A 43,961-nucleotide genomic window follows, 5' to 3' on the forward strand; every position below is an offset into this window, starting at 1 on the left:
ATGTCCGATCCAGAGCCCATACGTCGAAGTCTACCCAAACTCGGCTTCTGTGTCCAGCCCTCCGCCATCTGCTCAGTCGCCGACTATCGGCCGCCGCCTCCGACTACGGGTTCACCGAATACTTACCCCTTCTGGATAGTTTGCGTATCGAAGTCTTTGAAACATGGCTGGAAAAGGTCTGAATATGGACGACCACGATCATTCCCATCCGCATCCCGCAGCGCTTGACGAGGCGCTTCCCGGATATTACGAAATCATGGAGACGGCCATTCGAGAGCTGCTCATCGAAAAGAAACTGATCGCTCCCGGCGAGATTCGTCGACAAATCGAGGTACTTGACTCCCGCACGCCTGCGTTGGGAGCGAAAGTCGTCGCGCGAGCGTGGGTTGATCCGGGCTTTCGGGCTCGTCTGCTCACCAACGGCCGTGCGGCCTGCGAAGAGTTGGGTATCAGCTTCTACGACGACACCCAGCTCATCGTTCTGGAGAACACCGACAAGGTTCACAATCTCATCGTTTGCACGCTCTGTTCCTGTTACCCGCGCCCGGTGCTCGGCCTTCCGCCCGACTGGTATAAAGCCAGGCCATACCGCGCCCGCGCCGTCAAGGAACCGCGGCAAGTCTTGTCCGAGTTCGGTACCGAGATTCCTGAAGACGTCGAGATTCGTGTCAGCGACTCGACGGCGATCCAGCGTTATCTGGTATTGCCACAGCGTCCGGCAGGCACCGAGGATTTTACCGAGGAACAACTCGCCGCCATGGTCACCCGCGACGCGATGATTGGCGTGATCAAAGTCAACCTTGAACACCGGATCAATTCATGAGCCAAACCGAACACCTCCTGAAAACACTGCCGAATGACATTGGCGGCTTGCCGGCGGATCGCATCGAACGCATTGACCACGTACTTGAGCCTTGGGAGAAGCGCTGCCACGCACTGGCGGATGTCCTCGATTTTCATAAGATTCTCAGCACGGAGGAAAAGCGCCGAGGCGTCGAGTCGCTCGGTGCGGAGATGATCGGCCAGCTTACCTATTACGAACGCTGGATCGTCGCTTTCGCAAATATTCTCTTTCAGAAGGGAATTCTCACGCCCGATGAACTGGCGAAGAAGATGGATGAAGTCGAGAGACGGCAGGCTGAATGACGAATCCGGTCTGTGACCCACTTGCTCATGATTGTGGGTAGAGCGGTATCCTGGATGGCAGAAGAGCGTTCTCCGAGACGGGGAATCGACAAACGCCGGACGAAGCGGATTTCTCACGTATCTTGCAATACCGGGTGGCCTTGCAGGCAGGGGTGAAGGCAAGGCGTCCCTCCCACCCAGCCTGCGGCATCACCCGCTCCCGTCGCTCCCCCGTATCAGTGCCAGCATATCCGCGTAGCTCAGCCTGCCGCCGTCCTCGGTGCCGGCGAGCAGACCGTCGGCCAAGTCGCGCTTGCCGGCGTGCAGTTGCAGGATGCGCTCTTCGATGGTGTCCTGGGCGACCAGGCGATAGATCGTGACCGGGCGCTCCTGGCCGATGCGGTGGGCGCGGTCGGAGGCCTGGTCTTCGACGGCGGGGTTCCACCAGGGGTCCATGTGGATGACGTAGTCGGCAGCGGTCAGGTTGAGCCCGGCGCCGCCGGCGCGCAGACTGATCAGGAACAGTTCGCCCTCACCGGCCTGGAAAGCGGCGACCGCGGTGCGGCGCTGCGCCTCGGGGGTCGATCCGTCGAGATACTGGTAGCCGATGCCGCGCGAATCGAGGTGGCTGCGGAGGAGCTTGAGGTGATCGACGAACTGACTGAAGACCAACGCCTTGTGACGGTTGTCGAGCAGTTCGTCGACGACCTCGGCGAAGGCCTCGAGCTTGGCGCTCGGCAACTCGCTGTCGGGTAGCGCGAGCCGCGGATGACAGCAGGCGCGGCGCAGACGCATGATCTCGGCGAGGAGCTGCATGCGCTGCTGACCGGGGTGAGTCTCCGGGGCTTCTTCGAGGCGTTCGATGGCTTGCCGGCGCAGGGCTTCGTAGAGCGCCCTCTCGCCGCTGCTGAGCTCGATCTGCAGGGTGATCTCGGTGCGCGCGGGCAGCTCGCTCAAGACCTCGCTCTTCAGGCGGCGCAGAATGAAGGGCCGCAGCAATTGGCGCAGTCGCTGCCGGGCATTCGCGTCCCTGGCCTGCTCGATGGGAATCGCGAAGCGCCGGTTGAAGGTCTCCAGCGAGCCGAGCAGGCCGGGATTGATGAAGCGGAAGAGGTTCCACAGCTCGCCGAGGTGGTTCTCGACCGGCGTGCCGGTGGTGATCATGCGAAACGCGCCACGCAGGCGCATCATCGCCTGCGAGCGTTTGGTGAGCGCGTTCTTGAACGCCTGCGCTTCGTCGGCGACGATGGTCTGCCACGATACCTCGGCGAGGCGTTCGCCCTCGCTCTGCAGAAGACCGTAGCTGCAGACGATGAGGTCGAAGGGGCCGGCCTGTTCGAGCAGCGCGGCGCGGTCGGCGCCGCCGAAGCGCAGTGGCTTGAGCGTTGGGGCGAAGCGCTGCGCTTCGTCGATCCAGTTGCCGCAGACCGACATCGGCGCTAGCACCAGTGTCGGGCCTTCGGCGGCCCGCGACACGATCAGTGCCAGCGCCTCGACCGTCTTGCCAAGCCCCATGTCGTCGGCGAGACAGGCGCCGGCGCCCCAGTGGGCGAGGCGGGCGAGCCAGCGGTAGCCTTCGGCCTGGTAGTCGCGCAGCTCGGCCTGCAGCGTCGAGGGGAGTGGCGGTTCGAGGGCCTGCAGCGCGGCCAGCCGGTCGAGCAGCGCCCGCCACGCCGGATCGGCCTCGACCGTCATGCCGTCGATGATCTCGTCGATGGCCGGCGCCGCGAAGGGGTGGAAGCGGCCGTCGTCGGCCACCAGTCCGCGCAGCTTGTCGAGGCGCCGGCGCAGGGCCTGGCTGAGGATCAGATAATCGTTTTCTCCGAGGCGGACGAAGCGGCCCTGGGCGGCAGCCGCGCGCTCGAGCAGCTCGCGCATCGCCAGCACGCGCCCGTCATCGAGGGTCAGCTCGCCCTCGATCGCCAGCCAGTCGGCCTGCTGCCGGAGGGTAACGCGCATCTGGCGGAGCTGGGTTTCCTTGCCAAGGCCGATGCGCTTGCCCTGCGGCCAGTCGAGCACAACCGCATCGCCGAGGCGATGGAGCTCTTCGAGTGCGCTCAGGGCCTGTTCGAGGTCGTCGAGGTGCCAGCTCCAGCCGTCGTTGCCGGCGAGTGCCGGGCATTGGCGGATCACCGCACGGGCCGCAGCCAGCTCGCTCCGGAGATCGCGGGGGCAGCGCAAGGCGCGACCGTCACGCTCGCTGAACAGGGTCGCCCCGCCCTGTCCCGGCCGGAACTGCGGGCCAGCGTCACCACCGGGGTGAACATAGCACTCGAGGCCGAGGCCGCCCTCGAAAGCGTTCAGGTGCAGGTGCGGGCGCGGGTCGGCGACGATCGTCTCGGCAACGCCGGCACCGCCGCCGATGTCGGAGTGAACGGTCAGCAGTGGAGCGACCGCGGTGAGCCCTTCGAGCAAGCGCGGCTCGGCGCCCTTGGGAACACTGAGTCCCGTCGGGCCGAGAATGCGGGCGATTTCCCGGTGCCGGACATCGAACTGGACCAGCCGGATGCGCTGCGGGGTCTCCTCGACCGGCAACAGCGACCGGTTCTCGGCCGGGAAGGGTTCGATGCTGACCAGCAGGTCCTTACTGCGCCGCACCGCTGCCAGCGTCGGCAGCGCCCGCACCAGTTCGACCGGAGTGTCCGCAGTCGCGTTGCGGACGACCAGGGGGTGGCCGACGGCGGCCAGCAGGGCGCGTTCGGTGTCGATCCGATAAACGGTTCGCGCATAGCCGCCGTACCAGCTCGCTTCCTGCTCGCGGACGATGCAGGCGCAGATCTCGCGGTCCTGGGGCGTCAGATAGGGAAAATCTTCGGGGGTCTCGGCGAGCCGCTGCAGCGCCACCGGCCGGCCCTGGCTCCAGCCGCCGCGCTTGCTGCGCTTCTGCTCGCGGGGTTCGAGCAGGGCATCGTTCTGGTGCAGTTCGAATACCCAGGCCATGCGCAGGTCGGCGGTCTCGGGCACAACGCTGCCAGGACCGGCGGCCTGGTTGCCGAGTCCCTTGAGCGCATCGAGGGCAATCTCCCAGGCCGCCCTGGGGGTCAGAAGATCGGTCATCAGGACCACCCCGGCGGGCGAATCGCCAAGCGCCGCAAGGGTCGGGGTCGCGCCCTCAAAGCCGAAGGCCACCAGCAAGGCGACGGCCTCGTGCGCATACCAGTCGATTCCGGCCTGCGCCGCCTGCTCGGCACAGGTCGCCAGGGCTTGCAGCGCGTCCGCCGCCGGGCGCTCGCCAAGCCAGTGCAGCGCCAGCAAGCGGAACAGGATCGGGAAAGCGCGGCGCACGCTCAGGCTGGACCGCAGCCAGACGGCGTCGTCCAATGGGCGTTGGCCGGCCAGCACCGCGGCCAGGTCGCCGAGCACCCGGAACCCTTGCTCGATGGGGTCGGTCACGCTGGCCCGCAGACAGAGGGCCACTTGCCGCAGCACCCGTTCGTAATCAGCCTTGCCGCCGCGGTGCAGCAGGGCGATGAGATAGAGGGCACCGGCAATGCGCGGCGTATAGACGTTGCGCTTGCGGCTCAGCTTGCGCGCCGACAGCTCGGCGGCCTCGATCCTCTCGATGGTCTGTGCGTAATCGCCCTGAAGAAAGCGCAGCCAGCCTTGCAGGGCCAGCGCCTCGGGGTCGCTCCGACCAGCGAGCAGCACCGGCACCGCATCCAGGCGGCCGCGCAGCAGGTACTGCTCGGCCAGTGCGTCGGCAACGTCCGGGCGGGTTGTGGCCAGGGGAGTCAGCAGGCGCTCCATCAGCACGTAGTGATCGGGTTGTGGAACCAGTTCCAAGGCCGCTTGGTGCAACAGCGGGGCGAGGGCCAGGATCTGGAGACGGAGATCCTGGCCGGCGATCCATTCCGGGTCCGGCTGGGACAGGCAGACCTCGGCCAATTGTCGAACCTGGTGATAGGGGATTCGGGCCAGCGATGCAGCCGGGCCGATCCCGAGCTGTTGCAAGACTTCGTCTGCGCGCCCGCCATAGAGCGCGTTGCGCAACACCCGCAAGCGGCGCATCTCGCTCGGCTGCTCCCAGGAATTGCGTAGCGGCGTCGGGAAGCAGTGCTCTGCGGCTTCGACGATCGTCGCAAAGGTGCCGTCGGCGACGGTCTCGCGGGTCAGGGTTTCGCGCAGGTCGGGACGACAGAACAGCGCGCCCTTCGGTAGATCGATCAAGCCGTCGCTGAGTAGCCGCTCGCGCAGGGTCTTGTTCAGCAGGCCACTCAGTGGGGCGCCTGCTCGGTCACGCCAGGCGAGGGCGTCGAGGATCTGTTGCAGCACGGTCTGCCCGACCGATTCGCAGACCACCGACAACACCCGCAGGATGCGTTGCTCGTCGGGGCTCAGGAGCTCGTAGCGCGCGTGCAGCTCAGCCAATGGGGGTTTCGGGCAGGACCAGGCCGAGCCTGGCGAGTCCCTTGCGGAAGGCCGCGAGCTTCGGAGCGGGAACACAGACCAGGCGGTCGCCGGCACGCATGCAGTGCGGCGCGGTGCTCGGGTCGGAGGAGAGTAGCGCGGCAATGGCCGCGTCCTTGCAGCGGATCAGGCGCGCCGATCCGGCGTCGGCGAGAGCGGAGGCGCGTTCGTCGACGCTCTCCAGCAATTGGCGAAACTCCGCCGGCAGCTCGCCCATGGTCGCGGCATCGAGGAAGTCGCGGATGCGCCCGCGCTCGTCGGCATCGGCACTCTCTCGTAGCAGGGTATCCGGGTCGAGTCGCCAGCGATCGGCAGACAAGGGCTGCGCGATGCGCTCGAGGAGCAGCCGCTCCGCAGGCTCCGGATCGCGCAGCAGGGTCAGGCCGAGGTCGGCGCCGGTGGCCAGTAGCGGCGGCTTCTTCTCGATGGTCGGTCGGTAGTCCGGGGTCAATCCGAGGCAAAAAGCGCCGAGGGCATTGAGGCGAACATAGCGCAGGCCATCGTAACGGCTCAGGAACAGGAAGTCGTCGGTTCCCCAGGCCTCGCTGTAGTCGGATCTGGCGTGGTAGGGGCGGGTGTAGGCGACGTCGAGCAGGCCGAGCGTCGCCAGATACTCGAAGAGATAGGCAAGGATATAGCGCGCCTGCAGGATCTCGAAACTCCCAAAGCCCTCGTGGCCCAGGCTGCCGTAGTTCGGATCGGAAAAGTACAGGGCCCAGGCGTTGTCAGTGACTTCGAAATCGTGGTTGCGAAACCGCATCTGGCGGAAGAACTCGTCGAGGGAGATCCAGCGGCCGACGGGACAGCAATCCTTGAGGGCCTCAGCGATCACCGTACGGCGATCGGCAAGGGCACTGAGCTGTGCCGACCGGCTGGTCTGGCCCTTGATCAGGTCCACGCGGCGCAGTTCGTCCGGCGCCCCCTTCGCCTGCCAGCGCTCGAACAGATGCGCGACGACCGTTTCGAGCGGCTGCGACAGCGCTTTGCTGCCGCGGGCGGTCAGCGCCAGCTTGCCGCCGTCCAGCTTGGCCAGCCCCGCGACCTGCAGCAGCAGCGGCCAGGCAAAGGGGCGAATCGGACGGATCGCCCCGCCCGCCCAGCGCTGGCTGCCCAGATCGTCTTCCGGCCGGTACCAATCGCCGCCGAGCAGGATCGACTCCAGTTTTGCGACTGCGGCACTGCTCGGCAGGCCGGTCTTCGGACCGACCGCGATGCCGCCCTGTCCGATCAGCCGCAGCACCGCCGGCAAGTCATGTCGCACCTGCGCCTCGGTGGCGACGAGGCGCAGCGGCTCGGATGCGCCGGCCGCCCCATGCGACGCAACGGTGGCCGGCAGATCCTCGTCGCTCAGGGTGGTGATCGCCAGCTCGGCAGGCCGCGGCGCCAGCCCGGCCAGGCGTGGCAACAGGTCCTCGGGGATCTCGCCATGGTAGAAGAAGAGCTTGAGGACACTGGGCTGTTCGACCTTTGACGTGCCCCAGGAAATATAGCTGCGCCGCCCGAAGGACTCGGGGATCTTGCCGTACCTGAGCCGGAAGCGCTCCGAGTCGAAGCGCCCTCCCCAGTGGTGGGCCGCCTCGGCGATGGCGTCGATGTCCAGTGCGGACAGGTGCTGCCAGACGCTGCTCAGATCGCCGGCCAGAAGATACCGGGCGAGCGCCTCGATGATGTCCGCCTTGCGCGTCGAGCGGTCGCCCGTCGGCGTCAGGTCGCGTCTCTGCTTCAGCTCGTCCACCGTCAGGAGATTCAATTGCTCGTGTAGTTTCATGGTCGTTTTTGCTGGGTGAAGACATGTGCCTGTGTCGCATGCGCCCGGCCAGGCCAGTCGAGTGCGCCGGGGTGCGTATTTTAACGTCAGTTCGGGATAACGAAGCCGGAAATATGGCGCTAACGCATTGATATGAAAATGATGGTGGCCGGTGCTATCTTGGTAGATTGAAGGCACGCCTTGATTAACCACACCTCACAGAGGCCCATCATGGACGATCTTACCGAGACTGACTGCTTGATCGACGATTTTTACAAAGCGTTCGAACCCCAACTCAAGGCCCGACTACTGACTGATGGCAAGCCTCATCGGTCGAGGAAATGCACGGTCTCCATGCCGGAGTTGATGACGCTGGTGGGGCTGTTCCATCAGATTCGCTATCGACAGTCCAAACCCTTCTATCTGAATCATGTGTGCCAACACCTGCGCGCCGAATTTCCCCGATTCCCGTCGTATCAACGGGGTGTCGAGTGGCTACCCCCGCTGCGCGATAGCGCTGGCGACTCTATTCGAAGCGCTGACGGGCAAGTGCTCCGGAGTGTCGATTGCCGATTCGACTCCCCTCATTGTCTGCGAAAACCCACGGATTTCGTCGCACCGGGTGTTCCGGGGGATGGCGGCGCGCGGCAAGAGTTCTACCGGCTGGTTTTTCGGATTCAAACTTCATCTGGTCATCAATCACTTGGGTGAGTTGCTGGGCGTCAAGCTCACGCCAGGCAATGTCGATGACCGCAAACCCTTGGGCGACTTTGCCGATCGGCTCTTTGGCAAACTGTATGCCGACCAGGGCTATATCGCCCAGCGGCTCACCGCCTTCCTCAAGAATCTTGGCATTGACTTCGTGACTCAGGTCAAGAGAAACATGAAGCCCGTCACCTTGACTCCCTTTGATGAGGCGATGCTACGACAGCGATCTCTCGTGGAAACCGTCATCGACGAACTGAAAAATCTCTGTCAGATCGAGCACACCCGCCATCGCTCGCCCATCCATTTCAGTGTCAATTGGCTGGCCGGCTTCATCGCCTATTACCGCATGCCAAACAAACCACGACTCTCGCTACAAGACACCCGCCGGCTCTCCCAAACCCCAAAACTTATCCCGAACTGACGTTATCCTTATCAGGACAAGGGTGTCAAGCAAAACTGGAACGCCTTGGGGTGTCCTGAAACGAAGCTATTTTATTCCCACTCGATTGTTGCAGGCGGTTTGCCCGAGATGTCGTAGACCACCCGGTTGATGCCACGCACCTCGTTGATGATTCGGTTCGAGACTTTTCCCAGCAGGCGGTGTGGCAGCTCTGCCCACTGTGCGGTCATGAAGTCCTGGGTTTCGACGGCGCGCAGGGCGATGACGTATTCGTAGGTTCGTCCATCTCCCATGACCCCCACCGATTTGACTGGCAGGAACACGGCGAATGCCTGGCTGGTCTTCTCGTACCATCCGGCGGCGCGCAACTCATCAATGAAAATGGCGTCGGCGCGGCGCAGCAGGTCGGTGAATTCGGGCTTCACCTCGCCCAGAATACGCACTCCCAGACCGGGACCGGGGAAGGGATGGCGGTAGACCATGTCGTGCGGCAGCCCGAGTGCGACGCCGAGTTCGCGCACTTCATCCTTGAACAGTTCGCGCAACGGTTCGAGCAGCTTGAGGTTCAGTTGCTCGGGCAGGCCGCCGACATTGTGATGACTCTTGATGGTGTGTGCCTTCCTGGTTTTCGCACCGGCGGATTCGATCACGTCGGGGTAGATCGTTCCCTGTGCCAGCCAGCGGGCGTTTTCGAGCTTGCCGGCTTCGGTCTGGAAAACCTCGACAAACTCGCGACCGATGATCTTGCGCTTCTGCTCGGGATCGCAGACGCCCTGCAGGTGGTCCATGAATTGCGCCGTGGCGTCGACATGCACCACCCTGACGCCGAGATTGCGGGCAAAGGTGTGCATCACCTGGGCGGCCTCGTTGAGGCGCAGCAGGCCGTTATCGACGAAAACGCAGGTCAGCCGGTCACCGACCGCGCGGTGAATCAGCGCTGCCGCGACCGACGAATCGACGCCGCCCGAGAGACCCAGAATCACTTCTTCAGTGCCGACCTGTGAACGTACCTTGTCGACTGCCTCGGCAACGTAATCGGGCATGTTCCAGTCGTTTCCACAACCGCAGATGTCGTGCACGAAGCGGCCGATGATTTCCCTGCCCTTGAGCGTGTGCGTGACTTCGGGGTGAAACTGCACGGCGTAGAAATTGCGATCCTCGTCGGCCATCGCTGCAATGGGCGTCGATTCGTTGCTGCCGATGACCCGGAAGCCCGGCGGCAATTCGGTGACCTTGTCGCCATGGCTCATCCAGACGTCGAGCAAGCCGTGACCCTCGGCATTGCGGCGATCCTCGATGCCCTTGAACAGTGCGCTGTGGCCACGCGCGCGCATTTCGGCATAGCCGAATTCACGTCTGTTCGAGCTTTCGACCTTGCCGCCCAACTGCTCGGCCATGCTTTGCATGCCGTAGCAGATGCCGAGCACGGGGACGCCAAGCGTGAACACCAGCGACGGTGCCTTGAAGTCCGCAACCTCGTAGACCGAATTCGGACCCCCGGAGAGAATGATGCCTTGCGGTTTGAAGTCGCGAATGAACTCTGCCGTGACATCGTAAGGATGCAGCTCGCAATACACCTGCTGCTCGCGGACGCGGCGAGCAATCAGTTGGGCGACCTGTGAGCCGAAGTCGAGAATCAGGATTTTTTGATGGGACATCATCAGTCCTCAAGTGACACGGGCGGCTTCCTGCCGCCCGCCGAGGGTCGATTGCCGCTCAATCGACGTGGTAATTCGGAGCTTCCTTGGTGATCTGCACATCATGGACATGCGATTCCCGGACTCCCGCCGAAGTGATTTCGACAAAAGTGGCCCTGGCATGCATTTCATCGATCGTCCGGCAGCCGAGATAGCCCATCGACGAGCGCAGGCCGCCCATCAACTGATGAATGACGGCGAGCACCGGTCCCTTGTAGGGAACCCGACCTTCAATGCCTTCGGGCACCAGTTTGTCGACATTGGCGGCGGCGTCCTGGAAATAACGGTCGGCGGCACCCGCGGCCATGGCACCGATCGATCCCATGCCACGATACGACTTGTACGAACGTCCCTGAAAAAGTTCCACTTCACCGGGAGCCTCTTCGGTTCCGGCAAACAGACCGCCAAGCATGACCGCATCCCCCCCCGCGGCAATCGCCTTCGAGATGTCACCCGAGTAGCGTACGCCACCGTCGGCGATCACCGGCACGCCGCTTCCCTGCAGGGCATCGTAGACCATCTGGATGGCGGTGATTTGTGGAACGCCGACGCCGGCGACGATGCGCGTGGTACAGATCGAGCCCGGACCGATGCCCACCTTGACGCCGTCGGCACCGTGCACAAGCATCGCCAGTGCGGCGTCGGCGGTGGCGATGTTGCCGCCGATCACTTCGACCGTCGGAAAGTTTTTCTTGATCCAGCGGACGCGGTCGAGAACACCTTGCGAATGCCCGTGCGCGGTGTCGACGACCAGCACGTCCACACCCGCTTCGGCCAGCAGTTCGGCGCGTTCCTCGGTACCAGGGCCAACGCCGACGGCTGCGCCGACCCGCAGGCGGCCGGACGCGTCCTTGCTGGCGTCCGGGTGCTCTGTGGTCTTGATGATGTCCTTGACGGTGATCAGGCCGCGCAATTCGAATGCGTCATTGACCACCAGAACGCGCTCCAGCCGGTGTTTGTGGATCAGGGCCTTGCCTTCCTCGACGGTGGCCCCCTCACGTACGGTGACCAGGCGATCGCGCGGGGTCATGATGTTCCGGACGGGCTGGTCGAGCCGGGTTTCGAAGCGCAGGTCGCGGTTGGTGACGATACCGACGACGGTCTGGCCATCGAGCACCGGTACGCCGGAGATCTTGTGCAGATGGGTCAGGGCCAGCACGTCACGAACCGACATGTTCGGTGGAACGGTGATCGGATCCTTGAGAATGCCGGATTCGAAACGCTTGACCCTGGCGACTTCGGCGGCCTGTGCCTTGGGGCTGAGGTTCTTGTGCACGATTCCGATGCCACCCTCCTGTGCCAGGGCGATTGCCAGGCGACTTTCGGTGACGGTGTCCATGGCCGAGGAAACCAGTGGCAGATTGAGGCTGATATTGCGGGTCAGACGTGCCCTGAGGGTGACGTCGCGCGGCATGATCGACGAGTGGGCGGGAACGAGCAGGACGTCGTCGAACGTCAGCGCCTTTTGGATTAAACGCATGGCCTTTGATCCGAGGTCACAAAAACGTATTATACCGCGTGCTCCCTGACCGCTGACGGTCATGGCCATGCCCAGCATCCAGACCATCAAAGCCATGACCGTCTTCTTCACTCCCGACCCCTTTCTCCCGCTTGCAGACGAGGGAGAGATCCGTCAGCTGCTGACGCGATTTTCACATTGAATGAACATGAAGCGATTCCTATTGACTGCTGCCAGCGTGCTCTTTGCCCTTGCGGCGCAGGCCCAGATCTACCAATGGCAGGATGAAAATAACCGTACCGTGATTTCCGACTTGCCGCCCAGCGGCAAGGTCCGGCAGCAACGCAAGATCGAGACGGAAACGCCGACAGCAAATGCCCCCACCGGCAAGACGATGGCTGACCGCGAGATGGAATTCCGCAAGCGTCAGAAAGACTCGCGGGAAGCGGCCGAGAAGGCCGAAAAGGAACAGCGCATGGACGTGCAAAGGAAGGAAGACTGCGAGGCTTCCCGCCGTGCCTTGCAGGTTTTGGAGTCCGGCGAGCGCCTGGCGCTGCGCGACAGCAAGGGCGAACGTTACTTCATCGATGACGCGCAGCGTGCGCAGGAGATTGCCAAAGTCCGCGAGGCGGTACAGGTGCACTGCAAGTGAGCGCCTGGCAAGCTACTCGACCTCGCTGTCACCGGCCCCTTTTTTCATGACCTTGCCTTCAGCGGCTCGTTGCTTGCGCACTTCCTTCGGATCGGCGAGTAACGGTCGGTAGATCTCGACGCGGTCGTGATCACGCAGCGTGGCGTCGAGCTTGCTGAGCTTCGCGAAAATACCGACCTTGTTTTTCGCCAGATCAATTTCCGGATGCTTCTGCAGCAGTCCCGAAGCCTCGATCGCCTGCCGTACGGTGCTGCCCACCGCTAGCCGAACGCTGACCAGCTGCTGCTTCGTCGGCAAGGCATAGACCACTTCGATGGTCAGCATCTCAGGCATTGGGTACACCATGGACATCGTACGCACGCTTCACGAAGGCGTCGACGAAAGTATTGGCAATCTGGCTGAAGACCGGCCCGATGACCTTTTCGAACATCTTGCTGGAGAACTCGTAGGAAAGCTGGAACTCGATCTTGCAAGCATGCGCAGCAAGTGGTTTGAAATGCCACACCCCGTCCAGCCGGCGAAACGGGCCATCGACCAGGTTAATGTTCATCGAGAATGGAGAATCCTTGTTGTTCTCGGTGGTGAAGTGGGATTTGACGCTGCGGTAGTTGATGTGCAGGGTGGCGATCGTTCTCGTGTCGTCGCGGAAGATGCAGCGTGTCAGGCTGCACCAGGGCAGAAACTGCGGGTAGTCCTCGACGCGGTCGACCAGGTCGAACATCTGTTGCGACGAATGTTCGATCAGCACCGATTTCCTGACCATGGCCATCTGCTGCCATACCTCGTGAATCCTGTAGAATCCTGGATTCTAGCACTCCCGAACCCTGACTACCCGAGAAACGGCACCATGAGCATCGTCGCCAACAAGAAGGCTTTCCATGACTACTTCATCGAAGAGAAGCTGGAGGCCGGAATCGCGCTGGAGGGCTGGGAGGTCAAAGCGATTCGGGGAGGGCGGGCGAGCATCAAGGAATCGTATGTTGTCATCCGTAACGGCGAAGTGTTTCTTTTCGGCATGCATATCACGCCACTGCTGGCGGCGTCGTCGCATGTCAAGCCGGACCCGGTTCGCACCCGCAAGTTGCTGCTGCACAGCCGGCAAATCGGCAAGCTGATCGGCCAGGTCGAACGCGCTGGTTACACCCTGCTGCCGCTCGACCTGCATTTCCAGCGTGGCCGCATCAAGGTCGAGATCGGTCTGGCCAAGGGCAAGAAGCAATACGACAAGCGGGAAGCCGAAAAAGAGCGCGATTGGGTGCGCGAGAAGGCCCGGCTGATGCGCGAGAAGGGTTGATCAACGGAGGTAACTACTCAGGAGGTTTGGCATGGTTACTGCTGGCAGCCTGTCGGACTTTCCAGTCATCGGCGGGCATTGTATGCTATGATCATGGTTACTGGATCGACCGAGCCCCTGCCATGCCAAATTTCATCGTCACCGACCGCAAGACCGACTACCTGCCGCCGCCGTCGCTGGACGACTGACTTAACGAGGATCACCTGGCGCGATTCATGGTTGAGGTGATCGATGATCTCGCTCTTTCCAATCTGATTCGGCAGTACGCCGGTCGGGGATCGAAAGCGTACCATCCCGACCCTGCTGGCGATTCTGGTCTATGGCTACGCTACGGGCATCTTCTCCAGTCGCAAGCTGGAGCGGGCGACCTACGATTCGGTGGCCATGCGCTTTATCGCCGCGGGGAGCCATCCTGATCTCGACAGCCTGGCTACGTTCCGCAGCCGTTTCCTGAACAAAATCAGCGCCCTGTTCGTCCAGATCCGTGGCTGGTGGCGGCTTTGAACCAGCGTACAACGCCCAGGCCGGGGGTCGATGCCGCCACGATGCGGGTCGTGGCGGTCGGAGTCGCGCAAGCCTCCAATGACAAGGAGCAGGTCGAGCCGATGCTGGCGAAGCTCAAGGCACAGACCGAGGTGCTCGGTGCCGTGGACGGCCTCATCGCCGACACCGGCTTTTGCAGCGAGAAGAACATCCCGGCGGCGGCCGGCATCGAGCCGCTGATCGCGGTGGCTCGCGACGAGCACCCTCCGAGCTGGCGGGAGCGCCACAGCGACGAGCCAGCGCCACTGCCCGAGAATGCCATACCCGTGCAGACCTTGTCCCATCGTCTGAAGACCAAGGCTGGGCGGGCGCTCTACGCTTTACGCAAGCAGACCGTCGAGCCGGTCTTCGGCATCCTCAAATCGGTGATGGGTTTCCGCCAGTTCTCGCTGCGCGGTCTGAAGAAGGTCACTGGCGAGTGGACGCTGGTCTGCCTGGCGTGGAATTTGAAGCGCCTGGCCGCATTGCGTCCACAGTAGGGAAGGACGAGGAGGAAAGCCTCGAAAATGCCGGAAAATCGGCAAACCCGGGCCTTTTCATCCCGCATCGTGGAATTTACGGGTTTCTCCCGCCCTAAGTCCGACAGGCTGCTAGGTTGGGCTATCCGAGATGCTAAGATTGACGCTTGCCCAAGCGCCAACCCCACAGGGAGAATCTGCATGAAACTAGAAACACTCGCCGTCCACGCCGGCTACAGCCCCGAACCGACGACCAAGGCGGTTGCCGTACCGATTTACCAGACCAGCTCGTATTCCTTCGACAGCACCCAGCATGGCGCCGACCTGTTCGACCTCAAGGTGGCCGGCAACATCTACACGCGCATCATGAATCCGACCCAGGATGTCCTCGAAAAGCGCGTTGCCGCAATGGAAGGTGGCATCGGCGGACTGGCGCTGGCCTCGGGCCAGGCGGCGATTACCTACGCGATCATGACCATCGCCGAAACCGGTGACAATATCGTCTCGGCAGCAACACTTTATGGCGGGACCTACAACCTTTTCGCACACACCCTGCCACAGTATGGTATCGAGGTGCGCTTTGCCAACCACGCCGAGCCGGCCAGTTTCGAAAAACTGATCGACGGCAAGACCAAGGCCATTTATTGCGAGTCGGTCGGCAACCCGCTTGGCAACATCACCGACTTCGAGCTGCTCGCCGAGATTGCGCACCGCCATGGTCTGCCCCTGATTGTTGACAACACGGTTCCTTCGCCCTATCTGTGCCGTCCCTTCGAGCACGGCGCCGACATCGTCGTTCACTCGCTGACCAAGTATATCGGCGGTCATGGTAACTCGATCGGCGGCATGATCGTCGACAGCGGTCGCTTTCCCTGGGCTGAACACAAGGCGAAATTTCGGCGCCTCAACGAGCCGGATGTCTCCTACCACGGGGTGATATACACCGAGGCCCTGGGTCCGGCAGCCTTCATCGGTCGTGCACGCGTCGTGCCGCTGCGCAATATGGGTGCCGCCATCTCGCCGTTCAACAGCTTCCTGATTCTGCAGGGTATCGAGACGTTGCCGCTGCGCATGGACCGCATCTGCGCCAACACCGAAAAGATCGCTGCCTATCTGCAGGGCCACACCAAGGTGGCGTGGGTCAATTACGCCGGCCTGCCCGATCATCCCGACCACCCGCTGGTCCAGAAGTACATGGACGGCAAGGCTTCCGGGATTCTCACCTTTGGCGTCAAGGGCAACGGCCGCAGCGGCTCGGAGGCGGGTGCGCGCTTTCAGGATGCGCTGCAGTTGTTTACCCGGCTGGTCAACATCGGCGACGCCAAATCACTCGCCTGTCACCCGGCATCAACCACGCACCGCCAGCTGTCTCCGGCAGAACTGGCCAGGGCGGGTGTCTCCGAGGAAATGATTCGCCTCTCGATCGGTATCGAGCATGCCGATGATCTGATCGACGACCTGGAGCAGGCACTGGCTGCAGCCTGATGGAAGCCTTGTTGACATAAGGGCCTTGTGACGAGCACAGGGCAGAATTTTGGGCTAACATGTGGATATTGTTGTCTGCCGGTCATGCCTACCGATGTTCAGTAGCCCACCTCTTCCGCCGTTCGTCGATCTGCGTGCTGATGATGTCGAAATCGGAAATTACGCGGCACTGCTCGACAGCCTCGACATTGCCCTGCTGGCCTTCTCTCCCGACGGCTCCCTGCATCTGCGCAACACTCAGGCCGCCACCCTGCTTGGCGATACACCGGTCGAGTGGGAAGACGAGAACGGTCAGCCGCTGGCCATAGACCACCGCCTCGAAATCGAGGTGGCGCAGACACGGCAGGCCATTCTGCACCGGGCCATCGGCATCCGGAAGACCGCATCGGGCGCCACTGCCTGGTGCAAGGCCGGCGCCTTTCCGGTGTTCGCCGACGACGGCAGCCTGCGACGTGTCCTTCTGGCCCTGGCCAAACTGACTCCCTATAGCCATCTGGCAAGCGACAGTCGGCCCATGCCGACACACGACCTGCTCACCGGGGTCTTCAACCAACGCTATATCAGGCTGTTGCTCGACGACGAGGATCGCCGCGCCCGACGTTATGGAACCCCTTTTGCCCTGGCGCTGATCACCATCGATGGCTTTGCCGATTTTTGCGCGGCGAATGGACGGGAAGCCGGCGAACACGTACTTGCCGAGGTGGGTTCCCTGTTGGGCAAGAGTCTGCGTGGTTTCGACATGGTTGGCCGCTTCAGTTCCGATCAGTTCCTGTTGATTCTGCCTAATGTTTGCATCCACGATGCGATGATTGGCCTGGAACGTGTCCGCGAAACAGTCGAGGCAACGTATTCGCGTCATGTCAAGTCGCCGTGGACGATCAGCGGTGGCGTCACCGAATACAGCGGCGAAGATTCAGCGACACTGATCGAGCACCTGCGACCACTGCTCATCGCGGCGCAAGAATCCGGTGGCAACCGGCTCTGTGTAGACCCGGAGACTTTCTAGGCTTTACCCGGCCAGTCGAACTGGTCAACCGGCGATGCCCTATGGATCACCACTGATCGACGACCTGGAGCATGCGCAGGCGACTCCTGGATGGTTTTCTGGCCCACCCAAAGCCTTCTTAATATCAACGGCTTCACGACGAGCGCAGAGCGGGATTTTGGGCTAACATGCAGATATCGTTCTTTCCCGGTGATGCCCGCAGATGTCCAGTAGCCCACCCCTCCTGCCGCCCGTCGACCTGCGTGCCGATGATGTCGAAATCGGAAACTACGCGACGCTGCTCGACAGTCTCGACATTGCCCTGCTGGTCTTCTCTGCCGACGGTTCCCTGCATCTGCGCAACACTCAAGCCGCCACCCTGCTTGGCGATACGCCGGTCGTATGGGAAGATGAGAACGGCCAGCCACTGGCTGTCGACCAGCGCCCCGAAATGGAGGTGGTACAGACGCGGCAGGCCATTCGGCATCGGGCCATCGGGATCCGGAAGGCAGCGTCCGGCGCCACCGACTGGTACCGGGCCAGCGCCTTTCCGGTGTTCGCTGACGATGGCAGTCTTCGACGTGTCCTTCTGGCCCTGGCCAATCTAACCCGCAACCATCCGTGGGCAAGCCAGTCCATGCCGACACACGATGCACTCACCGGGGTCTTCAGTCCAGGCTATATCAGACTGCTGCTCGACGATGAGGATCGCCGTGCTCGCCGTTACGGTACCCCTTTTTCCCTGGCGTTGATGACCATTGATGACTTCGCCGATTTCTGTGCAGCGAATGGACGGGAAGCCGGTGCACGCTTGCTCGCCGAAGTGGGCTCACTATTGGGCAGGAATCTGCGCGAGTTCGACATGGTGGGCCGCTTTGCTTCCGATCAGTTCCTGTTGATTCTGCCCAATGTTCGCATCAACGATGCGATGATCGGTCTGGAGCGTGTACTCGCCGCGGTCGAGGCGGCCTATTCGCACAACACCAAGCCGACACTGACGATCAGTGGCGGGGTCACCGAATACAGTGGCGAAGATTCGCCGGCATTGATCGAACACCTGCGGCCGCTGCTCAGCGCAGCGCAGGAAGCGGGGGGTAATCGGCTCTGCGTGGATCTGGAGATCTTTTAGGCTTCGTCCGCTGGCCGACAGGCGCAGTCGATCAAGACAGATGCGGCAAGCCGAGATACTCGCGCGAACGCATCTCGGTCAGACGGCTGGCGGTGCGGAAGAACTCGCTGGCCTGCGTGCCCTGCGTGTACAGTCCGTCCGGACCACAATCGGCGGTGGCAATCAGCTTGACCTTGTGATCGTAGAAGATGTCGACCAGCCAGGTAAAACGCCGCGCCTCCGATGACATGCTCGCCGACATCCTGGGAATCGCCGAAAGCAGTACCGTATGATAGCCGCGCGCCAGCTCGAGGTAGTCGTTCTGGGAACGCGGCCCACCGCACAGCGACTTGAAATCGAACCAGATCACGCCGTTGCCACGGCGTTGTGTCGGAATATGACGCCCGAGAATCTCGACAGTACCGCCCGGTTCGCCCTCGCCATCGGCCATGGCGGCGAAATACCCGGCCATCTTCAGCTCGGCCGTAGCGTCGGCCGGGTAATGAAAGATCTCGACCTGCTCAAGCGTCCGTAGCCGATAATCGACACCGGCATCAATTTCCCGCACCTCCAGCCGCGACTTGATCAGGGCAATCGTCGGCAGAAAGTTGTCGCGTTGCAGGCCATTCGGATAGAGCCTGTCGGGCGGGTAATTGGAAGTCATCACGAAAACCACTCCGTGGGCAAAGAGTGCTTCGAGCAAGCGGCCGAGGATCATCGCATCGGCGATGTCGGAAACGTGAAACTCGTCGAAGCAGAGCAGCCGCACTTCTGTCGCGATGCGCTCGGCCACCCGAAGTAGTGGATCGTTCTCGCCCTTGAGTTCGTTCAACTGCCGATGCACCCCGTGCATGAAAGCGTGGAAATGAATCCGGCGCTTGCGACGATACGGCACCGCATCGAAAAAGCAGTCCATCAGGAAGCTCTTGCCGCGTCCGACGCCGCCCCAGAAATAGAGGCCACGCGGCACTTCCGGCGGTGCGAAGAGACGCCGCAAGGTGCTGCGCCGCCCGACCTTGAACGACAGCAGTTCGTAATAAAGGCGCTGCAGGCGTTCGGCCGCGGCACGTTGTGCGGCGTCGGCCTGAAAATTGCGCGCCGCGAGCAGGCCCTCGTAGGCGTCGATCATTCCCCGCTCGGGGACTTTGAGAACTCTATGAGGCATCGGCGTCTTTCCGCTATCCGAGAGGGATTTCCTCGCGTTCGTCGAGCAGCAAGCGGGGCAGGCCAGGATCGCAACCGCTGCCACGCATCCACTCTCGCCAGCGATGCCGACATTCTAAACCATTGCCGGCAAAACGTCAGATGCGGACTTGAGCGCTTCCGGAAGCTTCACCAGGAGGATACCGGTGTCGAGCAGTGCGGCACGGATGGCGGTCGCCGCGGCCACCGCCTGCGGGCCGTCGCCATGGACGCAGATGCTGTGAAATTCGGTGCGGATCAGTTGGCCGCTCAGGCTGACGATACCGCCTGCGTCGAGCATGCGCAGCACCTGCTCGACGCAGGCGTCGGCGTTATGGAGAACCGCACCGGGCTGGCTGCGCGGCACGAGCTTGCCGGTGTCGGTGTAACTGCGATCGGCAAAGACTTCGGCGACGACTGGCAGGCCCGCGGCTGCACCCGCCAGCAAAAGCTGCGAAAGCGCCGGCGCGAGCAAGATCAGTGCAGGATCGAAGCTCTTGATCGCAGCCACCACGCTGCCCGCCAGCGCCGCATTCTCACAGGCCATGTTGTTCAGCGCACCATGTGGCTTGACATGCGTCAGCCGCCCGCCTTCGGCTTGTGCCATGCCGGCAAGGGCGCCGATCTGGTAAATCAGCATCGCTTCGATTTCTGCCGCCGGAAGTTGCATCGCCCGCCGACCGAAACCCTGCAGGTCGGGAAATGAGGGATGTGCGCCGAGACTGACGCCGGCAGCCAGTGCCTGTCGAACCGTGCGGCGCATCACCAGCGGATCGCCGGCATGGAAACCACAGGCGATGTTGGCCGCACCGATGATGCGCAGCAGTTGATCATCGCTGCCCATTTTCCAGGCCCCGAAACTTTCACCGAGGTCGGCGTTGAGATTGATTCTGCCGGTCATCCTCCCTCCCACTGTGAAGGCGGGGCATCCTGTCCAGGCGTCGCCGCCCAGGCCACCGGATCCACCTCGCAGGCATTGACGACACCACTGACCAGGTTGGCGGCGTAAATTGCCTGCAGATCGAGCCTCTCCTCTTCCGCCAACGGCCCGATGCCGGCGATCAGTGCGTGCAGAGCTGCCGCGTGCGTGCGCGCCGCTCGTTCGGCATCCGCCACCGAAACGGCAGCAAAGCGAATCCACTGTCCTGGTGCCAGCACGGCCAGGCGCGGCAGATCGGCCGAGATCACCGTCGCGATCTTCGGATAACCGCCCGCGGTCTGGCCATCGGCGAGGAGCACGATCGGCTGTCCCTGGCCCGGTACCTGAATCGACCCCGGCACAGTCGCGTCCGAAGTCATCTCGGAGCCTTTCTCGGGGCGATGTCTGAGCACGGGACCATGCAGACGCATGCCCATGCGATCGGTCGCGGCGGAAACCTGGTAGGGCTCACTCAGGAAGCAGGCCAGCGACGCCGCAGTGAAGTAATCCTCCTGTGGTCCGGGAACGACGCGAATCGGCGCCGCATTCAGCGGCGGCAAGGTTCGCAGCATTTGTTGGCCGGCCCTGCACTCGCCGACCGGCAGGCGGACTCCGGGCGACAAGCAGCGACCGTCGAGGCCACCGAGGCCGGCAGGCGCATAGGTTGATGCGCTGCCGAGTTGCTTGTGGACGCTGACCCCGGCCAGCGCGAGGTAGCCAACCCGGCCCGACGACAGCAGGCCACAACGCAGGGTCTCGCCGGGCGCGAGCGTTACACTGCGCCACGATTCGAGGCGACAACACCCGCCGGCGCCAACCACGGCAGCCGAAAAATTTCCGGCCAGCGCAAGCTGCACCGGTGAGTCGAGCGCCCGCACTGCCAGGCCGCCGACAAAAAATTCGATCGCCGGGGCACCTTCGGGATTGCCGAGCAAGGCATTGGCCAGGCGCAGCCAGTCCGGCTGCAATGCACCGGCGCGCGGCACGCCAAGCCGACGGAACCCTGGTCGGCCAAGATCCTGGAGCGAAGCCAGCGCGCCGGGGTTGACGATTTCGAGAAAAGCGTTCATCGACCGGCTTCGCCATCGACCAGGAAAACCAGAGGCGGCTGCGCTGCCGCGCACAATTTCGGCATTTCTGCGAGCAGCAAGCGATACTCGGTGGCTGCGACCGCCCGGAAGCATACCCGGTCGCCAGGCAGGAGCAGCGCCGCCTGTGGCCAGTTCGCCGAAAACAGTGGCACCGGACAGGCACCCAGCAGGTGCCAGCCACCGGGGCTTTCCCAGGGATAAATCGCAGTCAGGGTGCCGGCGGTCGCCACACTGCCCGCTGGCACGCGCAGGCGCGGCTCGCTGCGGCGTGGACGCGAGATCTGTGCCGGCAGATCGCCCAGAAAGGCAAAACCCGGCTGGAAGCCAAGCATGTAGACCTCGTAGGTGACGGAAGCATGCCGACGAATCACCTCGGCCGGTGGCAAGCCGCAAGCCTGTGCGAGTTCATCGAGATCCGGCCCGCAGGCAGCGATCTCGTCGCCGTAACAGACTGGCAATTGCCAGACACGTCCGCGGTGCGGCCCATCCCTGGCCACCGACGAGCGCAGTGCGGTCTCTGCGTATGCCATCACGGCCGGTTCGATTTCGGCACGCGAGCACAGCAAGGGGTCATAGATGACGGTCAGCGAACGGAAGGTCGGCACCGTTTCGACGATCCCGCGCAGCTCGCCGCGGCCGATCGCCCGCGCCAGCGCCGCGTCGAGCGCCGCGACCGCGGCCAGCAGGTGCCGCTCGATGCGCTCGCCGAACTCGATGGTCAGCGCCGTATCTCCGGCGTTGAGGATGCGCAAGCTCATGCCGCCATCTCCTTCAGATCGCCGGGCCAGCCCGCATGCGCGGCTCGTCCTTCCCTACTCGCGAACCGCTTCCGCCCAGCAATTGGGCGTTTCGTAGAGGCGCAGGCGCTCGAGACGCAAGCGCCTGCCATAGCGGTCCCGATAGACCGCGTCGAGAATCGAGAAGGCTGTCTGCGCAAGGTTTTCGGCCGTGGGCACGCAATCGAGCAGCACCGTCTTGTGTCCAGGAAGCGACGCCAGAAAACTCGCCACCGGCAGGTCGCCGGCATAGACCAGGAAGGCATGATCCCAGGCATCGACCAGATGTTCACAGGCCAGGGTCTTGACTTCGGAAAAATCCATCACCATGCCGTTGGCCGGGTCGCCGTCTTGGCGAACGATGTCGCCGGCAAGCGTAATCTCGATTGCATAGCGATGCCCGTGCAGATGCCGACATTCACTCTGGTGGTCGGGAATGCGGTGGCCAGCGTCAAATTCGAGGCGACGGGTGATAAGCATCGGAAGGGCACCGGAAAAGAAGGCGCGATTATAGCACCGCCACTCTCGGCCCCTGCGGACGCGGCGACGCCGCAGCAATTCCAAATTTGCCCTAGCCGGTATTTGGGCGGACATTGGCTTTGCGAGGCACGGGTTTGAGGGCATCGAGCATGAAGTCGAAGAGAGTGTCCCAGGATTGGCAAGGGAGGTCCTGAACGAGTGCGCGCAGAGGTTCGAAGAAGGTGTGTCGAGAGGGCAGTTGGGCGCGTATGGCGCGATAGCAACTGGTGGAGCCCTTCGACCGTCTCCATCCGTCATGGCGTGACATGCTCGGGGGGACACCGGGTCCCGTAGATTGCGGATCTGGGGAGCGCTGGGAATCTGAGGCATGCCGAACAAGGCTGTGGCGTTGTGGCATTTTCGTTCCTTCTGCAGGCGCCCCTGAGAATTCAGGAACGAAGGACTCTGGGTGAAAAACACCGAAAAGGCACCGAGCGCGGCGTCTTCCATCGTGTAGCGCTGATGGTTGCCCCCTTTGCGCGCATCGGGCAGGTCGCGAAAGGGGGCGCGAATCCGATTAATCATGAGGCTCGCCGTAAAAACCGGCCATTCAGTCCTCACCTCAACAGCCATCGGAACTCTTCACTCAAATCTGAAAAAACCTTTGTATCATGACGGTCTTAAATTTGGAATTGCTGCAGGAGGATACCTGTTGTGACACAATACCTGCCGTTGTGACACCAGGAGATTCGTGATGCGCACCGTCACCATCCGTGAGGCCCGCGAAGGCCTTTCCCACCTCGAGCAACTGTTCGCCGACGGCGACGAGGTCATCGTCACGCGGCGCGGTGAACCGGTGGCGCGCATTTTGCCGATACACCCGCCTAAACCAGGCCTGGGTTCGCTGCGCGACTTTCTGGCCAGTCAGGCGTTGCAGACGATCCCCAGTGAAGCCCTGCTCGCCGAAGACCGGGAAAATCACTGTTGACCGCTTATATCGATACCAGCGCCCTGGCGAAATGCTATGTGCGCGAGCCCTGGTCGCTACAGGTTCTCGACTGGACTGATCGTCAGGGGGCACCAGCAACCGCGGCCCTGACGCTGGTCGAATTCCGCTGCCTGCTGGCACGGCGCAAGCGTGCCGGACAGATCGACGCCGCGCTCGAACAGCGCGCACTGGCCGAATTTGACGGGCATGTGCGCTGCGGCGCCTGGCAGATTCAGTCGGTTGCCCTGAATGACTATGCCGCAGCTCGTGACTTGATTGACATTCTCCCGGCAATTTCCCTGCGTGCGCCCGATGCCTTGCATCTCGCCGCTGCACGCGCCTGCGGTGCTAGCGCGTTTGCCACGGCTGACAAAGTCCGGGCCGTCGCCGCCGAAGCACTCGGTTTCACCGTACATCGCTTCTACTGAAGGCTCATCGTCTACGGTGAGGAAGTACCGCGTCATGGCTCAGCCTGATGTGACTGCTTGTAAGCTTATCGATCGGGAATCGACTCACTTTGCAGGGACGCTGATAGCCAAGCAAAAGACTTCAACGGCTCTTTTTTCAATATCTGGAGTGCTACTCAAATGACAACACCTTTCGTATCCGCCGCCGCAGCAGTTGCCGTTTTTTCTGCCGTCAATGCCTTTGCGCAGTCGTCCGACCCGGTGGACCCCTCTGCCTTCGTTGATCAGTTCGAGGCTACCTTCGGCAAGTTCGAGGGATACCGTCGTTCGGGCGCCAAAGGCATCTGTGCGGTGGGCGAATTCGTCGGCACAGCGGAAGCCCGCAAACTGTCCACCGCGTCGGCATTCAGCGGCAAACCGGTGCCCGTGATTGTTCGCTTTTCCGTCGGTGGAGCCAACCCCAAAGCGCCGGACAACGCGAAGTCACAACGCAACATGGCACTGCAATTCGATCTGCCCGGCGGCGAGCAATGGCAGATGGGCAACATCTCGGCGCCCGTGTTTGGCGCCTCGTCGCCGCAGCAATTCTTCGCGCTGCTTGCCTCCCGCCAGCCCGACCCCGCTACCAAGCAGCCCGATCCTGCCAAGGTCAAGGCTTTCAATGAGGCCAACCCCGACGTGCTGCTCCTGCCCAAGTATCTGGCTTCTCAGCCTGTACCGGCCAGTTTTGGCAGCATCAACTACTGGGGCGTGCATGGCTTTGGCCTGGTCAGCGCGAGCGGTGAAAAGCAATTCGGCAAGTGGATTTTTGAACCCGTAGCGGGCGTTCAGGGCCTGAGCGACAACGAAGCCAAGGCCAAGGGTCCGAGTTTTCTGTTTGATGATCTGCGCCAACGGGTAAAGGAGGGCAAGGTGGCGTTCCACTTCAATCTTGAACTGGCTCAATCGGGTGACAAGATCGACAACGCCACGGTCCCGCTGCCGGAAGGCCGCAAGAAAGTCACGCTGGGAACGCTCAAGATCACATCGGTATCGGCGGACGCAGAGGGTCCCTGCCTGAGCATTACCTATAACCCGATGGTCCTGCCCAAGGGGGTTGAGGCATCGGCAGACCCGATGCTGGCGGCACGTGCGGCGCCTTACGCCGTTTCGCTGGGACGCCGCCTGGTCGAAGGCGCCAAACAGCAGTAACCGCCGACATCTTGCCGGGTGCGCTGCGCTGAACCTGAGTCGGCGGCCCGGCATTTCCTGACGGATAGGAAATCCAGCGGCGGCTGGGAAGTGTATGAGGGCCGATGCATGGCCCGTCAAGCTTGAATCTCGGAGTCGACGAGTAAGTGCGAGGGGGGAGCATGAGCAAGGGCAAGGCACGGACAGTGGCGACCAATTGGGCCGAGCTGGGCGGCAGGATGCTTGCGGGCAGGATTTCGCCGCGGCTGTGTCAGCGGCTCGCGGAGTGTGTCGCCGCGATGGCGGCCCTGGAGAAGATTTCCTCGCCGGTCATCCCCTATATCGCCGCCTGGCGCGAGCATGAGAAGATCATCTGGTATGAATATGTCGGAGCGCGGTTTCTTGCCCTTCTCGGCTGCGATCGGGGGAAAGTCGACGAGGTTTTTCGCCAGAGTATCGTCGATCGGCGTCTTTACCGGTACGCCGAGCGGGAGAGCAAGGTGAAGGAAGAGATCGTCACCCAGGCCGAGTTGCGCAGCGATCAGGCCGGTTTGCGCGAGGAGGTGAAAAGGGCGGGGGCGGTGGAATTTGTTTATCAACTGGCCTTGCCGGGGGGGAAGACGATCTGGCTGAAGGACCAAGCCAACATCGAGGTCTTTGCCGAAGACCAGATCTGTCTCTCCATTGGCTGCCTGACCGAAGTCACCAAGGAGATGGAGCAGAAGGATCTGCTGGAAAAAATCGGCTATTTCGACGAACTGACCAACTTGCCGAAACGGACCATTCTCCAACGGATACTCGATATCAATATTGGTAATCTCCGCCGCGGCCACATCAACGATTTTGTCTTTCTATTGTTGGACCTCGATCATTTCAAGGTGGTGAACGACACCCATGGCCATCAGGCCGGGGACCAGGTCTTGATCGGCTTCGCGGAGGTGATGCGCGCCACCAAGCGGCATGAGGATGAGATCGGCCGGTATGGCGGCGAGGAGTTTTACGGATTCTCCATCGGCAGCTTGAAGAACGGTATCCAGTTTGCCGAGCGCTTGAGGCAGGCGGTGGCCAACACCGATTTTATCTTCAATCGGGAGCGGGTCCCGGTCACCGTCTCCGTCGGTCTGGTCGCAGCGAGCCAACTCGCGGGAGGCGGGGAAATCAGTATCGAGGAGCTGGTGCGGGTAGCGGATCGGCGGTTATATGTGGCCAAGGAAGAAGGACGAAACCGGGTGGTTTTTCAAGGCTGATCTCTCAGATCACATGCCCGTGGGTTCCTTCGCACCGGCGTCCCGACGATAGGGATCGCTCGGGTCATGCGCCATCTCCAAAATTCGGCTCATTCCTCCTGGTTCGGCTGCTCGGCAGGAATGAACGGAATCAGACCTTTCTCGAAGGCTATCCGCTGCACTTCTAGCGGCGCGTGACGGATGTCCACCATCAAACCGTTAACCTGCAGCATCCACACCAGCGGATTCTTCGTGAGACGACTGGGCAACGTCCATTCAGGCGAGAAAGGGCCCATCTTGAGAGTTTCCCGGATTTCCCTGGATTTGTTCTGCCCGGTGCTTTCGGCAATCCCGAAATATCCGTAGATCACGCTGGGTTTACAGTGCGGTGTCTGAGACGGGTCGTCCAGAAAATTGACTCGTCCCACTGCATGCACAGCCGCGGCCGCCCAGACCTTCTCCATACCGCGTAACAGAGGGGATGGCCGTTTTCTGGCAAGGGCACCGATCACCTGGTGGATTATTTCCCGGTATTCCGCGTTGAGCTTCTCGTCGCAGAAGGCGTCGGTCAGGGTCGTGATGGCGGCGAACTTCTCTGCCATAGCCTTGGGGATTCTCTGGGACATGAACGTAACCATCCGATGAAATGTGAGCGCAGTATGTCGAAAATTATAACCCCGTCCTCGCCGACGTTCAGTCGGTTAAACGCAGCCGCTGCATTCATCCCGGTGATTCAATCAGGCCTCTCACTGAAAGTGGCAGGCGCCAGGACCGTCAGGGTGGCCGCAACTTCCGCATGGGCCGGGAAGATCAGGCGTGCCTGTAGCCGAACCTGTCAAGGCCGAAAAGGCCGACAGTTTCTTGCGCAGGTCGGTGCTATGGCAATCCGGGCACTCTGGAGCCGGCGAAGACTGGCGTACCAGCTTCTCGAACTCCTTGCCGCAGGCGGCACACGCGTATTCGTAGATGGGCATGATGTCGATACTCCAAATGATCCTGAATGATCCTTGCCAACCCGTCTATTCGCCGATGTTGCGAACAGGTCGTGATTGGTGCAGGCATGGCGATGATCGCCAGTGCGCCATTCTCCCATTTTTGCCTGGGTGGTGCGAAAGCATTCGCCGGAATCCAGTTCGTTTTTCGAACGGGCTCTTTAACATTTTGATCAGATAAACGAATCTGGATTCCGGCGTACACCGGAATGACTTTGGGCTGTTAGAACAATGCCTTTGCATCGAACAAGGGACTGCGACCCACACTTTCATTCGCACCCATCAGCGTCCTGGCGATTGACGTCGCCAGGCGGGGGTTCTACACTCGGCTGCGGTGTGGCTGGATTCCCCATCGTGGCTTTGATGGGCAGACTTTGATACCGGGGAGTGATCCGTGAACGCGAAAAGCTTGTTGGCAACCGAAGAGAAGGCAACGCTTCTGGTTGTCGATGACACGCCCGAGAACTTGACGGTTCTGGGCGAACTGCTGCAATCGGCCGATTATCGGGTCAGGGTGGCGAATTCGGGCCGGAGTGCCCTGCGTATCGCGGTTTCCGATCCGAAGCCGGATCTGATCCTGCTCGATGTCATGATGCCGGATATGGACGGCTATGCGGTCCTGGTTTGCCTGCGTGAGGATTCGAGAACGCGCGATATTCCGGTCATTTTCGTGACTGCTCTGGATACGGCCGTCAGCGAACATCACGGTCTGGAAAGCGGTGCGGTCGATTACATCACCAAGCCCCTGCGACCACTGATCGTGTTGGCTCGCGTCCGCACCCAACTCGAGCTGAAGCGGGCGCGCGACTGGTTGCGAGACCAGAACGCGTTTCTCGAGGCGGAAATAGCCCGACGCATGGCCGAGAATCAACTCGTCCAGGACATCAGTATCCACGCGCTGGCGCGATTGGCGGAAACGCGCGATCCGGAAACCGGCAATCACCTGCGCCGCACTCAGGAGTATGTGCGTATTCTGGCCATGGCGTTGCAGGAGCATCCGGGTTTTGCACCGTTCCTGACCGACCGCAACATTCAACTCCTGGCCAAGTCGGCGCCGCTACACGATATCGGCAAGGTCGGTATCCCCGATCATATCTTGCTGAAACCCGGCAAGCTCGATCCAGACGAGTGGAAAATCATGCAAACGCACGCCAGGATCGGCAGGGAGGCCATCGAGCATGCCGAGAGTGACGCCGAACAGCGGGTCGAATTCCTCGTGCTGGCCAAAGAAATCGCCCATTACCATCACGAGCGGTGGGACGGCAGCGGTTATCCCGAAGGGCTTGCCGGGGATGCGATCCCCATCCCGGCTCGCCTGATGGCTTTGGCCGATGTCTTCGACGCGCTGATCACGCGGCGCGTCTACAAACCCCCCATGCCTTCCGACCAGGCACGCAACATCATCGCCGCAGAGAGCGGGCGGCATTTCGACCCGAATGTGGTGGAGGCTTTTCTTGCTTCCTTTGGCCAGTTCATGGCCGTCGCCGAACGCTATAGCGATGACGAAAAGGCGCTGAGGGCGAAGCTGGACCGGGTTGAGGGCCGAGTCGAAAGTCTTCGGGCCTGAGTCGGCGGCGCGCTGCCGAGGTCCGGCCAAAGCCCGGTGGTCGCGATCTTTCCCCAGGGTGAACGCACGCATGAACACCGTTCCCTGCCGTCGCGGGGAACGGCAAGCGCGCATCGGGTTTGCTCTCCGGCGTGGGCAGGGTGACGGTGAACAGAGGGCAACACGACTCGTCATACCCCATCCGTGCGTCGCATCATCATGATCCGCCAATCCCCATGGACCGAGTAACTGAATGAAACCCCCGATCGACTCCGATCCGTCTGACCGCATGGAACGACGGACAGCGCCTGGCGAACAACCCGCACGCATGCAGTCTTCGCTGGATTGGGTGCTCGAAGCCGCCGGCATCGGCGTCTGGGAGTACAACCACGTTGCTGATTGCTGCATCTGGAATACCCATCTGCGCGCCCTCCTGGGCTACCGCATCGATCAGGTTCCGACCAGCCTCGGGGCCTGGCTCGATCTGATCCATCCGGACGACAAACCGGAGGTGCTGGCGCGGGTCGAGGCGACGCTGCTGGCGACCGGAACCCGGCTGTACGAAGCCGAATATCGCTTGCGCACGGCGGACGGAGGATGGATCTGGTTCAACGCGCGTGGCCGGGTCGTACGACGGGACGAGGCGGGCCGCCCGCTGCTGACCGCGGGCACGATGATCGATATCTCCGAGCGCAAGCACACCGAGTTGTTGCTGCAGATACAGCACGAATTCTCCGGGATGCTCGCAGCAGCGCCAAATCGCGAGAGGCTGCTGCCGGCGATCCTGGACAGCGCGTTGCGCCTGCCCGAGCTGGACGGCGGAGGACTCTACTGGCGCGAGCCCGACGGCGGCTATCGCCTAACAGTCGAGCGGGGCTTGTCCGAGACTTTTTTCGCTCAGGTTCGCCACCTGGCGGCAGATTCGCCGCAGGCGGAAGTGATCCGCCAGGGGCATTTGCGATGCAGTTGCGCACCCCCACAAGAGTATTGTACCGACTCCTCGCTGGTTGGCGAGCCGGGACTGGTCGAAGAGGGCATCGTGTCGCTGGTGGTTCTGCCTATCCACGTCGACGACGAGCCAGTGGCCTGCCTCAACCTGGCCAGCAAGCAAGTGGGTGCGGTGCGGCCGTTGACCGTGACCGCCCTGGAAACACTCGCGCGCCAGTTCACCCTGGCGCTCGAACGTCTCCGGGGCCAGGAAAAAGCCGCCAACCACCGGTACGACCTGGAGGGCTTGTTCGGCGCCATCGCCGATTATGTGTTCGTGCTCGATACGGAAGGCCGCATCCTGTACTACAACGCGGCCGTCGCGGAAGGACTGGGCTACGGTGATGCGCGGCTCGGTCAACCGGTCTCGGCCGTTCATCCCCCCGAGCTACTCCACGAGTGCCGGCGTATGGTTGCAGAGATCCTGGCCGGCACCCGTGCGCATTGCTCCTTGCCATTGCAGAAGGCCGACGGCACGCTGATCCCGGTGGATACCCGCGTGGTGACCGGCCGCTGGAACGGTCAGCCGGCGCTTGTCGGGGTCTCGCGCGACATCACGGAGTCTGTCCGGCAGCAGAAAGCGCTGCAGCGTGGCGAAGCCCTGTTGCGCGCCACCCTGGATTCCACTGCCGACGGCATTCTGGTGATCGGCGACGACGGCGCGGTGTTGAACGCCAACCGCCGCTTCCAGAAATTGTGGCGAATACCGAACGAACTGATGGCTGCCGGGCAGGACGAGCGGCTGCTCGGTCATGTGCTGGACCAAGTGTCCGATCCCGAAGCTTTCCTGCGGGACGTGCAGCGACTCTACCGGACGGACGAAAGTCGGTGGGACATTCTGGAATTCAAGGATGGCCGGATTTTCGAACGCTTCACGCGGGCGTTTCCTCTCGATGACAGGCAGGCGCGCCTCTGGAGTTTCCGCGATGTCTCCGAGCGGAACAGGGCGCAGCGCGCGTTGGAAGACGAACGTGCGCAATTGCAGACGCTGATCCGGACCATCCCCGACCTGGTTTGGCTGAAAGACCCGGAAGGGGTCTATCTTGCGTGCAACCCGGCTTTCGAGCGCTTGTACTTCGCCCCTGAAGCAAGGATCGTCGGCCGAACCGACTACGACTTCGTCGATCCGGAACTGGCCGATTTCTTTCGGGCGAATGACCGGGCCGCCGTGGCGGCCGGTGGGCCGCGCATCAACGAAGAATGGCTCACCTTTGCCGCTGACGGTCGACGCGGTCTGTTCGAAACCATCAAGACGCCGATGCACGCCAGCGACGGCCGCCTGATCGGCGTGCTCGGCATCGCTCACGACATCACCGTGATGCGGGCGACGCAGGATGCGCTGCGCGAGCGGGAGGAGCTATATCGCACGATCGTCAATGAGGCTGGCGAGGCCATTGATCTGGTGGATGCGCAAACGCTTCGGTTCGTTGAGGTCGGCGGCGCAGCGTGCCGGATGCTGGGCTACAGCCGCGAGGAACTGCTGGGGTTGTCGCTGGTGGCGATCCAGGCCGATCGGGGAGAGGACGAGATCAGGGCCTTGTGCGCGCGGCTGCTCGCCGTCGGTGGCGCGACCTTCGACGCCCGGCACCGCTGCAAGGATGGCCGAATTCTCGATACACAGGTCACCGTGCGCGCCATCCATCTGCACGGTCGCGACTATTTCCTCGGTATCTGGCACGACATCAGCGAGCAGAAGCGCGCCGAAACAGCACTGCGGGAAACGACGATGTTCCTGCGGGAAAGCCAGGCCATCGCCCGTGCCGGTGGCTGGAAAGCCAATCCGGTGACGGACACGCTGATGTGGACCGAGGAGGTCTTCCGGCTGGTGGAACATCCCCTGGACCAGCCACCCGCCACTTTGGAAGAGGGGTTGCGGTATTACGCGCCCGAATACCAGGCCGTCGTCCGTCAGAACCTGCAGGAAACCTGGGAGCGTGGAACTCCCTTCTGCCTGGAATGCGGGATGATCGCCGCATCGGGACGCCGCTTCTGGGCGGAGTTGCGCTGCGTCGGCCGGATTGAGCACCAGGGAGAAACGTACATGACCGGTACGTTCCAGGACATTACCGAGCGCAAGCAGGTCGCCGCCGAACTGGAGCAGCACCGCTACCATCTGGAAGAACTGGTGGCCGCGCGAACGGCCGAACTCGAAGCCGCCAACCGGCAACTGCTGATCAGCGACATGCGGCTCAAGGCGCTGTTCGAGATGAGCCAGCAGGCTGATCGGATGAACGAGCGCGAGCTCCTGCAGCGCGGCATCGAGGAAGCGGTTCGTCTGACCGGCAGCGAGATCGGCTACCTGCACCTGGTCAACGACGACCAGGAAACCCTCCAGCTTTACACCTGGTCGGCTGCGACTCTGAAGCATTGCACTGCCGCCTACGACAGCCACTACCCGATCTCGATGGCCGGGGTCTGGGCCGATACCGCCCGGTTGCGCCGCGCGGTCGTCCACAACGACTACCAGAGCCTGCCCGATCGGCAGGGCTACCCGCTGGGCCACGCCCACCTGATTCGTCACCTGGGCGTACCAATCGTCGAAAATGGCCAGGTCCGGGTGTTGTTCGGCGTCGGCAACAAGCCCACCGACTACGATCGCTCAGACGAGCACGAACTGCAGTTGATTGGCGACGACCTCTGGCGAATTGTCATGCGTCGCCGTGCCGAAGCGGCCCTGGCCGTGGCCAAGAACGCGGCGGAGGAGGCCAGCCGGGCCAAGAGCACGTTTCTCGCCAACATGAGCCACGAAATCCGTACGCCGCTCAACGCCATTCTCGGGATGACCTACCTGGCGCGGCGCAGGGCGAGCGATCCGAAGCTCAGGGAACAGTTGGACAAGATCGAAGGCGCCGCCGATCACCTGCTCGGGGTCATCAACGATGTGCTCGACCTCTCCAAGATCGAGGCGGGCCGATTCGAACTCGAACGATCCGAGTTCGTTCTCGACCAGGTCTTTGCCCAGGTTCTCGTTCTGATCGGTGACAAGGTGCGAGCAAAAGGGCTGGCGCTCGTCACCGACATCGATCCGGTGCTGGGGAGGCTGTGCGGCGACTCCTTGCGGCTCGGGCAGATCCTGATCAACTTTGCCGGCAACGCAGTCAAGTTTACCAAACGCGGGTCCATCACGCTTCGGGCGAGAGCCCTGGAGGAGACGGCCACCGGCTGGCAGGTTCGTTTCGAAGTCCAGGACACCGGCCCCGGTATCGAGCCGGAGGATCAACAGCGGCTGTTCAACGATTTCGAGCAGGGGGACAGTTCCACCACGCGCCAGTTTGGCGGAACGGGTTTGGGATTGTCGATCAACCGGCGGCTGGTGCAGCTGATGGGCGGCACGCTCGGCATCAAGAGCCAACCCGGTCACGGCAGCACGTTTTGGTTCGTCGTCCACCTCGAAAAGCGTGTCGGCGCGGCCCGGACACCGGCGCGCGACGAGTCGATGGCAGGCGCGCTTCCCGAGACCAGCGCCGAACGCGCGTTGGCGCGACACCACCGCGGCGCTCGTCTGCTGCTGGCGGAAGACAACCCCATCAACCAGGAAGTGGCGCTGGGCTTGCTGCAAGAAGTCGGCTTCATCGTCGATGTCGCGCAGCATGGTGCCGAGGCGATTGATCTGGCACGAAAGACTGACTACGACCTGATCCTGATGGACGTGCAGATGCCGGTGCTCGACGGACTGAAAGCGACCCGGGCGATTCGCGCACTGGCCGGCCGGGAGCATGTCCCCATTCTGGCGATGACCGCCAATGCCTTCGAAGAAGATCGGCGGCGCTGTCTGGATGCAGGCATGAACGACCATATCGGCAAGCCGGTGGACCCCGATGTCCTGTTTGCGACGCTCCTGAAGTGGTTGCCGGATCGAAGCGCGCCGACCTCCGGCTCCCCACCTTCCACCGAGCTGGCCACCGCGCCGGCCACCGACTTGCCGGATCGACTGGCGGCGATCCCCGGTTTCGATCCGCGCCTGGGCCTCGAGCGCGTACAGGGCCGGTCGAACACCTATCTGCGGCTGCTGCGGCAGTTCGCCGAGTCCAGCGCCGACGACGGCATGGCGTTGCGGCGCTACCTGGCCGTCGGTGACCATGTCGCGGCCCGCCGCTGGGCCCACTCCTTGCGCGGTGCGGCGGGCACCCTGGGCGCCGTCCGGCTGCAGACACTGGCTGCCAAACTGGAGGAGGCCTTTTGCGAAGAGCGGTCGGCAGCCGAGACCGGGCGGCTGGTGGCAGAGGTCGAAGCCGCGCAGAGTGCGTTGGTAGCCGCCTTGCGCGCGGCACTGTCTGCCGAAGCGGTCGTGTCCTGCGCCGATCCGGACTGGCCACGCGCCCGTGTGGCGCTGGCCGAACTCGAGGCGCTGCTGTCTGAAGACGATATTCGTGCCGGCGACACTTTCCGCACCAATGCTCCCCTGCTGCGCGCCGCCCTGGGGGATGAGACGGTGAAGAAGCTGGCGCGAAACATCGATCGTTTCGATTTTGAACGGGCGCTCGCGGTCCTGCGAGAGGCGCGCGCGGAAAAGACCTGATCAAATTAAAGGAATTTTTTCGGGCAATGGCTCATAATTCATCAGGTCAGGACACGAGTCGCAGGACAGGTATCGCATGCTCGTCGGGATGAAGAACGTTCACGCACATGGGCGATAGATTGCGGCCGTCGCTGGACGCGCTGCGCGCGCCCGATTCGGGCTGGCGCAAGAGAATCGCTACCCTCGCCCAGGGACGGCAGTTTCTGTTGGTGCTGCCGTGGCTGGTACTGGTCTTTGGTCTGGCGGTGACCCATGGGCTGTGGCGGAGCGCCTACCAGGACGCGGATCGGACACTTGGAGCGGAATTCGAATTCTGGGCAGACAAGGTGGTTTATGCGATCGAATACCGCCTCAATGGCAACGTCCAGGTGCTGCGCGGAGTCGCCGGTCTGTTCGACGCCTCGGATGAGGTAACGCGCCAGGATTTTCGCGCTTACGTCACGGCATTGCGTCTCGACGAAAACTACCCCGGCATTCTGGGCGTGGGATTCTCGCTGGTCGTTCCGCCCGACCAGAGGGCCGCGCATACGGCCGCCATCCGCCGGGAAGGCTTTGCCGATTACGCCATCCGCCCCGACGGCGAGCGCGAAATCTATAGTTCCATCATTTATCTGGAACCTTTCTCCGGCCGCAACCTGCGCGCCTTCGGCTACGACATGTTCTCTGAACCGGTGCGCCAGGCGGCGATGGCGCGGGCGCGCGATGAAAACCGGGCGGCCCTGTCGGCCAGGGTCACGCTGGTGCAGGAGACGTCGACCGGCGTCCAGCCCGGTTTCCTCATTTACGTACCGGTTTATCGTCACGGCGTTCCACACGATACCCTGGATCAACGCCGGGCCAATCTACTGGGCTGGACGTATTCGCCCTTGCGCATGCACGACCTGATGGGCAGCGTACTCGGGGCTGTCGGATTCGAGGATATGCTCGCGGCGCTCGACGTGGAGATTTACGATGGCACCCTGCTGGTGCCCGACGCACTGATGTTCGATGCCGATCAGGAACACCGTCTGTCCGATGGCGCCGCGTTTCGCACGCTTCGGTTGATCGAGTACGGTGGCCATCGCTGGTCGGTACTCCTGACTTCCAAGGCCGTCTTCGACGCGCGGCTCCACACCGAAGAATCAAAACTGATCGCCGGTGCCGGCAGCGTCGGCAGCGTGTTGCTGGCCGCCCTGGTCGGAGTGCTTGCGTGGGGTCAGCTCCTCGTCGCCGCAGCTTTGCGCGAGACGGCGCAAACGAACCGGAAACTCACGGCCAGCGAGGGGCGTCTGAAGGCATTTTTCGACAACGCCGAGAGCCTGGTCTGGATCAAGGATCTCCAGGGACGATTCATGGTTGTCAATCGCCATACGGAAGCGGTGGTCGGTTTGCCGCGAGAACGACTGCTCGGTTGCACGGTGGCCGAGCTTTTTCCGAAGAATGATGCGGAGGCCTTTACGACCAACGATCGGCAAGTGCTCGAATCAGGTCAGTCTCTGGAATTCGAGGAGTCTGCGCTGCTCAAGGATGGTCGGCATACCTACGTTTCGGTGAAATTCCCCCTGCGGGATGCCAGCGGTCGGATCGATGCCCTGGGCGCGATCTGCACCGACATCAGCGACCGCAAGCTGGCCGAGGAAGCCCTGCGGGCGTCGCTGGAAGAGAAAACGGTTCTGTTGAAGGAAGTCCATCACCGGGTCAAGAACAACCTGCAAATCATCACCAGCCTGCTCAACCTGCAACTGAATCGGACGCAGGCTTTGGAAGCGCAAGACACCTTGCGCGACACGCAGAGCCGAATCCGGTCGATGGCGCTGCTGCACGAGACACTGTACCGATCCGGCAGTCTCGCACGGATCAGCATGCCGCAGTATGTGGACAGCCTGTGCCTCCAGTTGTGGCAAACGGCAGGGTCGGTGGCTCCACACGTTCGGCTGGAGCACCGGATCGATGACATTTCCCTGCCGCTGGATCAGGCGGTGCCCTGCGGACTGATCATCAATGAACTGGTTTCCAATGCCTTGAAACACGCTTTCCCGGCGGGGCGAAGCGGACATATCAGCGTGCAGGCAGGGATGCGGTCTGAGGGATTGCTGACGCTCGTCGTGGCAGACGACGGAGTGGGACTGCCGCCTGGACGGGACCCGCGCAGCAGCGACACTTTGGGGCTCCAGTTGGTGTTCATGCTGGCAGCACAGTTGCAGGGTGTGGTCGACATCGGATATGAAGGCGGCACGGAGTTCCAGGTCGCGTTCCCGAGCAAAGCGAGCCGAGAGCTTGTGAACCAATCGTCGCAAGTGAGCGAATGACGAGACCTATCAGATGGATGGGCGAGGAGCGAGCGGGCGACGCTGCAGATCGGCCGCGCGGTAGATTGATTGATTCATCACCTCCGAGCAGGAACAGCGCATGACAGGGAAAGCCATCCTCGTCGTCGAAGACGAATTCATCGTGGCGGCGGATATCAAGGCACGTCTGATCCGCTTTGGTTACCGGGCAACCGACGGTTGTCCGAGTGGTGAACGGGCGATCGAACTGAGCGAATGGTTGCGGCCCGACCTGGTGCTGATGGACATCCATCTGGCTGGCGCCATGGATGGCATCGCTGCGGCGCAGGAAATCCGCCGGCGCTTCGGGATTCCGGTGGTGTTCCTCACCGCCTATTCGGAAGACGCCACGCTCCAGCTCGCCAGGCAGGCCGAGCCCCTCGGATATATCCTGAAGCCTTTCGACGACCGGGAACTCAAAGTCGTCATCGAAATGGCGCTCTACAAATACGCGGCCGAGGCAGCGCTCAGGAGAAGCGAGCAGAGCTATCGGATGCTGTTCGAGACCGTCCCACAAGGCATCGTTTATCAGAACCTCGAGGGCTGCGTGACGGCCGCCAATCCGGCTGCCGAACGCATCCTGGGCCTTGGCTTGCAGCAGTTGCAGAATCGGGGTTCGTTCGGTTCGTGCTGGCGTGCGCTGCACGAGGACGGTTCCGTGTTTCCCGGCGATCAGCATCCGAGCATGGTCGCCCTGAGAACCGGCCAACCGGTGCGCGATGTGGTGATGGGCGTGTTCAATCCCGGACTTGGACAGTACGTCTGGCTCGACGTCACCGCCATGCCACTGTTCAAGGATGGCCGGCTGGTCGAGGTCTACACCTGCTTCGAGGACATCACCGAGCGCAAGCGGGCCGAAAGCGAGCTGGATCATTACCGGCTTCATCTGGAAGATCTGGTGGCTACGCGCACCGTCGAACTGGCCTCCGCGCGTGACGCTGCCGAGGCCGCCAGCCGAGCCAAAAGCGCTTTTCTGGCCAACATGAGCCACGAAATCCGCACACCGATGAACGCCATCATCGGCTTGACCCATCTACTGCGGCGAACCGCCAGCGATCCCCGCCAGCAGGCGCAACTGGGCAAGATCGCCGATGCCGCTCACCACCTCCTGTCGATCATCAACGACATCCTCGACCTTTCGAAGATCGAGGCCGGCAAGCTCGACCTTGAGCAGACCGATTTCGAACTCGAAACCGTGCTCGACAAAATACGCGTCCTGTTTTCCGAGCAGGCTGTGGCGAAAGGGATCGAGCTGGTTTTCGATATCGATACCACCTTGCCCACCAGGCTGTACGGCGACGCCATGCGCCTGGGTCAGGTTCTGCTCAATTTCACCAGCAATGCCGTCAAATTCACCGATCATGGCTCCGTTCTCCTCCGTGTCCGGAAAGTCGAGGAGACTGACGCGGACGTTCTCGTTCGCTGCGAGGTGCGCGATACCGGTGTCGGTATCGCGCCCGAGAGTCTGAGCCGCCTGTTCGGGGCTTTCGAGCAGGCTGATGGCTCGACGACCCGCCGCTACGGCGGTACGGGTCTGGGACTGGCGATCAGCCAGCGGCTGGTGCACATGATGGGTGGCACGATACAGGCCGAAAGTCACCCCGGTGAGGGCAGTCACTTCTGGTTCGCGGTGCGTCTCGGCAAGAGCAGGGAAGGCTTCGTCCGGCGACGTGCGAACGGTACCCTGAAGGGACGGCGAGCGCTGGTGGCGGACGATCTGGCCGAATCGCGAGAGATTCTTGGCGCGATCCTGCGCGATCTTGGGTTGCGGGTGGAGACGGTTACGTCGGGAATGGAAGCGCTGGCGGTCATCGATAGTGCCGATCGGGTGGCCGACCCATTCGACGTGATCCTGCTCGACTGGCGCATGCCGGAACGGGACGGTGTGGAAACTGCCGCGCGCTTGCGAGCACTGCCGCTGCGGCAACCGCCGGCGCATCTGCTGGTGACGGCTTATGCACAGCAGTTGCCGGAAGGAGAGCTGGAACGTGCGGGCCTCCAGGCTGTTCTGGTAAAGCCGGTCACGCCCAGTAGCGTGCACGACGCGCTGTTGCGCGTGGTGTATGGCACCGACCACAACGCACGTGATTCAACCCTGGTTGTGCCGATCGACGAGGCACCGACGGGCGATTATCGCGATCTTCGGTTGCTGTTGGCAGAAGATGATCCCATTAACGAGGAAGTGGTTCGGGAACTGTTACAGAGCACAGGCATTCGAATCGACCTGGCACGGAACGGCGCCGATGCGGTCGAGATGGCGCGGCGAACGGCCTACGACCTGATCCTGATGGACGTGCAGATGCCGGTCATCGACGGGCTGGAAGCGACCCGGAGGATTCGCAGCCTGCCGGGTCGGGAGGCCACTCCGATCCTGGCTGCGACTGCCAACGCTTTCGCCGAGGATCGCCAGCGCTGCCTGGAAGCGGGCATGAACGATCACGTCGGTAAGCCGCTGGACCCGCAGGCGCTGCTCGCGGCGCTCGCGAAGTGGTTGCCTTGCCGCGCGCCGCCGTCCGTCACGTCGCCGACGCGGCAAGCAAAAGCCACGGATGTCGACTTATTATGCGCGCGGCTCCGGTCGGTTCCCGGCCTCGATCCGGTTCTGGGCCTGAAGAGCGTGCATGGACGGGTTGCCAGCTATGCGCGTCTGTTGCGCCGCTTCGCCGAGACCCATCGCGGCGACATGGCGGTGCTGCGCGACCGTTACGCTGCCGAAGACCATGCCGAGGCCGAACGGTTGGCCCATTCTCTGAAAGGTGTGGCGGGCACACTCGGTGCGATCCGGTTACAACTGCTGGCAGCCAGGCTGGAGGAGGCAATTCGCGACCGGTGCGCGACGGCGGACGTCGATCGTCTGGCGGTGATCGTCGACACCGCGCTGGACGCATTTGCAACCGCTCTTTTGGCAGCGTTGCCGGTCGAGAGGGTGCCTGCTCCGGTTACCGTGGATTGGCCCAAGGTGCGCGCGGCCCTGGACCGGCTGGAAGATCTGCTGCAGGCGGACGATATCGAGTCGAATCTGGTCTTTCGCGAGTCGGCTTCCCTATTGCGAATGGCCCTCGGCGAGCAGGTGGACGACCTGGAACGGCAGTTCGACGCCTTCGAGTACGGTGCCGCCCTGGCTTCGATCCGCGCTGCCCGCGCTGCTTCTCCCGAGTTGGCCCCCTGAATTCAACATGCGCAGTGCGCAGCCTTGTAAAGCGTGTGGGCAGCCAGAAAGGCTATCGCGGCAGCAAGATGTCGGCTTCAGCGTGACTCCTTGATCATCCGGCCAAAGCTCGGCTGCACCGGCCGGGCATTGTGCCGGTACAGCCGGGTGAAAATCGCGAACTGCTCAGGCGAGATCTGTTGCGCCTGCTTGAGCACCAGCCAGAGCACCCCTTCGGAGCACGGAGGCGTCGTCAGCGAGCCCATATAGGTATAGTAGCTACGGTCCTGGGGCAGTAACTGCGCGACATCGATGTCCGGCCCTGTGGAATTCACGTATTCGTTCTTCTCCAGCGGTAGATTGTTCCATACTGTCTGGATCAGCGGATTTTCCATGCCCCTCTCGAGGAGTACAGCGAGGACGGCAAGTCTGCCTTCCTCCGACTTGTGCACCAGATGTGCGACCATGTCGAAGGATTTGCCGTTGACACGCTCCTCGGAGGGTCGGTGAAAGTGAAACTGAATCAGGTCGTAGGTCTTGCCATGCAGGCGGATGCTGTTGCCGCTCACCTCGACCTGGATGGTGTGGCCATTGTCGATGACGCGGAACGGTGACTGTCGATAGTTGAATTCAATGGCTTCGAGGTCGACGCGGAAGCCGTCGCGAATATCGATTGGAGATTGCCGCTTGCCGGTATCGCAGGTGGCAAATTCCGGCTTCAGCTTGCCCCAGTTCTCGGGCCCGCCCTCACCCTCGTAAGCCCAGTGAACATGCGCATGTGCGTAGGAGGGGAGGGGGTGTTGATCGCTGGTCGCTGGTCGCGATTTTGCTGCGCGGTGAGGCTCTGGGGCAGCAACAGCAAGCATCGCCGGGGCAGCGACCGCAACGCGCGCAAGCGGTTTGGCTCCCGTTGGCGGTTTGACCTCGGGTACCATCCTTTCGGCCACCAGGGTTTGCAGATTGGCGCGTTGGACTTCCTTTTGAACCAGCGCTTCGTTGGCTTTGCGCAGTTCGCCACTTGCCTCGTTGACCCTGTCGGCGGTTCGGCTGGCGGCCAGGGCGGTTTCAGGCCCCGGTTTCGGTCGACAGACTTCCCGCAGTAGCTTGTCGTCGAGCATGCCCGAACGAACCGGCATCTCGAGTTGTCCCTTGACGTCCTCCTCCCGGAGCAGTTCGCCTTCGTCCTTGAAATAGCTGCGTTTCAGCGTACTGTAGCTGCGCGAGCTACAGTCGTAGCGGCTGAGGGCTTGTACAATCCGGTACGACGAAGAGGTTTTGGGATCGATGATCGGTTTTTCGAGAACGATTCGCCCCAAGGCTACGGTCTTTCCGGTTTCATCCTTGCGGATACTGCCGCGGTCGATCTCGACGCGTTTACCTGGCTCGGCGGAAATCGCCTGCCAGGCTGCCGACGAAATTGCCGGCATGCAGAGTATGAGACCGGTGGCAAGAAACCTGATGTTTGGATGCATGAAGGAACCTCCCGTCGTTCGCTCTGATCATTCTCTGGTTCACGGAAAATCATCGCGAAACTTGAGGCGGGAACTTGAGGCAGGAATGGTCTGGGCGACAGTACATGCTTGCCCGCCCATAAAAAATGTCCGTTGTCAAGCCTCAGAGGCTTTTTTGCCTTCTTCGGCTCCGCGGAAAAGAGCCTCCAAAACGACGACGGACTGAGATCTGTCCAACCAGCAAACAGACGCCTGGCTCCGCTGTAGCGTTTGCCCGCAAGGTGATTCCGACACGGGGATGGTCACGGTCACGCCTTTTGGCCAGTTTCCGAACGATTGCGGTGCAGGTCCGAAACCACCGCGATCAGCCTGTTGATCGGTTCGGCCAGCCGTTTTGGCAGTACGCGGTGCTGGGTATGGGTTTTCAGGTCGGCGATCCAGCGACGTTCAACCCACACGTCTTCTTCGGGGTGGTTGTTGTCCACGCCGTTGCAATACTTGTATCCAACGAGCGCATTTGTGCGCGACAGCAGAATGCGCGCCATCGTCATGTGGAAGCGATGGGCTTGGAGATCGGCCGGGCCTTTAGGGCGCGGCAAGGTCAGCCGTAAGCATCGTTGGCTATTGAAGTCACTCCAGTCGGGGCCAACGACCTGTCCCGCGCGTTCCAGCATCTTGCGCGATTGTTCGTTCTTGCCATTGACCAAGGCAACGGCGACCGTACCCTTCGGGTACTCCAGCTTCTCGGCGAGCATGTTCATCCAGCGCACCAGCTTGTTCAGAGTCTCATCATCGGCAAACACAAGAAACTGATGGCGCTGCTCGTCGTCAAGACACGTTGGCAATTGCGCATAGAGGGGATACAGCAGGTTGTGGAGATAGATGTAGGTCTGCCTGCGCCCTTGCTCGTGGCTCCGCGTGGTCGCGGTCAACACCTGCTGTGCCCATTCCAGCGTGAGTTCGGCCAGCGTCATCTCGGTAATGTCGATGGAGATGAGCGGGAACCCGAGCGACCTTCCGATCAGTGCCTTGCGTCCATCGAAGGCGTGGCCGAGTTCGATTTCAACGCCGCCCAACACCATCGGCTCGATCTGGACCGGTGGCCCGAGCACCGCAACGTCGAGCCGAAATCTGCTGCCGAATGGCGTCTCCAGGGGATGCTCGGTTGCCACTTGGTCGGCACCGAGCAACAAGTTGCCTTCCAGCGGATAGTCCGACGCATCCATATCCTTGAACGCCCACGGCATCGCATGGCCAGCGTTCAATCGCCGGGAGAGTTCGGCCGCGACCAGTTCTTTTGCCTGCCGGTGTTCGGGACTTTCCTGTACGGCACGCCACCGGCTGGCTTCTTCGTCGTCGAAGTGCGCTTTGGGATTAACGGTCATGACTTTTCCAGGCACCCCCGATCATGAAAGTCATGACCGTTTCCCTCTCCCCCGGCCCCTCCCCCGCGAGTGGGGAGGGGAGATTCGTGAGTCGCTGACGCGACTTTCACATTAAAGGTGTGCTGGGCAGGAAGCACGCGGAAGTGGGATCGCCGACGCAACTTCTCGCTCTCGAAGAAGGGGCTGACCCATGTCACCATCTGCCGCGATGCGCCGGGAGACACCAGGGGCCACAGCTTGCGCGCATGTTCCCGGCTGCGAACGTCGCGCGCAGTGATCGTGGTCTGGAAGATCCCTTTTCGAGAGAAGACTACGATCGCCTCGTCCATTCTTATCTTTCCCTTATGGCGATACGGCAGCTATTTTCATGGTGCCATCCAGCTTGCGATGAATCAGCGATACCAGCGTCAGGATGTCCAGTGCGTCCTGTTCGGACATGGGCCAATTCGTCTTGGGCGCGTGGGCCAGCGGATTGCGCACGGCGCCGAACAGGCCGATCAGCAGGTTGGCAAAGCCTTTCTGCTCGCTCTTTTCCGACTCGGTGGTGAGCGGCCCCAGGGCCAGAACGGGCTGCTGGCCCGTGAATGCCTTGTTCACCAGCTCCGCGCCGTCGCCGTTCAGGCCCGACAGCAAGCGAATCCGCTCCGCAACGCCTTTCGTTGCCTCGAAAACGGCATGGAAGTAGTTTTCGCTTCGAGCACGTAGAAGCCGGAGAAGGCAAGGACAACGTTGAGTTCGTCGCGCCGCCAAGCGAACGTCGCCGGGTCACGGGCGTAGTTCACCGGGTTCATTGCGCGATTGATGAACATGATGAGATGGTTGCCGACTTGGTGCTGGTTCTGTGCGCCGGCCAGCGCATTGAACAATCGCTTCCACTTGGTCATGCCGGGCGACGTGTCGGCAATCTCGATTTCTTGCAGCAGTCGCTCGATCTGTGTGCCGCTCAAGCCGCGCTCGGTATCGGCGAGCACGCGGCACGTTGCTTCAAGGTGCTGTGAGCTGAACGGGGTAATTCGCGTCGCCAATGCCTGTCTCCCTCATCAGGCATCAGATGATGGCCTGCAGGCCCTTGTCGGCGATGACGTTGAGCAGTTTGAGTGCCGGTCCCGTGGGGTGGGTTTCGCCTTGCTCCCACTTGCGCACGGTCGAGGCCGATGTGTGCAAATGAAGAGCGAAGACCGGTTGGCTGAACTTCAAGGCTTCGCGCAGGTGTTTGATGTCGGCAGCGCTGAACTCCCGCACTGGCGGCGGGCAGATCGCGTCGAACTCGCGCATCGTCACCTTGCTGATCGCTCCCGCTTCGTGGAGCGCAGCCAGGTCGCCACGCAGGGATTCAATAAT

The 43,961-nt window shown here is 62.2% G+C and carries 31 protein-coding genes and 4 pseudogenes; 17 read left to right on the forward strand and 18 right to left on the reverse strand.

All coding sequences use genetic code 11. The annotated features are described in order from the left end of the window. The first annotated feature begins 184 nt into the window (after positions 1-184). A complete protein-coding gene (gene nthA / locus V5B39_RS12265) occupies positions 185-823 on the forward strand; it encodes a nitrile hydratase subunit alpha (protein ID WP_332343182.1) in 639 nt (212 codons plus the stop codon). Further along, positions 820-1,146, forward strand: coding sequence for a nitrile hydratase (locus tag V5B39_RS12270; protein ID WP_332343183.1), 327 nt, complete (start codon positions 820-822; stop codon positions 1,144-1,146). The genes nthA and V5B39_RS12270 overlap by 4 nt, the downstream gene beginning before the upstream one ends. Positions 1,147-1,335: 189 nt before the next feature. On the opposite strand, the gene V5B39_RS12275 is transcribed toward V5B39_RS12270, so the two are convergent. Then, positions 1,336-5,493 (reverse strand): DEAD/DEAH box helicase, encoded by a 4,158-nt coding sequence (locus V5B39_RS12275; RefSeq protein WP_332343184.1) that lies wholly within the window; start codon positions 5,491-5,493, stop codon positions 1,336-1,338. Beyond that, positions 5,486-7,300: a hypothetical protein gene (locus tag V5B39_RS12280; protein WP_332343185.1), complete on the reverse strand. Its 1,815-nt coding sequence runs from the start codon at positions 7,298-7,300 to the stop codon at positions 5,486-5,488. The genes V5B39_RS12275 and V5B39_RS12280 overlap by 8 nt, the downstream gene beginning before the upstream one ends. Positions 7,301-7,510: 210 nt before the next feature. Here V5B39_RS12280 and V5B39_RS12285 point away from each other — a divergent pair. Continuing rightward, positions 7,511-8,408: pseudogene (locus V5B39_RS12285) on the forward strand (IS982 family transposase). A gap of 71 nt (positions 8,409-8,479) precedes the next feature. Here the strand turns inward: V5B39_RS12285 and guaA are convergent. After that, the gene (gene guaA / locus V5B39_RS12290; protein WP_332343186.1) at positions 8,480-10,045 is read right to left on the reverse strand and encodes a glutamine-hydrolyzing GMP synthase; all 1,566 of its coding nucleotides are present in this window, start codon (positions 10,043-10,045) and stop codon (positions 8,480-8,482) included. Between the two features lie 58 nt (positions 10,046-10,103). After that, positions 10,104-11,564, reverse strand: a complete 1,461-nt coding sequence (gene guaB / locus V5B39_RS12295; protein ID WP_332343187.1) for an IMP dehydrogenase — start codon at positions 11,562-11,564, stop codon at positions 10,104-10,106. Positions 11,565-11,751: 187 nt separating this feature from the next. Here guaB and V5B39_RS12300 point away from each other — a divergent pair, with 187 nt between their 5' ends. Next, a complete protein-coding gene (locus V5B39_RS12300) occupies positions 11,752-12,195 on the forward strand; it encodes a DUF4124 domain-containing protein (protein ID WP_332343188.1) in 444 nt (147 codons plus the stop codon). A 12-nt stretch (positions 12,196-12,207) separates the two neighbouring features. Here V5B39_RS12300 and V5B39_RS12305 read toward each other — a convergent pair whose 3' ends face one another. Then, positions 12,208-12,528 (reverse strand): RnfH family protein, encoded by a 321-nt coding sequence (locus V5B39_RS12305; RefSeq protein ID WP_332343189.1) that lies wholly within the window; start codon positions 12,526-12,528, stop codon positions 12,208-12,210. Then, entirely contained in the window at positions 12,521-12,964 is a 444-nt protein-coding gene (locus tag V5B39_RS12310) for a type II toxin-antitoxin system RatA family toxin (RefSeq protein WP_332343190.1), read from the reverse strand. Before V5B39_RS12310 ends, V5B39_RS12305 begins: the two co-directional genes overlap by 8 nt. 78 nt (positions 12,965-13,042) lie before the next feature. On the opposite strand from V5B39_RS12310, the gene smpB reads away from it, so the two are divergent. The 5 genes and pseudogenes from smpB (at position 13,043) to V5B39_RS12335 (ending at position 18,089) form a co-directional block, all read left to right on the forward strand. Then, complete coding sequence (gene smpB, locus V5B39_RS12315) at positions 13,043-13,489, forward strand: SsrA-binding protein SmpB (RefSeq protein WP_332343191.1); 447 nt, start codon at positions 13,043-13,045, stop codon at positions 13,487-13,489. Positions 13,490-13,611: 122 nt separating this feature from the next. After that, positions 13,612-14,511, forward strand: a pseudogene (locus tag V5B39_RS12320) (transposase). A 180-nt stretch (positions 14,512-14,691) separates the two neighbouring features. Next, positions 14,692-15,975, forward strand: a complete 1,284-nt coding sequence (locus V5B39_RS12325) for an O-acetylhomoserine aminocarboxypropyltransferase/cysteine synthase family protein (RefSeq protein ID WP_332343192.1) — start codon at positions 14,692-14,694, stop codon at positions 15,973-15,975. 94 nt (positions 15,976-16,069) lie between these two features. Continuing rightward, the gene (locus V5B39_RS12330; protein ID WP_332343193.1) at positions 16,070-16,981 is read left to right on the forward strand and encodes a GGDEF domain-containing protein; all 912 of its coding nucleotides are present in this window, start codon (positions 16,070-16,072) and stop codon (positions 16,979-16,981) included. A gap of 202 nt (positions 16,982-17,183) precedes the next feature. Continuing rightward, positions 17,184-18,089, forward strand: a complete 906-nt coding sequence (locus V5B39_RS12335) for a GGDEF domain-containing protein (protein ID WP_332343194.1) — start codon at positions 17,184-17,186, stop codon at positions 18,087-18,089. 31 nt (positions 18,090-18,120) lie between these two features. Here V5B39_RS12335 and zapE read toward each other — a convergent pair whose 3' ends face one another. From zapE to queD, 5 genes are all read right to left on the reverse strand, one after another. After that, positions 18,121-19,233: a cell division protein ZapE gene (gene zapE, locus V5B39_RS12340; RefSeq protein ID WP_332343195.1), complete on the reverse strand. Its 1,113-nt coding sequence runs from the start codon at positions 19,231-19,233 to the stop codon at positions 18,121-18,123. A gap of 114 nt (positions 19,234-19,347) precedes the next feature. Beyond that, positions 19,348-20,151 carry a LamB/YcsF family protein gene (locus V5B39_RS12345; protein WP_332343196.1) on the reverse strand — a complete coding sequence of 268 codons (804 nt, stop codon included), beginning with the start codon at positions 20,149-20,151 and terminating at the stop codon, positions 19,348-19,350. Continuing rightward, the gene (locus tag V5B39_RS12350; RefSeq protein ID WP_332343197.1) at positions 20,148-21,239 is read right to left on the reverse strand and encodes a biotin-dependent carboxyltransferase family protein; all 1,092 of its coding nucleotides are present in this window, start codon (positions 21,237-21,239) and stop codon (positions 20,148-20,150) included. Before V5B39_RS12350 ends, V5B39_RS12345 begins: the two co-directional genes overlap by 4 nt. Beyond that, the gene (gene pxpB / locus V5B39_RS12355) at positions 21,236-22,018 is read right to left on the reverse strand and encodes a 5-oxoprolinase subunit PxpB (RefSeq protein WP_332343198.1); all 783 of its coding nucleotides are present in this window, start codon (positions 22,016-22,018) and stop codon (positions 21,236-21,238) included. The genes V5B39_RS12350 and pxpB overlap by 4 nt, the downstream gene beginning before the upstream one ends. A gap of 54 nt (positions 22,019-22,072) precedes the next feature. Then, positions 22,073-22,516, reverse strand: coding sequence for a 6-carboxytetrahydropterin synthase QueD (gene queD / locus V5B39_RS12360; protein WP_332343199.1), 444 nt, complete (start codon positions 22,514-22,516; stop codon positions 22,073-22,075). Between the two features lie 733 nt (positions 22,517-23,249). Between queD and V5B39_RS12365 the strand changes: the two genes are divergently transcribed. The 4 genes from V5B39_RS12365 (at position 23,250) to V5B39_RS12380 (ending at position 26,307) form a co-directional block, all read left to right on the forward strand. Beyond that, positions 23,250-23,483 (forward strand): type II toxin-antitoxin system Phd/YefM family antitoxin, encoded by a 234-nt coding sequence (locus V5B39_RS12365; protein WP_332343200.1) that lies wholly within the window; start codon positions 23,250-23,252, stop codon positions 23,481-23,483. Continuing rightward, positions 23,480-23,911 (forward strand): type II toxin-antitoxin system VapC family toxin, encoded by a 432-nt coding sequence (locus tag V5B39_RS12370; protein WP_332343201.1) that lies wholly within the window; start codon positions 23,480-23,482, stop codon positions 23,909-23,911. Before V5B39_RS12365 ends, V5B39_RS12370 begins: the two co-directional genes overlap by 4 nt. Before the next feature lie 159 nt (positions 23,912-24,070). Beyond that, positions 24,071-25,081 carry a catalase family peroxidase gene (locus V5B39_RS12375; protein WP_332343202.1) on the forward strand — a complete coding sequence of 337 codons (1,011 nt, stop codon included), beginning with the start codon at positions 24,071-24,073 and terminating at the stop codon, positions 25,079-25,081. A 161-nt stretch (positions 25,082-25,242) separates the two neighbouring features. After that, complete coding sequence (locus V5B39_RS12380) at positions 25,243-26,307, forward strand: GGDEF domain-containing protein (RefSeq protein ID WP_332343203.1); 1,065 nt, start codon at positions 25,243-25,245, stop codon at positions 26,305-26,307. A gap of 89 nt (positions 26,308-26,396) precedes the next feature. Here the strand turns inward: V5B39_RS12380 and V5B39_RS12385 are convergent, their stop codons facing one another. Both V5B39_RS12385 and V5B39_RS12390 read right to left on the reverse strand, forming a co-directional pair. Further along, positions 26,397-26,912, reverse strand: coding sequence for a DUF6398 domain-containing protein (locus tag V5B39_RS12385; RefSeq protein ID WP_332343204.1), 516 nt, complete (start codon positions 26,910-26,912; stop codon positions 26,397-26,399). 120 nt (positions 26,913-27,032) lie between these two features. Further along, positions 27,033-27,260, reverse strand: a complete 228-nt coding sequence (locus tag V5B39_RS12390) for an FmdB family zinc ribbon protein (protein ID WP_332343205.1) — start codon at positions 27,258-27,260, stop codon at positions 27,033-27,035. A gap of 412 nt (positions 27,261-27,672) precedes the next feature. On the opposite strand from V5B39_RS12390, the gene V5B39_RS12395 reads away from it, so the two are divergent. The 4 genes from V5B39_RS12395 (at position 27,673) to V5B39_RS12410 (ending at position 39,805) form a co-directional block, all read left to right on the forward strand. Next, the gene (locus tag V5B39_RS12395) at positions 27,673-28,845 is read left to right on the forward strand and encodes a two-component system response regulator (protein WP_332343206.1); all 1,173 of its coding nucleotides are present in this window, start codon (positions 27,673-27,675) and stop codon (positions 28,843-28,845) included. Positions 28,846-29,077: 232 nt separating this feature from the next. Continuing rightward, positions 29,078-34,330: a PAS domain S-box protein gene (locus V5B39_RS12400; protein WP_332343207.1), complete on the forward strand. Its 5,253-nt coding sequence runs from the start codon at positions 29,078-29,080 to the stop codon at positions 34,328-34,330. Between the two features lie 107 nt (positions 34,331-34,437). Next, complete coding sequence (locus V5B39_RS12405; RefSeq protein WP_332343208.1) at positions 34,438-36,618, forward strand: CHASE domain-containing protein; 2,181 nt, start codon at positions 34,438-34,440, stop codon at positions 36,616-36,618. A 100-nt stretch (positions 36,619-36,718) separates the two neighbouring features. Next, the gene (locus V5B39_RS12410; RefSeq protein WP_332343209.1) at positions 36,719-39,805 is read left to right on the forward strand and encodes a response regulator; all 3,087 of its coding nucleotides are present in this window, start codon (positions 36,719-36,721) and stop codon (positions 39,803-39,805) included. Positions 39,806-39,882: 77 nt separating this feature from the next. Here V5B39_RS12410 and V5B39_RS12415 read toward each other — a convergent pair whose 3' ends face one another. The 5 genes and pseudogenes from V5B39_RS12415 to V5B39_RS12435 form a co-directional block, all read right to left on the reverse strand. Continuing rightward, positions 39,883-41,256: a carbonic anhydrase gene (locus V5B39_RS12415; protein WP_332343210.1), complete on the reverse strand. Its 1,374-nt coding sequence runs from the start codon at positions 41,254-41,256 to the stop codon at positions 39,883-39,885. Positions 41,257-41,543: 287 nt separating this feature from the next. Then, positions 41,544-42,620, reverse strand: a complete 1,077-nt coding sequence (locus V5B39_RS12420; RefSeq protein WP_332343212.1) for a hypothetical protein — start codon at positions 42,618-42,620, stop codon at positions 41,544-41,546. 119 nt (positions 42,621-42,739) lie between these two features. Further along, positions 42,740-42,949: pseudogene (locus tag V5B39_RS12425) on the reverse strand (hypothetical protein); the annotation flags it as partial. A gap of 13 nt (positions 42,950-42,962) precedes the next feature. Further along, positions 42,963-43,645, reverse strand: a pseudogene (locus tag V5B39_RS12430) (TIGR02391 family protein). A 22-nt stretch (positions 43,646-43,667) separates the two neighbouring features. Continuing rightward, on the reverse strand, positions 43,668-43,961 hold a 294-nt coding region (locus tag V5B39_RS12435), incomplete at its 5' end, for a helix-turn-helix domain-containing protein (RefSeq protein ID WP_332343211.1).

The sequence above is a fragment of the Accumulibacter sp. genome (genome assembly GCF_036625275.1).
GTDB lineage: Bacteria > Pseudomonadota > Gammaproteobacteria > Burkholderiales > Rhodocyclaceae > Accumulibacter.

Excerpts from the sequence above, each read along its gene's own strand:
- pxpB (WP_332343198.1), bottom strand. The coding sequence starts at position 22,018 with ATGAGCTTGCGCATCCTCAACGCCGGAGATACGGCGCTGACCATCGAG.
- V5B39_RS12375 (WP_332343202.1), top strand. The coding sequence starts at position 24,071 with ATGACAACACCTTTCGTATCCGCCGCCGCAGCAGTTGCCGTTTTTTCT.
- guaB (WP_332343187.1), bottom strand. The coding sequence starts at position 11,564 with ATGCGTTTAATCCAAAAGGCGCTGACGTTCGACGACGTCCTGCTCGTT.
- V5B39_RS12270 (WP_332343183.1), top strand. The coding sequence starts at position 820 with ATGAGCCAAACCGAACACCTCCTGAAAACACTGCCGAATGACATTGGC.
- V5B39_RS12410 (WP_332343209.1), top strand. The coding sequence starts at position 36,719 with ATGACAGGGAAAGCCATCCTCGTCGTCGAAGACGAATTCATCGTGGCG.
- V5B39_RS12365 (WP_332343200.1), top strand. The coding sequence starts at position 23,250 with ATGCGCACCGTCACCATCCGTGAGGCCCGCGAAGGCCTTTCCCACCTC.
- V5B39_RS12310 (WP_332343190.1), bottom strand. The coding sequence starts at position 12,964 with ATGGCCATGGTCAGGAAATCGGTGCTGATCGAACATTCGTCGCAACAG.
- V5B39_RS12325 (WP_332343192.1), top strand. The coding sequence starts at position 14,692 with ATGAAACTAGAAACACTCGCCGTCCACGCCGGCTACAGCCCCGAACCG.
- V5B39_RS12350 (WP_332343197.1), bottom strand. The coding sequence starts at position 21,239 with ATGAACGCTTTTCTCGAAATCGTCAACCCCGGCGCGCTGGCTTCGCTC.
- V5B39_RS12380 (WP_332343203.1), top strand. The coding sequence starts at position 25,243 with ATGAGCAAGGGCAAGGCACGGACAGTGGCGACCAATTGGGCCGAGCTG.
- V5B39_RS12420 (WP_332343212.1), bottom strand. The coding sequence starts at position 42,620 with ATGACCGTTAATCCCAAAGCGCACTTCGACGACGAAGAAGCCAGCCGG.
- V5B39_RS12335 (WP_332343194.1), top strand. The coding sequence starts at position 17,184 with ATGTCCAGTAGCCCACCCCTCCTGCCGCCCGTCGACCTGCGTGCCGAT.
- V5B39_RS12390 (WP_332343205.1), bottom strand. The coding sequence starts at position 27,260 with ATGCCCATCTACGAATACGCGTGTGCCGCCTGCGGCAAGGAGTTCGAG.
- V5B39_RS12415 (WP_332343210.1), bottom strand. The coding sequence starts at position 41,256 with ATGCATCCAAACATCAGGTTTCTTGCCACCGGTCTCATACTCTGCATG.
- queD (WP_332343199.1), bottom strand. The coding sequence starts at position 22,516 with ATGCTTATCACCCGTCGCCTCGAATTTGACGCTGGCCACCGCATTCCC.
- guaA (WP_332343186.1), bottom strand. The coding sequence starts at position 10,045 with ATGTCCCATCAAAAAATCCTGATTCTCGACTTCGGCTCACAGGTCGCC.
- smpB (WP_332343191.1), top strand. The coding sequence starts at position 13,043 with ATGAGCATCGTCGCCAACAAGAAGGCTTTCCATGACTACTTCATCGAA.
- V5B39_RS12305 (WP_332343189.1), bottom strand. The coding sequence starts at position 12,528 with ATGCCTGAGATGCTGACCATCGAAGTGGTCTATGCCTTGCCGACGAAG.
- V5B39_RS12280 (WP_332343185.1), bottom strand. The coding sequence starts at position 7,300 with ATGAAACTACACGAGCAATTGAATCTCCTGACGGTGGACGAGCTGAAG.
- V5B39_RS12385 (WP_332343204.1), bottom strand. The coding sequence starts at position 26,912 with ATGTCCCAGAGAATCCCCAAGGCTATGGCAGAGAAGTTCGCCGCCATC.
- V5B39_RS12345 (WP_332343196.1), bottom strand. The coding sequence starts at position 20,151 with ATGACCGGCAGAATCAATCTCAACGCCGACCTCGGTGAAAGTTTCGGG.
- V5B39_RS12405 (WP_332343208.1), top strand. The coding sequence starts at position 34,438 with ATGGGCGATAGATTGCGGCCGTCGCTGGACGCGCTGCGCGCGCCCGAT.
- V5B39_RS12330 (WP_332343193.1), top strand. The coding sequence starts at position 16,070 with ATGTTCAGTAGCCCACCTCTTCCGCCGTTCGTCGATCTGCGTGCTGAT.
- nthA (WP_332343182.1), top strand. The coding sequence starts at position 185 with ATGGACGACCACGATCATTCCCATCCGCATCCCGCAGCGCTTGACGAG.
- V5B39_RS12400 (WP_332343207.1), top strand. The coding sequence starts at position 29,078 with ATGAAACCCCCGATCGACTCCGATCCGTCTGACCGCATGGAACGACGG.
- zapE (WP_332343195.1), bottom strand. The coding sequence starts at position 19,233 with ATGCCTCATAGAGTTCTCAAAGTCCCCGAGCGGGGAATGATCGACGCC.
- V5B39_RS12300 (WP_332343188.1), top strand. The coding sequence starts at position 11,752 with ATGAAGCGATTCCTATTGACTGCTGCCAGCGTGCTCTTTGCCCTTGCG.